A 56,539-nucleotide genomic window follows, 5' to 3' on the forward strand; every position below is an offset into this window, starting at 1 on the left:
TGGTACGGAAGAGGGCAACCGCGCCGCCTTTTTCATGATCGGCACCTTCATGGCGTTCTGGATCATCCTCTACGGCGTTATTCAGGCCAACGCGCCCAAGATCCTACGGGCCTCAGACCGGTCCGAAGGCGATTTGATCCGCGCTGCACGCAGCTGGGCCGCAATGCTGTTCTGCGTTCCTGCGGCTCTAACACTGGCGGTTTTACTGTCTTCCGGGCCTGAAACATGGCTGACAATCACGTTGGTTTTGGGCCTGCTGGTGTTTGGAGCAATCTTCGCCGTCAACTCATCCCTGCATTCCTATCTGATCCTCGCCTTCACAAAGTCCGAGCGGGTCACGATGGATGTCGGCTTTTACTACATGGCCAACGCGACAGGACGCCTTTTGGGCACCGTCTTGTCCGGCTTTACCTATCAGGTCGGCGGCCTGCCCCTTGTTTTGGGCACAGCGGCTGTCATGGTGGCCCTTGCGGCGCTCACTTCGGGTAAGCTGACCGACCAAACAACTGAGGCATATTCATGAGCATCTTCGAGCGCTATCTGACCATCTGGGTCGCCCTCGCCATGGTCGGTGGTGTGCTGATCGGACTGGCCGCGTCTGGTCTGGTCGGCCTGATCGCAGGAGCCGAGGTGGCCAGCGTCAACCTTGTCGTGGCCCTGCTGATCTGGGCCATGGTCTACCCGATGATGGTTGGCGTCGATTTCAAGGCGGTCGCGGGCGTCGCCCGGCAACCCAAAGGCCTGATTGTGACGCTGGTGGTCAACTGGTTGATTAAGCCCTTCACCATGGCACTACTGGCGGTGTTGTTCTTCGACTATGTCTTCGCCCCGTGGATTCAGCCCGAGGACGCAGCACAATACACCGCGGGTCTGATCCTGTTGGGGGCCGCGCCCTGCACCGCGATGGTATTTGTCTGGTCGCAACTGACCAAAGGGGATGCGACCTATACGCTGGTTCAGGTCTCGGTGAATGACCTGATCATGGTCGTGGCTTTTGCCCCGATCGTCGCCTTTTTGCTGGGGGTCACCGATATCTCAGTCCCATGGCAAACGCTGGTACTGGCCACCGTTCTCTATGTGGTTTTGCCCCTGATTGCCGGTTTGATCACCCGCAAGCGGCTGGGCTCGCAGGAGGCCATCGACGCTTTCTCCGCCCGCGTCAAACCGTGGTCGATCATGGGCCTGATCGCAACGGTGGTGATCCTTTTCGGCCTTCAGGGAGAGACGATCCTGGCCAAGCCGATGGTCATTGTTTTGATCGCCGTGCCGATCCTGATCCAAAGCTATGGCATCTTCGCTCTGGCCTATGGGGCCGCCTATGCCCTGAAGGTCCCGCACCGCATCGCCGCCCCTTGCGCCATGATCGGTACCTCGAACTTTTTTGAGCTGGCCGTAGCGGTCGCCATCAGCCTGTTCGGCCTAAACTCCGGCGCGGCGCTTGCAACGGTGGTGGGTGTGCTGGTCGAGGTACCGGTGATGTTGTCACTGGTTGCCTTCGCCAACCGCACACGGGCCCGGTTTCCCGAACCCGCGACGTAGTAAAGCATTCACCGCACCGAATGATCATACAGCACCGCAATCGCCGCCGAGGCGATGCGAGTGCGGCGATCATCGGCGCGGCTGGTCAGCATGATCGGAACCTGCGCGCCCAAAACAATCCCTGCGGCCTCGGCTCCGGCCAGATACATGAGCTGCTTGGCAATCATGTTGCCGGCCTCAAGGTCCGGCGCGACCAGTATATCGGCCTGCCCCGCCACCTCGGATTTGATGCCCTTGGTCGTGACCGCGTGCATCGACACGGCGTTGTCAAAGGCCAGAGGGCCATCAAGCATACCGCCCGTGATCTGCCCACGATCCGCCATTTTACACAAGGCACCAGCCTCGACCGTGGATTGCAGCCGGGGTGTAATGGTCTCAACCGCTGACAGGATCGCTACTTTTGGTGTATCGATCCCGATGGCGCGGGCCAGATCAATCGCATTCTGAACCATATCCGCCTTGGTCTGCAGATCGGGCGCTATGTTGATGGCCGCATCGGTGATCAAAAGCGGTTTGGAATAGGTCGGCACATCCATGACGTAGACATGGCTCATCCGGCGTTCGCTGCGCAGACCGTTGGCCTTTGAGACAACGGCCGACATGACCTCATCCGTGTGCAACGCGCCCTTCATCAGGGCCTTCACACGACCATCCCGCGCCAGATGCACCGCCCGTTCGGCCGAGGCATGACTGTGCGGCGTATCAATGATCTCGAGCCCGCCGATATCCAACCCGGCCGCATCCGCCGCATGTAGTATCCGGCTGCGTGGACCGACCAAAACAGGCTCTAACAAACCCAAATCACGGGCCGAGAGCGCCCCCGCCAACGCACTTTCATCACAGGGATGGACCACAGCTGTTGGCAATGGGTCCATTTTCTGAGCCGCGCTCAGCAATCGGTCATAGGAGGCGCCCCGGTGATGCAAAACCAGATCCGGCATCGCCATTCGCGGCCTTTTGACCTTTTTGTCCGGCGCGATCACAACGGCTTGTCCGGTGATGACAGGCTTACCATCGCCAGTCGTACAGAGACAATCCAGAGTGACGTGCTTATTCTCGGACTGCTTTTCGGTCACGGTGACGCGCACAGTGACCGTATCGCCAATACCAACGGGTTTGAGGAATTTTAGGGTCTGATCCAGATAAATTGTCCCGGGCCCCGGCAATTGCGTGCCTAAAACATTGGATATCAGCGCACCGCCCCACATGCCATGTGCGACCACCTTGTGAAAGACATCCTCCTGCGCGAAGGCCTCATCCACATGGGCCGGGTTCACATCACCTGAGACCGCTGCAAAGGCGTCGATATCCTGTGCGGTCAGGGTACGGGACAGCTCGGCGGTATTTCCGACACTTATCTCATCAAAAGGCCGATTTTCGATGAAGCCGATGCCGGTATCCTCATCCGATGACATTCATTCCCCTTTCAATACAATAGCCAACTCTTGGTCAGACACCCCAACCGTTGCTGTTCTACGATCCATAAAGGCTCAATATGACAGAGACATGCAAGCGCCGCGACGGTCAGACCGCGCGATCCTGTGCGCGATACGAACCCGGGCTGCGGTTGGTCCATTTCCGGAATGCGCGGTGAAAATTCGCCGGGGCCGAGAACCCCGTATCGAACGCAATCTGCTCGATACTGTCGCCGCTTTGCTGCAGGGCGCGGATCGCAATATCGCGGCGCAGGGCGTCCTTGATGTCCTGAAATGAGGTGCCCTCGTCCTTGAGACGCCGGTTCAGGGTCCGGGGCGTCATCTTCAGGGCAAGGGCGGCATCGGGAAGCTGGCTGCTTTTCCAGGACGTCCGATAAAGGAACGCACGGACCTGCAGGCTGTTTGTATGGGCGCGCGAGTTGGTGAATATCCAGTCGATCGGTGCGCGCTCCAAGAAGAGAGACGCCTCAGCCGGGCTGCGCGTGATCGGGGGATCAAAACGGCGCGGATCGAACAGAATGCTGGTCTGCGGGGCATCGAATGTCACCGCGCAGGGGAAGACAACCGCATAGTCCGCTGCGAAACTTGGCCGCGCAAAGGCAAAGCGAACGGTCTTTACCGGCGTTTCCGATCCGCTCAGCCATGACAGCAGCCCATGCGCAAGTTTCAGGATCAGCATATGACCAAAGCGCTGGGGTGCCATGTCCTGCCGATACGGTACCAGCGAAAGCTCAGCCACCTCCGGCCCGGTGCGTAGATCCAGGTGGAAATCGTCTAGCAACAAGTTCCAGAATGTCGAAAAGCGATACAGCGACGAGGTCAGGCTGCTTGCTTCGCGCAGAACGGTCACAAGGTGCTGCAGGGCGCGTGGCCGAATGGGACGGCTCCACAGGCCCATCATCTCGTCCCCCGTCTGAGGCGCGGCCAGCTGGTACAGGCGAGCGATTTCCTGAAGCGTCACACGCTGCGCAGGCTCTGACGCACTGGCGTGCAGGCCCGAACGGCTCAGCAGGAACTGCATCTGATCTGCGCTGCAACACACCCTCAGCGCCTCAAGCCAATCCTGGATGAAACCGGCAGAAACGGTTGTAAGTGAGATGGGGTCATTGCTGACCATGATCGCCCCCAATTTGGCAATATCGGATAGTAACTTGGCAATATATGAGCTTTTCGGCAAGCTGCACGACAGATAAATGACGTGAAACCACAATTACCATTGGGGGAATCTGGCATGTCCTATCAGCCACCCGTACAGGATCTGATGTTCTGTATCGAACACCTGTCCCATTGGGAAACAGTGTCCACTCTGGACGCATACTCGGGTTTCGAACTGACCGATATCGGCGCTGCGCTAGAGGGATATGCCCGGTTCTGCAGCGAACAGATTGCGCCCCTATCCCATATCGGCGACACGTTGGGCGCACAGTTTGACAATGGCCGCGTGACGATGCCCGAAGGGGACGCGCAGGCCTATGCACAGTTTGTTGAAATGGGCTGGCAGGCCCTCACGCACCCGCCAGAGTTCGGCGGCATGGGCTTGCCGCGAACGGTTGGCGCGGCGGCGGTCGAGATGCTGAACGCTGCGGACATGAGCTTTGGCCTGTGCCCCTTGCTGACCGATGGTGCGATCGAGGCGCTGCTGCTCACGGGCTCGGACGCGCAGAAAGCCACCTATTTAGAGCCTTTAATTGCTGGGCGCTGGTCGGGCACGATGAACCTGACCGAACCGCAGGCGGGCAGCGATCTGGGTCGCGTCTCGACCAAGGCGGTGCGACGCGAAGATGGTAGCTATGGAGTGTCCGGCACCAAGATCTTCATCACATATGGCGCGCATGACCTGACTGAGAACATCATCCATCTGGTTCTGTCGCGCACCCCTGACGCGCCCGCCGGACCGAAGGGACTGAGCCTGTTCATCGTCCCGCAGAAGATGGTGGCTGAGGATGGCTCGGTCGGGGCTGAGAACTCGGTGAACTGTGTCAGCATCGAACACAAGCTGGGCGTACGCGCCAGCCCGACGGCGGTGCTGGAATACAAAGACGCCACGGGCTTCCTGATCGGTGAAGAAAACCGCGGACTGGAATATATGTTCATCATGATGAACGCCGCGCGCTTTTCGGTCGGTGTTCAGGGCATCGCGACCTCAGAACGTGCCTATCAACGCGCCGTGGCTTATGCGCGGGACCGGGTCCAAAGCCGCCCCGTGAATGGCCAGGCCAAGGACGCCGTGGCGATCATCGAACACCCCGACGTACGCCGCATGTTGATGCGGATGCGCAGCCTCACCGAAGGCGGGCGCGCCATGGCGGCGGCCACAGCCGGGCTGCTGGACATCGCACACCATCAGGATGATCCGGACATGGCCTCTCTGGCCGAGTTCATGGTTCCGCTGGTCAAGGGCTTCTGCTCGGAACGCGCGGTCGAGGTCGCCTCTCTGGGCGTTCAAATCCATGGCGGCATGGGCTTTATCGAAGAAACTGGCGCCGCTCAGCACTATCGCGACGCTCGCATTCTGCCGATTTACGAAGGCACCACCGCCATTCAGGCCAACGACCTTCTGGGTCGCAAGGTCATGCGCGACAGGGGCGAGACCGCCCGCCGGTTCGCCGCCCGCATCGCAGCGACCGAAGCCGAGCTGGCAGAAGGCGATGCCACCGCGCAAGCCATCGGCGCAAGCCTTGCGCAGGCACGCGGCACGTTTGAAGCCGCGCTGGAATGGCTGTTGGAAAACAGCCGCAAGGACATCGACGCCGCATTTGCGGGCTCGGTCCCGTTCCTGATGCTTGCAGGTACGCTTGCGGCGGGTTGGAAACTGGCAAAAGGTGTCACCCCGGCGCAGGCTACGTTGAATGATGGGCAGAACACGCAGTTCATGACCCAGAAGATCGCCACCGCGCTGTTCTTTGCCCAGCATATCCTGCCGGAATGCAGTGCCGAACAAACCCGCATCTTGCACGGCGCGCGCAGCCTGCTTGACGCGGCCTTCCCTGAATAACGCCTTTAAAAGGATCTGACTCATGAATGATGTCGTGAACCCCGCCACCTATGAGAACCTCGCGATTTCCGAGCGTGACAATGGCCTCTATGTCGTGACCCTGAACCGCCCGACCAAGCGCAATGCACTGGACGTGGCCACGATCGAAGAACTGATCCGCTTTTTCAGCGGCGCACGCATGGCTGGCGTGCGGGCGGTTGTGCTGACCGGCGAGGGAGATCACTTCTGCGCGGGCCTGGATCTGGTTGAACACTGGAAAGCCGACCGCAGCCCCGATGACTTCATGCATGTCTGCCTTCGCTGGCATGAGGCGTTCAACAAGATGGAATATGGTGGCGTGCCGATCATCGCCGCCCTGAAAGGCGCGGTGGTTGGCGGCGGGCTGGAGCTTGCCAGCGCCGCCCATATCCGCGTCATCGACCCCGGCACCTATTTCGCCTTGCCCGAGGGGCAGCGCGGGATTTTCACGGGCGGAGGCGCAACCATCCGCGTCTCGGACATGATCGGCAAATACCGCATGATCGATATGATCCTGACCGGCCGTGTCTATCAGGGGCAAGAGGCTGTCGATCTGGGGCTGGCGCAGTACATCACCGAAGACGGTGGCAGCATGGCCAAGGCAATGGAACTGGCAGACCAAATCGCGCAGAACCTGCCTTTGACCAATTTTGCAATCTGTTCGGCGATCAGCCATTTGAACAACATGTCCAGCATGGATGCAGCTTATGCCGAAGCCGTGGTCGGCGGCGTGGTCAACACCCAGCCCGCCGCCCGCGAACGGTTGGAAGCCTTTGCCAACAAAACCGCCGCCCGCGTGCGGCCCAACAGTTAAGACAGGCGGGATCCGGATGCGTCACCATTTCGAAGCTCTTCAGAAGACACGGGCCAACCATGTGCCTTTGTCACCTTTGTCCTTCCTGCGCCGCGCCGAAACCCTGCACGGCGCGCGCACAGCTGTTATCTATGGTGACATCCGACGAAGCTGGACGGAAACCGCCGCCCGCATTCGCGCGGTGGCCAGTGGGTTGGCAGCACTTGGCGTGCAGAAAGGCGATACGGTTTCGGTCCTCAGCCCAAACATCCCCGAACTGTTTGAGCTGCATTTTGCCCTGCCTCTGACCGGAGGGGTGCTGAATACGCTCAACACCCGGCTCGAGCCCGAAACCATCGCCTATATTCTGGACCATGCGGACACCAAACTGGTGATCGTGGACCGTGAACTGGTTCCGCTTCTGTCCAAAGCCTTTGATCTGTTGGGTCGCACAATACCTGTGGTCGAAATCGCCGATCCTGCCGCCACTGGTCAGTGCCTTGGCGGCCAGACCTATGAGGCGCTGACCACAGCCCCGCCGCTGCCAGTCGATCTTCCCGATGATGAGTGGGACGCGATTGCGCTGAACTACACCTCGGGCACCTCGGGTCGCCCCAAGGGCGTCGTCTATCACCACCGTGGCGCGTACCTGATGGCGTTAGGTACGGGTACCGCATGGCAGATGCCGCCCTATCCGGTCTATCTGTCCGTCGTGCCGATGTTCCACTGCAATGGCTGGGGCCATCCCTGGTTGATGGCAATGCTTGGAGGGACGGTTGTCTTTACACGCATCCCCGCCGCAGACCGTATTCTGGACGCGATCCGCACCCATGGCGTGACCCATTTCGGTGCCGCCCCCATCGTTCTGCAAATGCTCGCAGAGGCCGAAAGCGACGCCGCCCCCTTTGATCCCGCAATCCGTGTTCTAACCGCAGGCGCGCCTCCGCCCCCTTCGGTTTTGGAGAAGACCAGCGCGATGGGGTTTGACGTCATGCAGGTCTATGGCCTGACCGAGACTTACGGCCACATCTCGCAATGCCTCTGGCAGGAGGAGTGGAACGATCTCAGCCCCGCGGAACAGGCTGAATTGCAGGCACAACAGGGTATCGCTTTTCCGATGGTCGAAGAGGTCACCGTAATCGACCGCGACAACGGCGCACCGGTGCCGCGCGATGGTGCCACACAAGGTGAGATCGCCATCCGGGGAAACACGGTCATGGCCGGGTACTACAAAGACGCCGAGGCGACCTCGAATGCCTTCGAGGATGGCTGGTTCTGGTCCGGCGACGGAGCTGTGATGCATGAGAATGGATACATTCAAATCCGCGACCGCCTGAAGGACGTGATCATCTCGGGCGGCGAAAACATCTCATCCGTCGAAGTCGAAGCGGTGCTCTATCGCCATGACGCGGTTCAGGCCGCCGCCTTGGTCGCAATGCCGCATGAGAAATGGGGCGAGGTCCCCTGCGCCTTTATCGAATTACGCGACGGGGCCGAGGCAAGCGCTGAGGACATCATCGCGTTCTGTCGCGATCATCTGGCCGGGTTCAAGGCGCCAAAAGCGGTTGTTTTCGAGACACTTCCCAAGACCTCAACCGGCAAAATCCAGAAATTCCAACTGCGCGACCGCGTCAAAACACTGTCGCTTTGACATAGCTCTGCCCGGGTTTTTCCAACAAAGCTCGGGCAAAGCCTCAAACCTAGGCAAACACGTCTCGGTTCTATCTGGGAAATCATGGTGCTGCTGGAGAGAATTGAACTCTCGACCTCTCCCTTACCAAGGGAGTGCTCTACCTCTGAGCTACAGCAGCATCGTGGGCGGGTGATTAGACTCAAACGAAACGCGGCGCAAGGGTGTCTGGACGGTTTTTTTCGCCTCCTGTAGAGAAAGACCATGGCAGACAAAGATACACCTAAAAAACACGGCAAATCCGGTGATACGCGGGAAGAGCGGCTGAAAGCAGCACTCAAGGCCAACATGGCTCGGCGCAAGGCGCAGGCCAAGGCGCGGGCGGCCTCGGATGACAAAGCCGACAAGGACGAGGGATAAGAGCAGATGGATTCGATTCTGGTGACGGGCAACGGGCCGCTGAACGGTCAGATACCGATTGCGGGGGCCAAGAACGCGTGCCTGACGCTGATGCCTGCGACGCTACTCAGCGAAGAACCGCTGACGCTGACCAATGCGCCACGCCTCAGCGATATCAAGACCATGACAGCGCTGCTGCAATCGCTGGGGGCCGAGGTGTCCGCGCTGCAGGACGGTCAGGTGATCGCGATGTCCAGCCATGATCTGACCAGCCAGACGGCGGATTATGACATCGTGCGCAAGATGCGGGCCTCAAATCTGGTGCTGGGGCCGTTGCTGGCGCGTTTCGGGCAGGCGGTCGTGTCGCTGCCGGGTGGCTGCGCCATTGGCGCGCGACCGATGGATTTGCACGTCGAAGGGCTCGAGGCTCTGGGCGCCGAGATCGAACTGAAAGACGGGTATCTGCACGCCAAGGCTCCGGGCGGGCTGAAAGGCGCGGTGCATGAGATGCGCTTTGCCTCGGTCGGGGCGACCGAGAACATCGTCATGGCCGCCACATTGGCCAAAGGCACCACTGTCCTGAAGAACGCAGCGCGCGAGCCAGAGATTGTCGATCTGGTGGAGTGTTTGCGCAAGATGGGCGCTCAGATCTCGGGTGAAGGGACATCGACGATCGAAATTCAGGGCGTCGACCGTCTGCACGGTGCGACTCATCAGGTGGTAACGGACCGGATCGAATTGGGCACCTATATGTTGGCTCCTGCGATCTGCGGTGGCGAGGTAGAACTACTGGGCGGGCGCATGTCGCTGGTCAGTTCCTTCGTGGAAAAACTCGAAGCCGCAGGCGTCAGCGTTTCGGAAACCGAAAAGGGCCTGAAAGTTGCGCGCAAGAATGGTCGCGTGTGGGCCGTGGACGTGGTCACTGAACCTTTCCCCGGCTTCCCCACTGACCTGCAGGCGCAGATGATGGCGCTGATGTGTACGGCCGAAGGGACCTCGGTTCTGGAGGAGCGTATTTTCGAAAATCGCTTCATGCACGCGCCGGAGCTGACGCGCATGGGTGCGCAGATCGAGGTGCATGGCGGGACGGCCACGGTCACAGGGGTTGAGCAGCTGAAAGGCGCGCCGGTTATGGCCACCGATCTGCGGGCTTCGGTCTCGTTGATTCTGGCGGGCTTGGCGGCAGAAGGGGAAACAACTGTCAGCCGGGTCTATCATCTGGACCGCGGATATGAGCATGTGGTGCGTAAACTGGAAGGCGTGGGTGCCAAAATCGAACGGATCAAGGGCGAATGACAGACGCAAGTTTTGAAGACGGCCGCGAAGCGCCGCTGAATCTGGGCGCCGAAGACGGTGATGACCTGCAGGTGATCTCATCGCTTGCGCAGGATGCAGTGTTCCCGGTGACCGAGATGAAATGGCAGCCCTCGCAGCGCCGTTTCGGGCTGCTGCTGAACCGCTTCCGGTGGGAGGACAAGGATGCCGCCACCCGCCGCGACCGTCCGTTTGAGCGCGTGCAGTCGGTTCTTGTGTTCGACTCGGTGTTGTCGGTCGCCAGTCAAGGGATCGACCGCCGCGACACGGATATGGTGATGTCGCTGCTCTCGGTCGATTTCGAGGCCGGCGAGGACGGCGAAGGCCAGATCCTGCTGACCCTTGCGGGCGACGGCGCGATCCGCCTGACGGTCGAGGCAATTGAAGCCACCCTGAAAGACGTGACGCGCCCCTATAGCGCCCCCTCGGGCCAGGCACCGCATCATCCAGAATAAACGCGGCATATCGCAGGCCTTCTCTGGACCCGCCTCGGGTCTGGAGCTGCGCCGTGCGACCGTGTTTGATGTGTTCCAGATCAGCCAGGTGCTGATCCGCTCTATCACCCATCTCTGCGCGGCGGATCACCACAAAGACCCCGAACTTGTGGCGCTGTGGACATCCAATAAAGACCCGCAGACCGTTCGCGGCTGGATACAAAGCGGCTCGGATATCTGGGTGGCTGAGCTAGACGGACAGATCGTGGCCGTCGGAGGGCTGCGCCACGGCTCGATGATCTCACTGCTTTATGTCGATCCCGGACATGTGCGGCGTGGAATCGGGCGGGCCCTTTTGGCCCGGCTTGAACAGGAGCTGGCGGATCAAGGCTGCGCACAGGCCTATCTTGATGCCACCCACACAGCACGGGCCTTCTACCTCAGATATGGCTGGGTTTGGGCGGGCGATGTGGAAGAGTGGCACGGGATGACCCAATTCCCCCTGCGCAAATCGCTGCACCCGGCCGAGAAGGGTTGAGACCAACCCTTGCGGGCGATATGTCCCCGTGAAACGCTCCGGAGTGCCAGATCATGCCCGTTTTCCTCGACACCACCTCGCCTGAGTTTGAGGCCGACTTTCAAACGCTGCTATCGGCCAAGCGCGAAGACAGCCCGGATGTGGATGCGGTGGTAGCCGGGATCATCGACGATGTCCGCAACCGTGGCGATGCGGCGGTGATCGAGCTGACCGCGAAATTCGACCGGCTGGAGCTGACGCCCGAGACACTGGCCTTTTCGTCTGATGAGATCGCCGAAGCCGTCGCACAGGTGACCCCGGAAGACCGCGCGGCGCTGGAACTGGCCGCAGAGCGTATCCGCGCCTATCACGAAAAGCAGATGCCTGAGGATCACCAGTGGACTGATGAGACCGGCGCAACGCTGGGTTGGCGCTGGTCGGCTGTCTCAGCGGCGGGCCTTTACGTGCCGGGCGGGTTGGCCTCCTACCCTTCATCCGTTCTGATGAACGCGATCCCGGCCAAGGTGGCAGGGGTTGAGCGGTTGGCTATCGTCGTACCCACCCCGGACGGGCAGGCAAACCCGCTGGTTCTGCTGGCCGCGCAGCTATCGGGGGTGGATGAAATTTATCGCATCGGCGGCGCACAAGCCGTCGCCGCGCTGGCCTATGGCACTGACACCATCGCCCCGGTCGACAAGATCACCGGCCCGGGAAATGCCTTTGTGGCCGCGGCGAAACGTCGGGTGTTCGGCAAGGTCGGCATTGACATGATCGCTGGCCCGTCGGAAATCCTCGTGATTGCCGACAAGGACAATGAGCCCGACTGGATCGCGCTGGATCTGCTCAGCCAGGCCGAACATGATGAAAGCGCGCAGTCGATCCTGATCACGGATGATGCCGGTTTCGGTCAAGCCGTGGCGCAGGCCGTCGAAAAACGCCTTGAGACCCTACAGCGCCGCGCCATCGCCGGGGCCAGCTGGCGGGACTTTGGCGCGATCATCACCGTGCGCGATCTGGATGAGGCCGCCGCGCTTTCGAACCGCATCGCCCCGGAGCATTTGGAACTATGCGTGGCCGACCCGGTGAATTTGAGCGAAAAGACCATCCACGCAGGCGCGATTTTCCTTGGACAGTACACTCCGGAAGCCATCGGAGACTATGTCGGCGGCCCCAACCATGTGCTGCCAACGGCACGCTCGGCGCGGTTCTCATCTGGCCTCAGCGTGATGGATTTCCTCAAGCGTACCACCCTCAGCCAGATGACCCCCGAAGCGCTGCGCGCGATCGGCCCTGCAGCTGAGACACTGGCGCAATCGGAAAGCCTCGAGGCGCATGGTTTGTCCGTCACCGCACGCCTGAACCGGCTGAACGGCTGATGGGAGGCACAGATCGCCAGCTTGAGGCGTTTCTGTGCGTTGCCCATTGAAATCCATTGTTATAGGTCTGAGCAGACGTGAAGGATTGTGACCGTTAAAATGACCCGTATCTCGCATATCGAACTGGATGACCGGAACCTGCCCCCGCCGACCCCTGAGATCGAGCAGGAGCGTAAGGTCGCCATCTATGATCTGCTTGAGGAGAACAGCTTTGACCTGCCTCAGCGGGATGATCGCGCAATTCCCGACGGCCCCTATCACCTGCAGCTTTCGATCCGCGACAAACGTCTGGTCTTTGATATCAGCACCGAAGACAGCCAGAAAGCGGCCGAATTCCACCTGTCCCTCGGGCCGTTCCGGCAGGTGGTGAAAGACTATTTCCAGATCTGCCAAAGCTATTTCGACGCGGTCAAATCTCTGCCGCCCAGCCAGATCGAAACCATCGACATGGCCCGGCGGGGCATCCACAACGAAGGCAGCCGGGTTTTGCAGGAACGGCTGGAAGGCAAGGCCGACGTAGACACCGACACCGCCCGACGCCTGTTCACGCTGATCTGCGTGCTACATTTTGGAGGCTAACGGGTGACGCCTCTGCCGCAGTCCATTCTGTTCTGTTGCGACCACAACTCGGTTCGGTCTCCGATGGCCGAAGGCATCATGAAAAAGTTCTACGGCACCGGCACCTATGTGCAGTCCGCCGGCGTCCGCAACGATCTGGATATTGACGGCTTCTGCATCGCAGTCTGTCAGGAAATGGGCGTTGAGCTGTCCCGCCACCGCACCCGATCCTTTGACGAGATGCAGGAATGGGGTGACGACCTCAGCTCGTTCGATCTGATCGTCGCTTTGTCCCCGGCCAGTCAGCGCAAAGCGCTGGAGTTGACCCGGATTTTCCACCTCGATGTCGATTATTGGCCAATAATGGACCCTACCGGGATGGGCGAGACACGGGAATCAAAGCTACATCACTACCGACAGACCCGCGATCAGATCATCAAGCATCTGAAAGACCGCTGGGGCGAACCAACGGAGTGACCCATGAACCAGACCGTGAAGACCTATTTCGACGCCTTCAACGCCGGTGATGTCGATGGCATGCTGGCCTGTCTGTCCGATGACGTGGCCCATCATGTGAACGAAGGCCAGATCCGCGTCGGCAAAGAGAAATTCGCAGCTTTCTGCGCTCATATGAACCGCTGCTACAAAGAGAACCTGACCGATATCGTGGTGTTCGATGCCCAAGGTGGCACCCGCGCTGCGGCCGAGTTCATCGTCAACGGCACCTATCTGGAAACCGATGAGGGCCTGCCCGAGGCGCATGGACAGACCTACCGCCTGCCTGCAGGCTCGTTCTTTGACCTGCATGACGGCAAGATCACCCGCGTCACCACCTTCTATAACCTTGCAGACTGGACCAAACAGGTCTCGAATGGCTGAGGTTACATCCGTCCGCCCCCTGATCGGTGCAGCCCTCGAGGCCGCTCTGGACGACGTCGCGCGACTGCGGATCGAGGTGTTTCGGGCCTGGCCTTACCTCTATGATGGCGATCTGGAATACGAGCGCAGCTACCTGCAATCCTATCGCGACAGCGACAAGGCCATCGTTGTCGGCGCCTTCGACAATGACCACCTGATCGGAGCGTCGACGGGCGCGCCGTTGACCGACCACGCCGACGATTTTGCCGCCGCGTTTAAAAGTACAAGCCTGGACCTGTCACAGATTTTCTACTGTGCCGAATCCGTCCTTCTGTCCGACTACCGAGGTCAAGGCGTCGGTCACAAATTCTTCGATCAGCGCGAAGCCCACGCCCGCGCGCAGGGTTTCACCAAATGCGCCTTCTGCAGCGTCCAACGCCCGGCAGATCACCCAATGCGGCCCGAATCCTATAACCCACTTGATACGTTCTGGAGATCCCGCGGCTACGAACCATTACCCGGAGCCATCGCTCAATTCTCGTGGAAAGATGTCGGGGACGAGGGCGAGACACTCAAGCCATTGCAGTTTTGGATCCGGGATTTGTCAGCATGAGCCTTGCCGGCAGTCTCCGGTGCCATACCCAATCAACGCAGGCTTAAACTGCAGCCACGTTCTGAGAAAGTCCTGTAAGACCAGCGAGGCAAAGTTCTCAACCTTGACGCCTTCGACTGATTAGACCGTATTTCACGGCCCAGCCGCGGAGTGACCTGGTCTTGCGCTTTTTCGGGACCACGCTGTCTTTGCTCTGGGCGCCGCCTTTGCGATTGAACTCATAGACGTCAATGACACGTTCCGCGCAGCCGCAGGCCTCACCCATGCCGACCTTGGCGAAATAGAACTTCTCGAAGCTTTCAGGTTTTTGCATGGTGCCCTCCGGGTGCGATTAAACCACATGGGCCTTAGACCTCCAATTCACTTTGTCGTCGTTTTGTCCGACTGAAAGGTTGGGCCTGTACATGCCCAGCAATCGTCACTTAGTGTCCCGGCAAATCAGTATCGAAGGACAGATTCATGAGAGTCGCCACCTCCGCCTATGACCTCGATTGGCTCGACAGTTGGGCGCAATACGAGGACAAGCTGAACGCCTGGGTGGCGCAGGCCGCCGGGAACGGGGCCGAGTTACTGGTCTTTCCCGAATACGGCGCAATGGAACTTTCGACACTGGACGGGGCCGACGTGGCGGTTGATCTGGAGCGGTCGATTCAGGCGGTCTCGGACCGGATAGAAGATGTGCAGAACCTGCACCAGCGCTTGGCGAAGGAATACAAGACGTACATCCTAGGGGCTTCGGCCCCAGTCGCAACAGGTGCAGGGCGTCCGGTGAACCGGGCGGAACTTTATGCGCCAGATGGCCGTCAGGACCATCAGGACAAGCAGATCATGACCCGGTTCGAGCGCGAACAATGGGACATCGCCCCCGGCGGCCCTCTTAAACTGTTCGACACGGCATTGGGCAAGATCGGCGTACTGATCTGCTATGACAGCGAATTCCCCCTGCTAGGCCGCGCCCTGAGCGATGCGGATCTGATCCTTGTCCCCTCCTGTACCGAAGCGTTAGCGGGGTATTGGCGCGTGCGCATCGGGGCGATGTCGCGTGCCTTGGAAAATCAATGCGTTACGGTCATGGCGTCCTTGGTGGGGAACAATGAATGGTCCGAGGCCGTGGATATGAACACCGGCACAGGCGGCATTTTTGGCCCGCCTGACAAGGGCTTTCCACAGACGGGCGTTCTGGCCGAAGGTGTGTTGAACCAACCGGGCTGGACCTATGCCGATATCGACCTGAGCGCCATCGCCGATGTCCGCGCCGACGGGCATGTCCTGAATCGAACCCACTGGGACGAGCAATCCCCCCGAGTCGAATCTGTCACATTCTCCGCGCTTTAATGATTCCGCCCTTGAAATAAGGGAAAAATAGGCTCATTTAAGCGCAGATCCTCGCAGATTCTGCGAGTGCAACGTAATGATGGAGACAACATGGCCAAGGAAGATACGCTCGAATTTCCCGGTGTCGTGAAGGAACTCCTGCCTAATGCGACGTTTCGGGTCGAGCTGGAAAACGGCCATGAGATCATCGCACATACGGCAGGCAAGATGCGCAAGAACCGCATCCGTGTTCTGGCCGGCGACAAAGTTCAGGTCGAGATGACCCCTTACGATCTGACCAAGGGTCGGATCAACTACCGCTTCAAGTAACGCCCTACCTCATGGCGTTTATCCTCGGATCGGGCAGCCCAAGGCGGCTGGACCTGCTGGCGCAGCTTGGCGTGCAGCCCGATTACGTGCGCCCTCCTGACATCGACGAAACGCCTTTGAAGGGCGAGCTTCCGGTTCCCTATTGTAGCCGTATTGCGCGCGAAAAAGCGCTGGCTGTTCAGGCGGATAGTGCAGATATTGTCTTGTGCGCGGACACCACGGTGGCGTTGGGGCGTCGCATTCTGGGCAAACCCGAAAACGCAGGAGAAGCGGCCGAGTTTCTGCACGCTCTGTCCGGGCGTCGGCATCGGGTCGTGACATCGGTCGCGGTGCGCTGCGGAGACCGGGTGTTGCAGCGAGACGTGGTCTCTCAGGTCAAGATGAAACGCTTGTCGGATCTCGAGGTGAACGCCTATCTTGCGACAGATGACTGGCAGGGCAAGGCGGGTGGTTATGCCATCCAAGGTCCGGCTGGGGCGTTCATTCCCTGGATTTCCGGATCGTTCACCGGCATCGTGGGCCTGCCCCTGTCCGAGACCGCCGCACTTTTGCAGGCAATCGGCTATCCATTGTACAGAGAGGCGCCATGAAAGGCCGCACAATCGTTCTGGACCATATCGAAGACCGCGAAGCAGCCGCGCTGATGGTCGACGGCAAGCTCGACGATTTTCTGATCGCCGGAGACGCACCGCCCCCCGGCACGATCTACCGCGCCCGCGCGGATCGCCCGGTCAAGGGCCAGGGCGGCATGTTCCTCACCACGCCGGACGGACCCGCCTTTCTGCGCCAGATCAAGGGCCTCGCACCCGGAGCGCTTCTACTGGTGCAGGTGACAGGTTTTGCCGAGCCGGGCAAAGCCGTACCGGTCACCGACCGCGTTCTGTTCAAAAGCCGCTATGCGATCGTGACGCCCGAGGCTCCGGGCCTGAACATCTCGCGCAGCATCAAGGACGAGGATGAGCGTGACCGCCTGCTGGAAATCGCCCATGAGGTCATGGGCGACAGCGCCTACGGCCTCATTCTACGGTCATGCTGCGTTGGTGCGGATGCCGATGACATCGCCGAAGATATCGGCGCGATGCTGACGCAGGCAGAACAGGTCCTGAAAGATCCGGGTACCAAGCCTGAAACCTTGGCTGAAGGTGACGGCCCTCATATCCTGGCCTGGCGAGACTGGACCGACCCGGCGGATGTCGTGACCGAGGCCGGTGGTTTCGAACATCACGGCGTTCTGGACGCGCTGGACATTGCCCGCGGCAGTGCCGAGCCCCTGCCGGGCGGAGGGCATCTATGCATCGAACCCACTCGCGCACTAATTGCGGTGGATGTGAATACCGGAGCCGACACTTCGCTAGCAGCTGGCACAAAGGCCAATTTCGCCTGCGCCAAGACCCTTCCACGCGCCCTGAGGGTGCGCGGTCTGGGTGGGCAAATCACCATCGACATGGCTCCGATGCCCAAGAAAGACCGTCGTGGTCTGGAGCAAGCCCTACGCGCCGCGTTCAAGGCGGACTGGATCGAAACGACGCTCGCAGGTTGGACACCGCTGGGCCATTTCGAGCTACAACGCAAACGTGGGCGCATCCCTTTGAGTGAGGTGCTGGAATGACTTGCCCGATCTGTCAGGAAAAGACGGTTTCCAAATACCGCCCGTTCTGTTCCAAACGCTGTGCGGATCTGGATCTGGCGAAGTGGCTGAACGGATCCTACGCCGTGCCCTCGCACCGCGAAGAGGATATCGAAGACGCTATTTCCGAACCCGAAGACATCCCCCGCCGTCCGCACTGAAAAAATGTCAAAAAGCCTCTGGACACTGCTTGGTGCAAGTCATAGAAGGCCTCCACCCAATGGCTATTGCCATTCCCGTGCCCGGGTAGCTCAGGGGTAGAGCAGTGGATTGAAAATCCTCGTGTCGGTGGTTCGATTCCGCCCCCGGGCACCACTAAAATCAAACACCATACAAGTAACTATTTGATTTTATTATATTAAATATGCGCTCGAATTTTTTTCGACCTCCAAGGGTGGCGATTTGCTACACAATTTGCTCCGTATTTTGCTCCACACCTACAATTTTTTTGAGGTGCATTGGACTCCCAACCAATGAGAGCGGTAACAATGGACTTGTGGCTTGGGCTGTGAGCTAAGGCCATGGTTTCTCCTCTTCTGCGGCTGCCAGTCAAACACCTTCCTTCTTTTCGCCAAGGTAGACCGCAGGGTGGGCGCAAAAATCTGGCGTTGAGGCGAGTGCACGCATGAGCTCGGCACGCCAATCGTTTCGATGAAAAGAGGAGGCCATTGATGCCGCGCAGCGAAGCAAAAAGTCGTGAACTTTCTCAGGGCCATACCCTCCAAGCTGGCGGTGGCCTCAGTGTCCAGCCTTTTGCGGTCAGTATTTTCGGGGGTGACTTGCGACGAAATCCAGACCGATATCAAGGCAGGGTGCGCTGTGGGTGATCCAGCCCATGGAAATCAGATCGACCCCGGTTTCAGCCACGACGCGCACGGTGTCGGGTGTGATCCCGCCGGAGGCTTCGGCAATGGCTCTCCCATCAATCGTACCCACGGCCTCACGCAGTGTGGTCGGGGTCATATTGTCGAGCAGCACGGCATCGGCACCGATTTCCAAAACCTCCTCCAACTGCGCAAGCGTATCGACCTCGATCTCGATCTTGACCATATGGCCGACCGTTTGTTTCGCGCGGGTCAGGGCGGGGGCGACGCCTCCGGCAATGGCGATGTGGTTGTCCTTGATGAGCACCGCGTCGCTTAAGGAATAGCGGTGATTCATGCCTCCGCCGGCACGTACAGCATATTTTTCCAGCGCTCGCAGACCCGGGGTTGTCTTGCGGGTGCAGGCGATTGAGGCACGTGTGCCTTCGACACGGCGCACCAGATCAGCGGTAGCGCTGGCAATGCCCGAGAGATGACCCATGAAATTGAGAGCGGTCCGCTCAGCGATCAGCAGGCTGCGGGACGGCCCTTGGAAAGTTGCGATCGGCGCGCCGCTCGAAACCGAGTCTCCGTCGTTCACATGGCGAGTTATAGTAATGGCGGGATCAACCAAGGCGCAGGCCAGTTCGGCACAGTCCAGGCCGGCGATGCAACCGGGTTGACGGGCGCAGGCCACAACCTCGGATCGATGATCTGATGGAATGACGGCGGCAGAGGTGACATCGCCCGCCAGACCGAGGTCTTCGTCCAGAGTGCGGCGTATCATCGGCTCAAACATCGTGCGCGGCAACGGGGTAAGGGGCATTGCGGTCATGGATCAGGCTGTCCTCAGCTGGCGTTCTTGGTCGACCGAACCCGCATGCGACAGGATTTCGGTCATATTCATCTGGTTTGATCGCGGATTAATCTCTGGCTCAGGGAAGTCGCTACGATGGTGTCCCCCGCAGGAGCCCCGGCGCTGTTCGGCGAAAACCGCGATTGCTAGCGCCACGAGGGCCGGGTCCGAGGTTGGCCCACATGACTGAACATGCGGCAACAGGTTCGAGATCACGTTCCGCAGCCCAGCACCATGGCGGATCACACCCAGATGCTGCGACATTGTCGGCCGGACAGTCGCAAGATCGGGATCAGGCAATGCAGCGGCGTTGGGGACAAAGGTCCGGGCGCGCATCGTGCTGGCGGCAACATTGCCGGCGGCGCGGCGCGCCATCACAACAGCCTCGAGCAGAGAATTGCTGGCAAGGCGATTGGCCCCGTGCAAACCGGTCGCCGCACATTCACCGATCGCCCAAAACCCGGGCAACGTACTCTGGCCGGTCTGGTCAACGGCAATGCCACCCATGTGGTAGTGCGCAGCCGGGCGTATTGGAATCGGATCGCGCGCAGGGTCGATGCCTTGGGCTGCGCACAGGGCGTGAATACCGGGGAAACGTTTGGCAAAGCCCGCACCCAGCGCGGCGCGGGCATCAAGAAACGCGCGCCCTCCGCCTGCGATGACGTGATGCACGGCGCGGGCCACCACATCGCGCGGGGCCAGTTCGGCATCCGCGATATGTGCCATGAAGCGCTTGCCATTCTGGTCGATCAGAGTTGCCCCCTCGCCCCTCACCGCCTCGCTGATCAGGGCCAAGGGTGCTTGGGAGGTGACCAGCGCGGTCGGGTGAAATTGCACGAATTCCATATCGCGCAGCGCTGCGCCTGCACGTGCGGCCATCACCAGCCCTTGCCCGAAATTGCCGGATGGGTTGGTGCTGGCGTAGAACAGACCACCGCACCCACCTGTCGCCATGATGACCCGAGCTGTCCGCAATAGGGTCGCTTGACCCATCGCTTGCAGATGAACACCGGCGACGCACCCCTCAGCGGTCAGAAACCGCCGGACCTCAACCCCCGTCAGGCAGGTGATCGAAGGGCAATTCTGCACCGCGCGGGTCAGAGCGGACATGATCTCGGCCCCAGTCCGGTCACCGCCTACGTGCAGAATGCGTCGACGGGAATGCGCGGCCTCGCGCGCCAGGGCCAATGTGCCATCCTGCGCCCTGTCGAAGTGAATGCCGTATCGCTCAAGCACCGCGATCGCCTCCGAGGCCTCTGACAGGATGCCCGAGGCGACAGTTGCATCACACAGCCCATCTCCGGCCCGCAGCGTATCAGCCAGATGCCGGGCAGGATCGTCATCAGCACCCAGCGCCGCGGCAATCCCCCCTTGCGCCCAGGCGCTTGAGCATTCCTGCCCAAGCCCGGCGCGGGTGATCAGCACCACAGGCTGCGGCGCCAGTTCCAGTGCGGCCACCAGCCCTGCGATACCGCCACCGATGACGGCGATCCGGTCGTGGAGCCCCTCAAGCCGGATCATTTCACGGCCAGCATCCGCTCGACCGAACGGCGCGCATCGTCGGCGATGGCCGGATCGACGGTAACTTCGTGGCGACCCAATTCCAAAGCTTCACGGATATTGCCCAAACTGATGCGCTTCATATGCGGGCACAGATTGCACGGGCGCACAAACTCCACATCTGGGTGGTTCAGTGCCACGTTGTCGCTCATGGAGCATTCGGTCAGAAGGCAAACCCTTGCCGGTTTCTTGTCGCCGACGAAGTCCGACATCACGGCGGTAGAGCCTGAGAAATCCGCCTCGGCCACGACCTCGGGTGGACATTCCGGGTGGGCAAGCACCGTGACACCCGGCCATGCCTCGCGCATAGCCCGAATGTCGTCCGGGGTGAACAGCTCATGCACCTCGCAATGCCCGTGCCAGGCGATCAGTTCAACATCGGTCTCTTTGGCGACGTTCTTGGCAAGGTACTCATCCGGTATCATCAACAAGCGCGGCACCCCGAGGGATTCTACCACTTTCACCGCGTTGCCCGAGGTGCAGCAGATATCTGAGGCAGCCTTCACCGCAGCCGATGTGTTGACATAGGTGATTACCGGCACACCCGGATGGGCTTCGCGCAGCAGCGCGATATCTTCGGGCGTGATGGAATCCGCCAGCGAACATCCCGCCCCCATATCGGGGATCAGCACGGTCTTCTCGGGGTTCAGCAGCTTGGCGGTTTCGGCCATGAAGTGCACACCGGCCAGTACAATGACGTCAGCGTCGACCTCAACGGCTTCGCGCGCCAGGGCCAGGCTGTCACCTACGATATCGGCCACGCCGTGAAAGATCTCGGGCGTTTGGTAATTGTGCGCAAGGATGACGGCATTCTTCTGCTGCTTCAGGTCGAGGATGGCTTCCAGATCCTCTTCGTACTGCATCCATTCAGCTGGCGGAATGATTTGCTTTACCCGATCGTACAACTCTGGCAGGCGGAAATCTTTCATTGGCTCCTCCATTTATACTCGATTCGAGTACATTCGAGCCGTGATTATTCTCGATTCGAGATTATGTCAAGCGCAACTCAGGATTTGGACAGAGGCAGCCTTGCGCCCGACAGCATGCGGGCCTCAAGAATAGCAGGTCGATATCGGAACAGACGCGCCGGGCGGCCGCCGGTGCCGCTCGAGATTTCGCCTGTTTCTTCAACCAGTTCCTGCTGGTCGATCTGGCGGCGGAAATTGGGTTTGTGCAAATGCAGACCCGACAACGCCTCGACCGTGCGCTGCAATTGAAGCAGGGTAAAGCTTTCGGGCATCAGCTCGAACACGACCGGAGAATATTTGATCTTGGCCCGCAACCGCGAAATGCCAGTGGCAAGGATGCGGCGGTTGTCGCCCGCCATGGGCAAGCCAAACTCGGGCACATCGACCAGACCGGCCTCATACATCAGCTCATAGCGCTGCAGAACCAGTTCCTCGTTCCACGTCTTTCCGTTCAGACCGAACAGATAGTCGACACGCTGTGCCTTGAGCGGATCTGCCCCAGCCCAAGCCGTCAGGCGATCGGCGATACGCGGCACTTCCTCGGGGATGCTGTCGCGATGGTCTTCCCACGGGAAGTACCGGTACCAGCTGCGCCACGACGGGCGCCCTGCCCCGGCTGCATCCTGTTCGCGCACCAGCCCTAGATAGCTGATCGAAATCCGCTGCGAGGTTTCAACATCCCCGGACCGAGGATCGCGATCCCTGTCCGCAAAGGTATAGAGTTGCTCAAGATAACCCACGGGATGGCCGGTCTGCGCTTCGATCCAGGCACGCAGGCTGCTCTGTAGGCTGCGATGAGAAGACTCGAACGGCCCCGATGGCAGCGCCTCACCCCCCCGCAAGGTCATGACACGAGGCTGGTTGTCGGTCACGGCGACAAGGATTGCGATCAGTTCGGCAGGGGCAAGTCCGCTGGGCAAGAAGGTACCTGTGTATTGCGCAATGCCAATCATTGACATCGTGTTTGATTTCTAACCCAGATTTCAAACCTTTGCTTGAGGAAAATGCCTTGGCGCCAACACCGACCTCAAAATGAGGTTTTCGCAGTTGATTGAAGGCATTTCCGGCATTTGCAGTGGCGACCCCGGCAGGATTCGAACCTGCAACCTGCCCCTTAGGAGGGGGCTGCTCTATCCAGTTGAGCCACGGGGCCGTGCAAAGCCCTCTCTACCTTTGTTTTTTCGGCTTGTCATGGGGTTTACTGTGGGTTTGCTGTAGGCGTGCTGAACAGTTGTAAACTGCACGGTGTTTACGCTAGCATCGGATAAAACAACAACGCAGGTGCCCTCAGTGAACACAGAAACAAAACGCCCGCTTACCCTTCGCGATGTCTCTGAGGCCTCTGGGGTATCCGAGATGACGGTCAGCCGGGTCCTGCGCAATCGGGGCGATGTGTCGGATGCGACGCGCACCCGCGTTTTGGCCGCCGCGAAAGAACTGGGCTATGTGCCCAACAAGATCGCAGGCGCGCTGGCCTCAAGCCGGGTCAACCTGGTGGCGGTCATCATTCCATCCCTGTCCAATATGGTCTTTCCCGAGGTTCTGACCGGCATCAATCAGGTATTGGAGGACACCGATCTGCAGCCTGTGGTCGGCGTCACCGACTACCTGCCTGAGAAAGAGGAAAAGGTGCTGTATGAGATGCTCTCGTGGCGGCCCTCAGGGGTGATCATTGCCGGGCTGGAGCATACCGACGCGGCGCGGGCGATGCTGGATTCGGCCGGAATTCCAGTGGTTGAGATCATGGATACCGATGGCAAACCGGTTGATGCGATGGTCGGGATCTCTCATCGTCGCGCGGGTCGCGAAATGGCGCAGGCGATCCTGAAAGCGGGCTATGAACATATCGGCTTCATGGGCACCAAGATGCCTCTGGATCACAGGGCGCGAAAACGGTTCGAAGGCTTCACCGAGGTTATGGGCAAGCACGGGATCGAGATCGAGGATCGGGAATTTTATTCCGGCGGCTCGGCTCTGGCCAAGGGGCGTGAGATGACGCAAGCCATGCTGGAACGCTCACCCGATCTGGATTTCCTTTATTATTCCAATGACATGATCGGCGCTGGGGGATTGTTGTACCTACTAGAGCAAGGCATCGACATTCCCGGTCAGATCGGCTTGGCAGGTTTCAACAATGTCGAACTTCTGCAGGGCCTACCCCGCAAACTGGCGACGATGGATGCCTGCCGACTTGAGATCGGACGGCAAGCGGCCAAGATCATCGCCACGCAGCTTGACGATCCGAATGCCGAGATCGAGACTCGCGTGACTCTGACCCCCAAGGTCAACTTTGGGGATACGCTGAAACGGCGCTGATATCGTGGCGCTGAAACGGCTGGACAACCGCATGGCGCGGGCGATCTTCATGGATCGCCACGCGCTGGCCGAGGCACCTTCGGGCGGCTCTAAGGGCACCGATCTGCTGGACTTGATCCAGAGGCTGGGCTTCGTTCAACTCGACAGTATCAATACGGTGGCACGCGCGCATGACATGATCCTGTTCTCGCGCAGGCCCAGCTATCGCAGCGGTAACCTCAAGCGCTTGTATGAGCGGGACCGGGCGCTATTCGAACACTGGACCCACGATGCCGCCGTCATTCCGATGGAGTATTACGCGCATTGGCATCTGCGGTTCCAGCGCGATGCAGATCTGCTGAAATCGCGGTGGAAGAACTGGCGTCGTGACGGGTTTGAGCAGCAGTTCGAAACGGTTCTGAACCACATCCGCGACCATGGGCCAGTGTCCTCGTCCGACGTGGGGAAGGATGAAATGAAGGGCTCGGGCGGGTGGTGGGACTGGCACCCGTCCAAGACCGCGCTTGAGTACCTTTGGCGCTCTGGCGCGCTGACCGTTGTCGGGCGTGAGGGGTTTCAGAAACGCTATGATCTGACCGAACGGGTTATCGAAACGCATCTCTGCCCCGGTCAGCGACCCTATGACGCCGAGGCGACGGTTGATTGGCTTTGCAATGCGGCGCTGGACAGGCTTGGCTTTGCCACTTCGGGTGAGCTGGCCGCGTTCTGGGATACCGTCAGCGCGGCTGAGGCCAAGGCATGGTGCGCCCAAGGGTTGCAATCAGGTGCACTGGAAGAAGTCGTGGTTGCTTGCGTCGACGGGCGCCTGCGCAAACTGTTTGCCCGCCCCGATCTGACCGATAGTCTGAGCGATCTGCCCGCACCAACAGGCCGCATCCGGGTTCTCAGCCCGTTTGACCCTATGTTGAGAGACCGGAACCGGGCCGAGCGGTTGTTTGGTTTTCACTACCGGATCGAGGTCTTCGTGCCCGAGCCCAAGCGGACCTATGGCTACTATGTTTTCCCGCTGCTGGAAGGCGACAAGCTGATTGGCCGGATCGACATGAAAGCCCATCGCGATGAAGGTAATCTGCGTGTAAAAGCCCTGTGGCCGGAGCGCGCGATACGGTGGTCGGATGCGCGCACGCGACGGCTGGATTCCGAGTTGGACAGAGTGCGCCGGTTTGCCGGTCTTGATACGGTCGAATTTGCCAATGACTGGCTGAAAGAGCCTAAATAGGCTCTATTCTGGATCCGTCAGGGTCAGGTGAATGGGCTCCAACCCATCAATCCCACCTTCAATTTCATCCCCTGCACCAACCGGCCCCACCCCGGCAGGGGTGCCCGTCAGGATCACGTCGCCGGGGCGCAGGTGATAGAAGCCGGACAGGTGGCAGATGATCTCATCAATTTTCCAGATCAACTCATGCAAAGTCGCGTCCTGCCGGACTTCCGCGTTGACGCTCAGATGAATGCGCTTGCTGTCCTCCGGGGACCACTCGGCGGCGCGGGTCAAAGGCGCAAAGACAGCGCCGTTCTCCACATCCTTGCCCAGATCCCAAGGGCGCTGTTTGTTGCGCTCGCGGATCTGAAGATCGCGACGGGTCATATCCAGCGCGCAGCCATAGCCGTAGACTGCCGCCCAAGCTTCAGCGCTGGTGGCGTGGAACACGGGGCGACCGATGGCGACGGCCAGCTCCATCTCGTGGTGGTAATTCTCGGTACCCGGCGGGTACGGCACGCTGGCTCCGGTCAGAATTGCGTTTGCAGGAGACTTGGTGAAATAGAACGGCGCCTCGCGGTCTACCTCGTGGCCCATTTCGGCGGCATGCGCCGCATAGTTGCGCCCAACGCAGAAAATCCGACCGATGGGATAGGTTGCCTGTTCGCCGACCACGGGGATCGAGATTGGTTCGGGTAGTGAAAACAGATGCGGCATGGCGATCCCCTGAATGTTGCGCCGCGCAGCTTATCGTCTGGCACGCAACTGGCAAGCCGTAGCTATGCGCCGGTTCACGCCGACATCTGCAGCGAGATCAGGCGCAAAGCCGCCCAATTCCCACCGCGGCGCATCTGGACGTATGAATCCCTTGGAAACAAGTAAAATCGCGCTAGATCGCCTAGTAGATTTGAGAATTGATGGCACCCCCACCACCTGCCCGGCACAGAAGTAATGTCGGAAAGATCAATACGAATGAAGTGACCTGAAGATACCTCTTGCGGACGCCTCAACATGTCGGCATTGGGACGTGAACGTATCGGAGACGGCAGGCGAAGACGCCCATCCCCCTGGGATTTTCGCCCGCGTTAGACCCTGTTTTGGGGCTGACGCGCCCTCCGACACGTGGGCCGGGCCGTCGGGTAAGACGACACGCAACGGCCTTGGGCCAGGCACAGAATCCAACCCGGGTCTGGCCACCCCGCCGGAGAATTCCCCCTACCTTCTCCGGCGGGGTTTTAATTCAGAGGATCACTCTTCGAACTCTTTCAGCTCGTTGAGGATATCCAGAAGCGTTTCGTGCTTTTCGGGACCAAGATGCGCGCGCATGCGATCGGCCTGTTGAACAATGCCCGTCAGATTGTCCTGAATGATCTGTTCGCCCTTCGCGGTGATCTCGACGATCTGACGTCGTCGATCTTTGGGGTGACAGCGGCGCTTGATCAGGCCCTTTTCTTCCAGTTTTTGCAAGATGCGCGTCAGGCTGGGCAACAACAGGCATGCCCGCTCCGAGATATCGGTCGGCTCGCTTGCACCTTCTTCTTTCAGAAGGCGCAGCACGCGCCATTGCTGCTCGGTCACCCCGGCATCAATCAGCAATTTGCGAATGGGGCCCATCACCCTTTCTCGGGCGCGCAACAAAGCGATGGGCAGGGATCGCGACACCAATGGGAGTTGATCGGACATGCTGAATCATCGCTGAAAAAGCAGGAAGTCTCAAGTCGCCCTGAGAGGAAAGGCTCGTAAGACTCTGATAGCTATAGGTTTAAATCCACTACTGTTAAGCTAAACCCGCATCGCCTCGGCGGCTTTTGCATATCCACCAGAAGCCCCATCCACGAAATGCACATGATCGTCCCGCATGGCTGAGGGGACAAAGCAGGTCATCATCGCCTCATCCTGTACGTGCAGGCCGTAGCGTATTTTGCCGCGGCCGCGGGCTTCATCCAGCATACGCTGGAGGCGGTCCAACGTGGCAGGGTCGCAGTCCAGCGTCATTTTCAAGCCATCGTCGAATTTGCGGTAGTCCGCGTTTTGGCTGACCATACGCCGATAGTGGCCGGGTTCGAACTGCCCCAACCGCTTGCCCGTCAGAAATAACAGGGCAATCAACAGGTTCTGCCCAAGCAGTTTCAGCTTTTGCGCAAACAGATTGCTCCCTGCGCGCGAAACATGGGCATCCAGCCCAACATCCGGCGGCGGCCACGTCATCGGAGGTCCGTTTTCTGGAACCGGATGCCCCGAACGATCCAGTTCTGCGGCCATAGTGACAACAGATTGCGCCAGATCCGCAAAATCCCGCTCTGTCGCCTGGGCCGTAGGCTGCACCACGACCGAGACGATCTGTCCATGCTGCGCAGGGCTATTGGACCAGCGGCAGGACAGGCCGGTCAGGTTTGGCTGCGCGTTAGGCGCGGCGGGCTCGACCGAATAGTGCCCGGATTTCATCTGTGCCTCGGCCCAAGCCAGACCTCCGCCCGAGAACATAGCGTAGTCCACCCCGGTGGACGGAGCATAGCGCGCGACCCTCAGGTCCTTCCCGGCTTTGCGCAGTTCCGCCACCGGAACGAGAGCCGCGCGCAACGGCATCTCAAACTCCTCTTCGGCCCAGCGCCGCAGGGTTGCCAACGCCCCCGCCGCGATATCCACCGCACTGGGGGGCACGGCAAACCCAGCCCCGTCGCCACCAAAGACATAAGGAAAAGGCTTGTTTTCCAAAGCGTTGATCATGGCCGAGATCACCGCAGCACCGACCATGTTGACGGTTTTGTACCGTCCTTGGGCGATCTGCGCGGTTGAATCCACAATGTCGGCAACACCCACAACCCAATCGTCCGGAACCGAGGCAAACTGCGCCGGGTCCGACAGAAGGGTAAAATCGCGCCAAAGCGGCAGGGACTCGTAAAAATCTGAATGGAGGTCTTTCATCGTCCCCCCTTTGTTCCAATTGGAGGTTAAGCTAGCCCGAATGTGATCGCTGTCCTCCCCTTGCAACATAGTACACGTGCTTGTGCGTTTTGCCACGGCGTGCCAATCAGGGCGGTGGAAATGCGCAGGAAAGGGCCGTTCATGCAGGCAGGTTTGGTTGTACTATGTCTGGCTTATGTCCTGAGCCAGTTTTTTCGCGCGTTTCTGGCCGTTCTCAGCCTTGATCTGGCGCGTGATATCGGGGCCTCGCCCGAGGATCTGGCCTTCGCCTCAGGCCTCTGGTTTCTCGTCTTTGCCGCGATGCAGCTGCCGGTCGGCTGGGCGCTGGATCGCATTGGACCAAGGCTCAGCGCATCTGTCCTGCTGCTGATCGGCGGGGCCGGAGGGGCGCTTGTTTTTGCCGCCGCCACCAACCCGCTGCATGTCAGCATCGCGATGGCCCTGATCGGCGTTGGCTGTTCGCCGGTTCTGATGGCCTCGTACTTCATCTTTGCACGCGAGTATCCTCCGGCCCGGTTCGCCACGCTTGCGGCGCTGATGCTGGGCGTCGGGTCGGTTGGCAATCTGGTTGCGTCCTACCCAACGGCGCTTGCGGTCGAGCTGATGGGCTGGCGCGCCACGATGGTTGGGTTGGCGGTTCTGTCTGCCGCAATCGCCTTGGGCATCTGGTTCAGCGTGCGAGATCCGGAAAAGGTCGAAACCGACCATAAGGGTTCTCTGCTGGATCTGCTGAAAGAGCCTGCCTTGTGGCTCATCCTGCCGTTGATGCTGGTCGCTTACGCCCCGGCTGCGGCATTGCGCGGGCTTTGGGCGGGGCCATATCTGAACGACGTGTTCAGCCTGACCACCACGCAGATCGGTACGGCTACGCTGGTGATGGGAACCGCGATGATCGCGGGGACTTTTGTCTACGGCCCGTTAGATCGTCTTCTGGGCACCCGCAAATGGGTGATTGTCGGCGGAAATGTCCTCTGTGCGGTCGCGCTTGGGCTTTTGTGCCTGTGGGTCGATAGCGCTGTCTGGGTGTCAGTCGCGATGTTGTCGTTGATCGGGTTTCTGGGCGCGAGCTTTCCGGTCATCATGGCCCATGGCCGAGCCTTCATCCCGCCGCATCTAACCGGGCGCGGCGTGACCTTGTTGAACCTTTTCGGCATCGGCGGGGTGGGGCTTGCACAATTTGCGACTGGACGCATACACGCAGCTTATACCGACGTCAGCCCGACGGCCCCTTACATGTCGATATTCGGCTTTTTCGCAGTCACCCTTGCCATTGGATGCGTGATCTATCTATTCAGCCGGGATAGCGTCGACTAACGCAACGATCAGGAGAACCCGGTGAAAGACCTCGTCGTCATTGCCCCCAATCTCAAACGCAGGCTTTCGGGCGTGACGGCAACGATCGCACGGCTGGTCCCCTTGCAGGCCCAACAGATCGACATCGCCGCTACCGGGCCGGGGTTGCCCGCCGACATTCCGCATATCCCGCTGGGTCGCCTGCCCTTCCTGTCCCGTCGAACGCTGCGGGTCTGGCACGCGCGCCGCAATACCGAGATGCTACTCGGCCTAATCCTGCGCAATGTGTTCCGGTTGAAGTTGAAGCTGCTGTTCACCAGCGCCTCGCAACGGGCACATACGGGTTATACGAAATGGCTGATCGACAAGATGGATGCGATTGTCGCGACCTCGCGCAAGACCGCGGGCTATCTGGAACGAGACGCGCAGGTGATCATGCATGGCATCAACCTGGACGACTTTACCCCGCCTGAGAACAAAGCCGCCCTTCGCGCTCGGCTGGGGCTGCCGGACGGCTTGCTGCTTGGCTGCTACGGACGCATCCGCCATCAGAAAGGCACGGACGCTTTCGTCGACGCCATGATTGATCTATGCGCGCGATCCAAGGACGTCTCGGGCATTGTCATGGGCCGCGCGACGGAAAAACACACGGCCTTTCTGGCCGAGCAGAAAGACAAGGTCACCAAGGCGGGCCTGTCGGACCGTATCCTCTTTATGCCCGAGGTGACGGTTGACCAGATTGCCGAATGGTATCAGGTACTGGACCTGTTCATCGCCCCGCAACGGTGGGAGGGTTTCGGCCTCACCCCGCTTGAGGCGATGGCCTGCGGTGTGCCCGTTGTCGCAACCGATGTCGGCGCGTTTTCCGAGATCGTGACCGACCCGTCTCTGGGCCGGGTGGTGGCCCCGGGTGACATCCCGGCACTGGCCGATGCGGCCGCGGAAATGCTGGAAAACCGTGATTCCCTGTCTCAGGCCGGACAGGCCGCCCGCACCCATGTGGAGCAGAATTTCGACATCCAAGGCGAAGCACAGACCCTCGTGGCCCTCTACAAGCGCCTGCTGAGCGCGTGAAGCGCCTCAAATCGGCGTCATTCGTCGAAATACGGCGCAAAAGCCCTTTTGTCCCGTCGGCAACGCGGCTATGAACGCGCGTCCTTAACTTTGGAGACATGAAATGGGCTATCGCGTCGTCGTCGTCGGCGCCACAGGTAATGTGGGCCGCGAAATGCTGAACATCCTGGCGGAACGCCAGTTCCCCGTGGACGAAATTGCCGTGCTGGCAAGCCGTCGTTCGCTGGGTACTGAGGTGACATTTGGCGACAAGACACTCACGACCAAAGACCTGGACACCTTTGATTTCACCGGCTGGGATATGGCCCTGTTCGCCGTCGGCTCTGCCGCGACCAAGGATTATGCGCCCAAGGCCGCTGCGGCGGGCTGTGTAGTGATCGACAACTCGTCGCTCTATCGCTACGACCCCGAGATCCCGCTGATCGTACCCGAGTGCAATCCGCAGGCGATCCACGACTACAAGAACAAGAACATCATCGCCAACCCCAACTGCTCGACCGCGCAGATGGTCGTCGCGCTGAAGCCGCTGCATGACCGCGCCAAGATCAAACGCGTTGTCGTGTCGACCTATCAGTCGGTCTCCGGTGCAGGCAAAGAGGGCATGGACGAACTGTGGGAGCAGACCAAGGCCGTTTACAACCCGATCAACGAGGTTGAGCCGAAGAAGTTCCAGAAACAGATCGCGTTCAACGTCATCCCTCAAATCGACGTCTTCATGGAAGACGGCTCGACCAAGGAAGAGTGGAAGATGGTTGTCGAAACCAAGAAGATCGTCGATCCGTCGATCAAGGTCACGGCCACCTGCGTCCGCGTACCTGTGTTCGTTGGCCACTCCGAGGCCGTGAACATCGAGTTCGAGGAATTCCTGGACGAAGACGAAGCCCGCGACATCCTGCGCGAAGCACCGGGCATCATGGTGATCGACAAGCGTGAGGCCGGCGGCTACGTCTCGCCCACCGAATGTGTTGGCGACTTCGCAACCTTCATCAGCCGTATCCGTCAGGACTCGACCGTTGAAAACGGTATCAACCTGTGGTGCGTCTCGGACAACCTGCGCAAAGGTGCCGCCCTGAACGCAGTCCAGATTGCCGAGCTTTTGGGCCGTGAGGTTCTCAAAAAGGGCTGACGTCTGAATTGATATTCTTCGCAAGGGGCCGTTTCGTCAGAAGCGGCCCTTTTTCTTTGCGTGTGCTCAGCCATGATCCCGTTCAATACAAAGGACAGACACAACAATCCGTGCTAAGTTGCGTTCATAGCCTTAAGAAAACCATCCAAAGGGTTTCACTATGCGCATTTTCTCTGTTCCTTTTATAGTACTCGCCGCTCTTTCTCCGCTGTCCGCGACATCACAAGAGATCGCCGATACGATCTATTCCGGCGGTCCCATTCTGACGATCAATGATGAGCAGCCCTCGGCCGAGGCCGTGGCGGTCCGGGATGGCCGCATTCTGGCGGTTGGATCGCTCGCCGATATGGCCGCTCATCAAGGCGATGGGACCACAGTATTCGATCTTGCAGGCCGAGCAATGTTGCCTGGATTTGTCGACAGCCACGGGCACGTTGTGATGGGCGGGCTGCAAGCCTTGTCGGCCAACATGCTGGCACCTCCGGACGGAGAGGTGACAGACATCGCCAGCCTGCAGGCCACTCTGACAGCCTGGGCCGAGGCAAATGCCGAAGCCGTGGAAAACGCGAACATGATCATTGGCTTTGGGTATGACAATGCGCAACTCGCCGAGCTGCGGCATCCTACGCGCCAGGATCTGGACGCGGTTTCCACCACCATACCCGTCGTGATCATCCACCAATCCGGACATTTGGGTGTGGGCAACTCAAAGGCACTGGAACTGGCGGGCATCACTGCCGAATCCGAAGCACCGCCGGGCGGCGTTATCCAGCGGGATGAAAACGGCGAACCTAACGGAGTACTAGAAGAATACGCGTTTTTCGCTTTGTTAGTGCCTCTTCTTGGTGATCTGGGCGAAGACGGTCTGGCTGAATTTGCTCGAGCCGGCAGCGCGCTTTGGGCGCGGTTCGGATATACCACCGGGCAAGAGGGCCGGTCATCCGGCGAGATCGTCGAGGTGCTGAAAAAGGTTGGAGCCGATGGCGAACTGCCCATTGACGTGGTTGCCTTTCCCGACGTTCTGGAGGCACAAGACTACATCGGCAGCAATGTCTCAGAGGATTATACGAACAGGGTCCGCGTGGGCGGCTGCAAGCTGACCATTGATGGCTCACCCCAGGGTTTCACGGCGCTGCGCGACCGTCCCTACTACGATCCGGTTGGCTCTTACCCCGCAGGCTATGCCGGCTATTCTGCGATCACGATGGAGCAACTTCAGGGCGCTGTGAACTGGTGCTATGAGAACGGCATTCAGATCCTGGTGCACTCCAATGGCGAAGGCGCATCGGATATGCTGATCGCCGCTCTGGAAGAAGCTCAAATGAAATACGGCGACCCCGGAAACCGCCCGGTCCTGATCCATGGCCAGTTTCTGCGCGAGGATCAGGTCGCCAGTTTCAAGCGCTTGGGTGTATTCCCGTCGGTCTTTCCTATGCATACATTCTATTGGGGAGACTGGCATCGCGACCATACCGTCGGCCCGATCAACGGTGAGAATATCTCGCCGACCGGATGGATACGAGAGCGTGAAATGATGTTCGGAACGCATCACGATGCGCCGGTGGCCTTGCCCGACAGCATGCGCGTTCTGGCCGCGACAGTGACGCGACGTACCCGGTCAGGCGACATACTTGGCCCACATCAACGTGTCGATGTTATGACCGCCCTCAAGGCCATGACGATTTGGCCCGCATGGCAGCATTTCGAAGAGGATCACAAGGGTTCAATCGAAGTTGGGAAGGTCGCCGACTTCGTCATCCTTTCGGACGATCCGACAGCGGTGGACCCGGAAACTCTGGCCGAGCTTCGGGTTCTGGTGACCGTGAAGAACGATACAGTTGTCTACGAAGCTGAAGAAGGCATTCGAGAAGGAAAGCTGGACGTCTCGCCCTTTTCTAGCGATCCGGTTGTGGCACATACCTTCCTGCACGCGATTTATCAGGGGATGAAAGTCGAACAACCTTGGCTGGCGACAGAGCCAAAACGCAATTAAAGGGTGTTTCCGAGGGCAGGGCTATCCCTGCCCTTCCACTAAAACTTTGAGGTTCATCAGACCGCGCTCATAGTCCGGGCCTAGCCACCGGTCCATCATCACCCCCATCCAACGAGACATCGGATTCATACCCAACTCAGACTTGAACCCCCACGTAACCTGAGTCTGATCCCCATCGGGCTGTAGGACAAATGCGGCCGAGGCTGTTCCCATCGGACCGAAATCAAGCGCGGTCTGGACGCTTTGGTTTTCGACGCTCGCCACGATCTCTTGCGATCCGGTGCCGACCTGCGGGTCGTCAGAGCTCCAGTTCAAAATATTCCCAACCCCCGACTCTGGCCCAGAATAGGTCAGCTTGGTCTCGGGGTCCCGGTGCAGCCAGGGCGACCAGTGCTCGGTCTGCTGCATCGAATTCACATATGGAAAAATCACCTCAGGCGCGGCGTTGATGGTGATGCTGCGGGACACTTCGGCTTTTGAGGGCAGCAGGTACGCGATGCCGACCAGTGCCAGTACAAGAACGATCAGGCCAAGAAAAACGCGTTTAATCAATTTCATAATATGCTCCAAAGGGTAATTCCTTTGTCCGGAGCATATCATAGAAAATTGGACGGAACCGCCGCTTACCGCGATGCTAGGGTGTTAGACCGGAACGAACTTTTTCTGATAGGGATCGAAACACTCCAACCCGCCCGCGCCGATATCTGTCCAAAGCCCGTGCAGGCTGAGCGTGTCGGTCTTGACCGCCTCAGACACAAACGGGAAGGTCATCAGGTTTTCCAACGACGCAACGACGGCCTGACGTTCAAACTGGCGGGCCTGCTCGACGCCATCTTCGATATCCGCAACCTGTTCATACTTGGGCTTGAGGATATCCATCCAACGGCCAACAAAGCTTTCTTTTGCTTCCAGCTGCGGGGCTTCACCCTTGCACATGTCGATGCAGCCCTGCACCCCACCGCATTGCGAATGACCAAGCACGATCAGATGCGCCACTTTCAACGCGGTCACCGCATATTCGATGGCTGCACTGGTCCCATGGTGATCCCCATCCGGGGCGTACGGCGGCACAAGGTTGGCAATGTTGCGGTGAATGAAGAACTCACCCTGATCGGCACCGAAGATCGCGGTTACATGAACCCGGCTGTCGCAACAGCAAATCACCATCGCACGGGGGCGCTGCCCCTCATCCGCCAAACGCCGATACCAGACCTGATTTTCGGAATAGGTCGTCGCTTTCCAGCCGTGATACCGTTTCACCAGATAGGTCGGCAAAGGTTTGGCTAAATCCATTTCGGCATTCCCGTCTTTCGTTGCGTAGGCTGCTGTAAACCGAATTCAAGAAAAATTCGAGCCATTATCCAAATTCATCGCAAGGTTTTGCAAAGGAATTGACAGCAAGGTTCAATGCCACGCCGTGGGGGCGATGAAACTAGGGTGAATGTGGTGGAAAACATACTCAGGCTTGAACACAAGGAAACCGTGCGACTGGATCCGGATCGCCTCAGCGGGCTGTACCGGCAATTGGGCGACAAGAACGCGTTGGACGTGCTGTGCCGCACGGTCGAAGAACTGGCCGTGCGCCTGTCAAACTGCGAACGGCACTGGCGGCAGCGCGATTGGGAGGCCTTGCGCAAATGCGCCAAATCGCTGGTGGCAATCGCCGATCAGATCGGAATGACGGCGCTGGCGCGGGTTGCGAACGATGTCACCGACACCGTGGATGCGGGCGATGCCGTTGCAGCAGGTGCAACGCTAGGGCGGTTAATCCGGGTTGGAGAGCGCTCTCTGACCGCGATCTGGGATCAGCAGGACCTTTCGGTGTGACGGGGGTTGCGGGCAGACCGCAGGCGGATAGTCTGGTCGCAAATTCACTCAGCCCGAGACACCTATGACCCTCAGCTTTGCTCAACCCTCTGACAACTCTGTGCCCCTGCATGTGGTGGCGCAACCTGATCTGGACGATTGGCTGGCCGGTCAGTCCGATAACATCCGAAATTGGGTTGCAGCGAACGGGTTCAAGGGCGCGCTAGGTCAAGTCTTGACGGTGCCAAGCACGGACGGCGGTGCGGGGTTTGCGCTGGCCGGATACGGGACCGAGGGCAAGCGCGCCCGCAAGCGGTTCCCTCTGGCCGCTGCAGCGGATGCACTGCCCGAAGGCAGCTATCACATCGCGACCGGCGTCCCGACGGAGCATCTGGAGATGGAGTGTCTGGGCTGGTTGCTGACCGGCTACGCCTTTGATCGTTATGCGCCTCAATCCGCCGCCACGGCGCGTCTGGTAGCTCCCGAAGGCGTTGATGCCGCGCGGTTGGAGGTACTGGCAAATGCCGAAGCACTGACCCGCGATCTGGTCAACACGCCAGCCTCCGATATGGGGCCGGATCAACTGCAAGCGGCAGCCGAGGCGTTGGCGGACGAATTCGGAGCCACGTGCAAAACGATCACCGGCGACGCGCTGCTGGAGCAGAACTTCCCGATGATCCACACGGTTGGGCGCGCCGCAGATCAAGCCCCTCGCCTGATCGAGATGAATTGGGGCGCGACCGGACCGACGCTGACACTTGTCGGCAAGGGTGTGTGTTTCGACACAGGCGGGCTGAACCTGAAACCGGGCGCGTCGATGGGTCTGATGAAAAAGGACATGGGGGGTGCCGCCAATGTTCTGGGCCTTGCCCGGATGATCATGGCGCTGAACCTGCCGCTACAACTGCGGGTGCTGATCCCGGCGGTTGAGAATTCCGTGGCTGGAAACGCCTTCCGTCCCGGAGATATCCTGACCTCTCGCAAGGGTCTGACGGTCGAGATCAACAACACCGATGCCGAGGGACGGCTGGTTTTGGCGGATGCGCTGGCGCTGGCGGATGAGGGGAAACCGGACCTCGTGATCTCGATGGCAACCCTGACCGGTGCGGCCCGTGTGGCCGTGGGGCCTGATCTGGCGCCGTTCTACACCGATGACGACCGCGCCGCCGGGGCGCTGAGCAAAGCTGCCGCTGGAGCCGCTGATCCGGTCTGGCGCATGCCCTTCCACACGCCCTATGAGGCGATGATCGAACCCGGCATCGCCGATCTGGACAACGCGCCCTCGGGCGGTTTTGCAGGCTCCATCACCGCAGCTCTGTTCCTGCGCCGCTTTGTTGAAGACAGCAACTACATGCATTTCGACATCTATTCCTGGCAGCCCAGCAAGCAACCGGGTCGCAGCAAGGGAGGTCTGGGGCAAGGCCCACGCGCCCTACTGACCGCACTGCCCGAGATTCTGGGCCTATGACTGATCGCAGGCTCTTGCCCTTCAACGGACGGGTCGCGCATTCTTCGCTGAAAGGTCAGGTAGAAGCTGAGGTTTTTGCGGATGGCGAACCCTATCGGATTCAAGGGTTCGTAGAGGACATTCTGGACGAACCGAATGGTACTCGTCAGTGCCAAATGGTACCCGGAGAGGTCTTCGTCATTCTCGACAAGACGGACAATTCCCTGTTCGGATACCGCGAAAAAGACGGTTATGTCGGATGGATCAGGCCCGGAATTCAAAAGCGCCAGATTGAGCCGACCCATAGGGTTTGCGTGCCCAGAGCAGTCTCGTTGGAACACCCTGATGTGACCAAAAACGCGAATGAACGAATTTTGCCTTTCGGAACACTAGTTGAATACTGGCCGCGCCGTGACCCAGACCGCGAAAACGCCATTCGATCAACCGGCTGGGTTTGCGTGAAAGAGGAGGGTTATGTCCCGACGGCTCGGTATATTCGCGAAACGCAGCTGGCCGAATTGGACTGGGTGTCGTCCGACCCTGTGACCCTCGCGGAGCAGTTTCTTGCCACCCCTTACCTCTACGGTGGTGACACAGGGCTTGGCATTGATTGTTCGGGCCTGGTTCAGATTGCGTATCAGTCCTGCGGAATGGCCTGCCCGCGCGATAGTGACATGCAATCTAGGTTTTTCAGGCCGATTTCAAAACCTGGCTTGCGCCGAGGCGATCTGGTGTTTTGGAAAGGTCATGTGGGCATGATGCTGGATAAAGATACGCTTTTGCACTCAAACGCATATCACATGGCCGTCGCGAAAGAGCCTCTGGAGGAGGCCATCGCGCGTATCGGTCAAAAGGAATTCGGCGCCGTAACTGGCTACGGGCGGCATCCGGAGCTTTAGGCTCTAATCCGGAGAAACTGAGCGGATCAGCTTGCGCTCGAGCACCCTTAGAACCGTGCGCAGATCGTGGCCGCGTTTCAGGATACGCCCGTCCATCCCAACAACGGAATACATCCCCTGCTTTTGGCGCAGGCGGGGGTGTTTCTCGATCCGGTAGATGGGATGCTCGGCGGTACGTCGGAAGATCGAAAAAATCGCCATGTCGCGCAGGTTGGAAATTCCGTAGTCGCGCCATTCTCCGGCGGCGACCATCTTGCCATAGACGGACAGGATATGGGACATCTCGCGCCGGTCGAACGCGACGGGCATCTGGGCCGAGTTTGTTGGGAACCGGCTGGGAGGCTGCATGTTCATACCACAAGCCTTGCCGGAAAACGCGGCTGAATCAAGCCCGATGCGCAAGCGGGCCATAATTCGTCAACGGGTGTTACCGCCGTCCGACTTGTCGACATATCAGGATCACAGGCAGTAATCCAACGGCCAGAATGACCAAGGATGGCACCGCCGCCCCCTCGAGCCGCTCGTCCGAGGCCAGCCGGTATGCCTGCACCGCCAGCGTGTCAAAGTTGAAGGGACGCATGATCAGCGTTGCAGGCAATTCCTTCATCACGTCGACAAATACGATCAACAGGGCCGTCAGCAACGAGGGCGTCAGGATCGGCAGATGCACCCGCCTGAGCGTGCCCAGAGGTGTCTGCCCCAAAGACCGGGCTGCGGCGTCCATATTGGCGTGAACCGTACTCTGCCCGCCTTCATAAGCACTTAGGGCCGCCGCAAGGAACCGCACCATATAGGCCGCCACCAGCAGCCAGATTGACCCGGTCACTAGCAGGCCGGTCGATACGTCAAATGTCGCGCGCATCCACGCGTCCAACGCGTTGTCAAAGCTGGCAAAAGGCACCAATAGTCCAACCGCGATCACTCCACCCGGCACCGCATAGCCTAGCCGCGCGATATAACCCGCGATGGTCGAGGGCCGCCCCGGCCTCAAGCGCTGAAAGAACCCGACACTGACGGCCGCAATAACTGTGATGACAGCAGCCGTCCCGGCAAGAGTCAGCGAGTTCTGAATGAAGCCGAGGTAGCGGGGCGACAGCAGGTTCTGCTCGGATTTCAACCCCATCTCGAACAGAACGACCACCGGCAGCAGGAACCCGAAAAACACGGGAATGGCGCAGAGGGCAAAAGCACCGATCGCGCGCCATCCAGTCAGTTGCGCTGCGGGCAGAGCTGCATGTTGCTTGCCCGCTTGATAATACTTGGCCTTGCCGCGCCGCGTGCGTTCAGCCACAGCCAATACAAGCGCGAAGGTCAGCAAGCACAAGGCCAGTTGTGCGGCGCCTGCACGATCTCCCAGCGAAAACCAACTGGTATAAATGCCCGTGGCGAAGGTCTGGACGCCAAAATACGAGACGGTTCCGAAATCGGCGATGGTCTCCATGATCGCCAGAAGAACGCCTCCGGCAATGGCAGGACGCGCCATCGGCAGCGAAACCCGCCGAAAGGCCAGCCAAGGGCTGTTTCCCAACGCCCGCGCCGCCAGAAACGCGGTAGCGCTTTGCTGCAGGAACGCTGCCCGCGCCAGCAGGTAGACATAGGGATATAGCACCAGCGTCAGCATCACCGCCGCGCCCTCGGTCGAGCGGATTTCGGGGAACCAGTAGTCGCGCGGCCCCCAACCCGTCACATCGCGCAGCGTGGCCTGTACGATACCGGGATGGTCCAATATGAAGGTGTAGGCATAGGCCAGAACGTAGGCCGGGAAGGCCAGCGGCAGGACCAGCGCGATCTCCAACAGGCGCACGCCGGGGAACCGCGTCATCGTCACCAGCCAAGCGGCTCCGGTCCCGATGCTGAAAGTGCCAACAGCCACCAGGACCACCAATATGGCGGTGGTCATCGTGTAGCGGGGCAGCACGGTTTCAGCCAGGTGCGAGATGGTTTCCGTGCCACCGGTCAGCGCCGCCAGAACCACCGCAACCATCGGCAACAGACAGGCCGCCGCCACGACATAGGCAATGGCCGCCAAAAGCCGCGTGCCACGCACACCGCGGTTTCGTGATCCATTTTCAGAATATTCGATCTGGGCCATTGTCCGGGCTTGTAAGTGGCGAGGGCGTCTTCTTTCTCGACTAAAACGCTAGGAAACACCAGTGCCCGGAGCAACAAATCTTGCAACAAATCTGCGGCATCAAACGCCGCAGATATCAGTCATAGACCCGCTGATCCTCGATCACCAGACCATCCTTGGGCAAGGACCCCGGGGCCACAACCTCGATCGCGCCTTTCAGCTTCAGCACTTCGGCCACGGATTTCGCATAAGCCATGTCATCGCCACCAGCGCTTTCGATCTGGACGGTCATTGTGTCCATCTCACCCTGACGGGCCGCAATCACGCGGGCTTTGACGATCTCGGCATGTTTGTCGACCAGCGCGGCCACCTGCTCGGGCCGGACGAACATGCCCTTGATCTTGGTGGTCTGATCGGCACGCCCCATCCATCCCATGATCCGAGCGTTCGTACGACCGCAAGGCGACTGACCCGGCATAATGGCCGACAGGTCACCGGTCGCAAACCGGATCAGCGGGTAATCTGGGTTGAGAGAGGTCACCACGACCTCGCCAACCTCACCAGTCGCAACCGGAGTTCCGGTGCCAGGGGTGACGATTTCGACGATGACGTGTTCGTCCAAAATCATCCCCTCCATCGCGGCGCTCTCATAGGCGATATTGCCCAGATCGGCCGTGGCATAACATTGCAGACAGGCAATGCCGCGATCCGCGTATTCCTGCCGCAACGAGGGGAACAGCGCGCCCCCACCCACAGCGGCCTTTGAGAAACTCAGCGCAACGCCCATGGCATCGGCCTTGTCCAGAATGACCTTCAGATAGTCCGGCGTGCCCGCGTAGGCCGTGCATCCAACGTCGCGAGCCGCGGTCACCTGCAGCTCGGTCTGGCCGGTTCCGGCAGGCAGAACAGCCGCGCCAACCGCACGTGCGCCGTTTTCAAAGATCATGCCCGCAGGCGTCAGATGATAGCCGAAGCAGTTCTGAACAATGTCGCCCGCGCCGACACCGGCAGCGTTCAGGAACCGGCCCATGCGCCACCAATCGTGGTCTGTGCTGCCAGGCTCATAGATCGGGCCGGGGGATTGGAACACATGGTGAAAGTGCCGCGCCGGTTTGACTGTAAAGCCGCCAAAGGGCGGGCGCTCTCCTTGCGCGCGGGTCAGGTCCGACTTGCGTAGCACCGGTAGCATGGGCAGGTCTTCGGCCGTTTTCACCGTATTAGTGTCTATTTCAGCGAAATGCGCCATGAACCCAGGCGCAGACCGCGCCCGTTCCAGTTGCGACTGCAGCGCCATCGCCTGATCCGAGGCGCGCTGATCCGCCGAGCGCGTTTCGAGTGCGTCGAAATAGGTCATCGCCATATCCTCCATCAGATCACAACCACCGCTTGCGGCGGCGATATGAGCGCACATCGCGAAAGCTTTTGCGGCCTTCATCCGACATGCCGAGATAGAATTCCTTCACATCCGGGTTCTCACGCAGTTCAGCAGCAGGGCCGTCCATCACCACGCGACCGGATTCCAGAATGTACCCGTAGTGCGCAAATCTGAGCGCCACGTTGGTGTTCTGCTCGGCCAACAGGAACGAGACACCCTCTTTCTCGTTCAGATCTCTTACAATGCCGAAAATCTCTTCGACCAGCTGCGGGGCGAGCCCCATCGAGGGTTCATCCAGCAGGATCGTCTCGGGCCGTGACATCAGCGCGCGGCCCATCGCGACCATCTGCTGTTCCCCGCCCGAGGTATAGCCAGCCTGACTTTTGCGGCGTTCTTTCAAGCGCGGGAAGTAGTTGTAGACAAGCTCCAGATCGCTCTGAATCGCGGCATTACCGTCCTTGCGGGTATAGGCCCCGGTCAGCAGGTTTTCCTCGACCGTGAGGTGCTCGAAACAGTGGCGCCCCTCCATCACCTGAATGACGCCTTTTTCCACCAGATCCGCCGGGTCGCTTTCATGCACGCTTTGACCGCGATACTTGATCGATCCCTTGGTGACCTCGCCCCGTTCGGAATGCAGCAGGTTCGACACCGCCTTGAGCGTCGTGGTCTTGCCCGCACCATTCCCCCCAAGCAGCGCGGTGATGCCGCCTTTGGGAACCGTCAGGCTGACGCCCTTCAGCACGAGGATCACATGATTGTAGATCACCTCGATATTGTTGACCTCAAGCAGGGTTTCCGCCTGCACATCCGTGGTTTGGGCCGCATCCAGCATCAGCGCCTATCCTCGTTCGCGTGTTCGGGTCAGGGCGGCGGCAAACCGCCGCCCCGCTTGGTTCAGAGCGCTTTAGTTGCAGCGCGTTTCGATATTGTTTTCAGCCGCATAAGCCGCCGAGTCTTCTGCGATCAGAGCATTGATGACTTCGGCATCTGTCGGTTTGAAGTCCTGAACCGGGTTCCAGGTTCCGGCTGCTGCATCCCACTGGACCACACCCACAAGACCGGGGCCGCCATGGTTTTCACATGAAACCGAGAATTCCGGTCCGAAACCGACCATGCCCAAACCTTCCATCTTGGCATTGGTGATTTCCAACGCTTCCATGCCATCGCGCATCATTGACGCGTCGATCTCGGCAGTGCCGTGCATTTCCTGCGCAGTCTTTACCGCTTCAGCCGCCAACATCGCAGCATAAAGACCGCGGTTGTACTGAACAGTGCCCAGTTGATCCCCTGCGCCTGCGGCTTTACCGGCATCGACGACGTATTTCTGCAGATCGTCATAGACCGGATAGTCCATACCTAGGCCCGTGAAGGTCAGGGCCTTGTAGCCGGTGGCCTTTTCACCTGCAGGCTCGACATCGAATTCAGCACCTGACCACCAGACGCCAATGAAGTTCTCCATCGGGAAGCGAATGTTGGCCGCTTCCTGAACCGCAACTTGGTTCATGACGCCCCAGCCCCACATGATCACAAAATCGGGCTTTTCGCGGCGGATTTGCAGCCACTGCGACTTCTGCTCCTGACCTGGGTGGTCGACGGGCAGCAGAGACAGCTCATAGCCGTGCTTTTCGGCCAGCGTTTCCAGAGTGCGGATCGGCTCTTTGCCGTAGGCAGAGTTGTGGTACACCAGCGCGATTTTCTTGCCGCTCAGGTCTCCGCCGTTTTCATCCAGCAGATAGTTGATCGCGCCCGAAGCTCCGTTCCAGTAGTTGGCCGGATAGTTGAACACGTGGCTGAACACCTCGCCATTCGCAGCCGAGGTCCGGCCATATCCCATCGTGTGCAGCGGGATGCCATCTGCCGTCACTTTCGGGATCAGCTGATAGGTAATTCCGGTGGACAGCGGTTGATAGACCAGAGCACCTTCGCCCTTGGTCGATTCATAGCATTCCACACCTTTTTCAGTGTTATAGCCGGTTTCGCATTCGATAACCTTGGCTGGAACACCCCCGATGCCGCCATCGCGTTCATTCAGCAGGGTGAAATAGTCGGCGTAACCGTCAGCAAACGGAATACCGCCTGCCGCGTAGGGACCCGTCCGGTAGCTGAGCGACGGGAACACAAGGTCGGCCATGACCGGACCTGCGGCCATCACGGCGCCCAGCGCTAGGGTTGCCAGTTTCTTGTTCATCGGGTGTCTCCTCCCTTGATTGATCCGATGGTGGTTTCGGGCGTTTGCACCCGTCTTTTTTGATTGGGCCTGTCCCTAGTGCGGGAACGGCCAGAGTCTGAGTTTCTCTTTGGCGACACGCCACAGCTGCGCCAGTCCGTGCGGTTCGAGGATCAGGAACATGATGATCAGCCCGCCTACGATCACGAGGTTCAGGTGCGCCACGATGTCCGTTGGCCAACCCAGCAGGTCTACGCCGATCAGCTTCAGCACGACCGGCAACAGCACAAGGAACGCAGCCCCCGCAAAGGACCCGAAAATAGACCCTAATCCGCCGATAATGACCATGAACAGCACCAGAAATGATTTCTGGATGCCAAAGACCTCACCGACTTCAACCGCGCCCAGATAGACCGCAAAGAACAGCGCCCCTGCGATGCCCACAAAGAATGAGCTGACGGCAAAGGCGGTCAACTTGGCCTTGAGGGGGTTCACGCCGATGATCTCGGCAGCGATATCCATGTCGCGGATCGCCATCCAGGTCCGGCCCGTGGTACCCCGCGTAAGGTTGCGTGCGAGGATGGCACAGACGGTCAGGAAGATCAGGCAGAACAGATAGGTCGCCCATGCCGGAGCATTTGGGCCGGTGATGATGATACCAAACACATCCCGTTCCGGCGCGTTGATCTGACCCGAAGCCGAATAGTTGTAAAACCACGGCACCCGGTTAAACAGCCACACAAGGAAGAACTGCGCCGCCAACGTCGCCACGGCCAGATAGAACCCCTTGATCCGCAGGCTCGGCAGGCCGAACAGCACGCCCACAAAGGCCGTGATACCTCCAGCAAGGATCACGTGGATGAACATGCTGACATCCGGGAAAGCAGTCATCAGCTTGTAGCAGGCATAGGCACCCACAGCCATGAACCCTCCGGTCCCCAGCGAGACCTGCCCGCAATAGCCCACAAGGATATTCAACCCGATCGCCGCGATGGCGTAGATCAGAAAGGGCAGCAGCAGGGCGTTCGCCCAATAGTCGTTTATGATGAAGGGAATGATCCCGAACGCAACTGCCAGCACGACATAATAGCGGTACCGGTCAAACTTGATCGGGAAAGTCTGGCTGTCAGCAATGTACGAGGTTTTGAAATCCCCGGCCTCACGATAGAACATGTCTTACTTTCCCCATTCTTCCTGCGCCCGGTTCCGGGCCGCGGCGTCCAATTGGTTTGAGCCCTTGGCGTATCCGCTCGCCTCAGACGCGCGGACCAGTTTCAAATAGGCCAGAACGCCCATGATCAGACCCGCAAAAGCCAGGATTGCCGCGATGGTCAGCTGGCCTTCGGAAAGATCGTCCGAGGTGAGGGCGATATACCCAAACGCCCAGAATCCGGCCCATGCGATGACGTTGATGATGGCGATCAGCTTGGTCATCGCTACACCCTCTCGATGATCTTCTCGCCGAACAGGCCCTGAGGTCGGAACACGAGGAAGATCAGCGCCAGCACGTAGGCAAACCAGTTCTCAGTCGCGCCGCCCAGCGCAGGTCCCAAGGCGAATTCGAACAGCTTCTCGCCCACGCCGATGATCAGCCCGCCGACGATGGCTCCGGGGATCGAGGTGAAGCCACCCAGCATCAGCACCGGCAACGCCTTGAGCGCGATCAGCGATAGCGAGAACTGCACGCCTGATTTGGTGCCCCACATGATCCCTGCGACCAGAGCCACGAACCCGGCGACCGACCAGACCATGACCCAGATGAAGTTCAGCGAAATCCCGACCGACAGCGCCGCCTGATGGTCATCCGCCACGGCGCGCATCGCCCGGCCCTGTTTGGTGTACTGGCTGAATGCGACCAGAGCTGCCACCAAAAGCGCCGCGATAATCGTCGCCACGATGTCTAGATTGTCGATGAAGAAGCCGTAGTCGAATATGTTGTAGGTCGTCTCATCAATCCACAGGTTGATGCCCTGGGGCAGACCCACATCCAGCGTCTTGATCTCAGACCCCCACATCAGGTCGGCAACACCCTCAAGGAAGTAAGCCAAACCAATGGTGGCCATGAACAGAATGATCGGCTCCTGCCCGACCAGATGTCGCATGACGAAGCGCTGCACCGCCCAGGCCAGCAACACCATCACCGCCATGGTCAAAAGGATCGCCAATAGTGCGGGCACATTCCAGCCAAAGTAGTGGATATGCGTCCCGAAAATCGCGTTGATCAGATGCGCAAAGGGCACCTGGCCCTTCATGATCCCGACCAGCGTCATCGCAGCAAAAAGGGCCATAACCCCCTGGGCATAATTAAAAATCCCCGACGCCTTGTAGATCAGCACAAAGCCCAGCGCGACCAGCGCATAAAGCACCCCGGCCATCAGACCGTTGAGGATGACCTCCATCGCAAATACGAGTTGTTCAGGCATAGGTGCCTCCCCAATTTACTACCCCGATGTCAGTCATGGCTGACCCCCAGATAGGCGTCGATGACCTCTTGGTTGTTGCGCACCTCGTCGGGTGTGCCGTCACCAATTTTCTTGCCGTAATCCATCACGACGACCCGGTCGCTCAGGTCCATCACCACGCCCATGTCGTGCTCGATCAGAGCGATGGTGGTGCCAAATTCATCATTCACATCGAGGATGAAGCGGCTCATATCCTCTTTCTCTTCGACGTTCATGCCCGCCATGGGTTCATCCAGCAGCAGCAGCTTCGGCTCCGCCGCCAAAGCGCGCGCCAGTTCCACCCGCTTTTTCAACCCGTAAGGCAGGCGCGACACAGGCGTCTTGCGGATGTGCTGGATCTCGAGGAAATCGATAATCCGCTCAACCGCCTCACGATTTTCGGTCTCTTCCGCTTCGGCCTTCCCCTTCCACCAAGCCTGTTGAAGGATATTGGTCTTCATAAAGCTCAGACGCCCAGTCATGACGTTGTCCAGAACGCTCATGCCTTCGAACAGGGCGATGTTCTGGAAAGTCCGCGCAATCCCCTGCTGCGCTACCTCAAACGGCCGCATCGGAGGACGCTTGGAGCCGTGGAACCAAACCTCACCCTCCTGCGGGACATAGAACCCAGAGATCACATTCAGCATCGAGGACTTGCCCGCGCCGTTCGGTCCGATAATGGCGCGGATTTCCCCCTCGCGAATGTCGAACGAGATATCCTTGATCGCCACCACGCCGCCAAATCGCAGGGTGATGTTCTTCATCTCCATCACCACACCGCCGATCTTGCGGCCGTCTTCGGTGACATATCCTTCGGAATTATCCAGCATCAGCCTCTCCCAGACTTACGCAAAAACGGGACGACGGGCGGGGCGATGACCGCAGGTCGAGCGGCGCTCGAACGGCCCTTCATTCCGCCGCGACCTTGTGCTGCGCGACCGACACAACCGGCGCATCAACGATCTCAAGCGTCGCAGAAATCGACCCCTTGCGCCCATCCTCGTAGGTCACTTCGGTCGTCGTCGAAACGCTCGAGGACCCGTCATAAAGCGCGGCAATAATATCGTGGAACTTGTCCTCGACAAAACCGCGCCGCACCTTGCGGGTCCGGGTCATCTCGCCATCATCGGCGTCCAGTTCCTTGTGCAGAACCACAAAGCGATGCACCTGACAACCCGACAGCATCTCATCCGCTGCGACCGACTTGTTCACCTCTTCCACGTGGGATTTGATCGTCTCTAACACACGCGGATGGCCCGCCAGCTCCTGATAGGACGCATAAGCCACGTTGTTGCGCTCGGCCCAGTTTCCGACCGCTGTCAGGTCGATATTGATGAAGGCCACGCAGCGATCCTTGCCGTTCCCGAACAGAACGACTTCAAGAATATCGGGATAGAATTTCAGCTTGTTCTCGACATATTTCGGCGCGAACATCGACCCATCGGCCATTTTGCCCACATCCTTGGCGCGGTCGATGATCCGCAAATGGCCCGAGCTTTCCTCGATGAACCCCGCATCCCCGGTCGCAACCCAACCCTCAGCATCCTTGGTCGAGGCCGTCGAGCCCGGGTTGTTGTAATATTCAACAAACACACCAGGTGAGCGGTAGTGGATCTCGCCACTCTCGTCGATTTTCAACTCAACCGCAGGGGCCGGAACGCCGACCGTATCTGCCCGAACCTCTCCATCCGGCTGTTGCGTGATAAAGACGGTGGCTTCGGTCTGACCATAGAGCTGCTTCAGATTGATGCCCAAAGAGCGATAGAAATCAAAGATTTCCGGCCCGATGGCCTCACCCGCCGTATAGCCGACGCGGAACCGGCCATAGCCGAGCGTATCCTTCAAGGGGCCGTAAACCAGCATATTGCCCAGCGCGTATTTCAGCTTGTCGCCAAAGCCCACCGGCTTGCCGTCCAACAACAGGCCGCCGACCTTTTTGGCATGTGCCATGAAGTGATGGAACATATTGCGCTTCAGCTTGCCCGCATCCTCCATCCGGATCATCACATTGGTCAGCTGCGTTTCAAAAACACGCGGGGGGGCAAAGAAATAAGTTGGTCCGATCTCACGCAGGTCGGTCATCATCGTGTCGGCGCTCTCGGGGCAGTTCACGCAGAAGCCGCACCAATAGGCCTGACCGATCGAGAAGATGAAATCGCCCACCCAAGCCATCGGCAGGTAAGACAGAATGTCTTCGTTCCGGGTCAGATGATCGAACTCGGCCGAGTTCTTGGCGCTTTCAATGACATTCCGATTCGACAGCACCACGCCCTTGGGCTTGCCTGTTGTCCCCGAGGTATAAAGCATCACGCAGGTATCGTCATAGGTGATCGCCGCGATACGCTTGTCCAGCTCGGTATCGAACCGCGCGTGCCCAGCGCTGCCCTCGGCCATGATGTCCTCAAGCGCGTTCATCTGAGAGTGGTCATATTTCCGCATCCCGCGCTTGTCGGTATAGAGGATGTGTTTGACCTGATGCAGGTTTTCCTGAATCTCGATGACCTTATCGACCTGCTCCTGATCGCCGCAGACGACAAATTTCGCGCCGCAATGTTCCAGCACATAGGCCATCTCTTCGGCGACCGAGTCCTGATACAGAGGCACCGGAACCGCGCCCACCATCTGAGCGGCCACCATCGACCAGTAATGCGCTGGACGGTTGCGGCCGATGACGGCGATGTGGTCGCCTTTCTCAACGCCCAACTCCAGGAACCCAAGCGCGATGGCGCGGATTTCCTTGGCGGCCTCCGCCCAGGTCCAGCATTGCCAGATCCCGAATTCCTTTTCTCGATAAGCCGGGGTATCCCCGAACTCTGTCGCATTGCGATGTAGCAGCGCCGGAAGGGACTGCATCCCTTCAGCGCCCGACTGCGTCTGAGCCAATCTCTTTCTCCTCCCCACCCGACCCCTCCCCGGGTCGGAAATGGCGGGTCCGGGATGGTGCCCGAACGCCAATGCCCCGATTAGGAGCACAGTCACGATCAGCGTCAAGTTTTGCCTGATGTTTTCTCAATTCTTACGAATTGTAACAGGGTCAGACGGACTCGTTTCGTCCAATCGAACATGCGCTCTCAAAGATCAGCGCAATCGAATATCTGCACACATTTGAGCCTACGTCATTCCACCTCGGCCTTGCAGGTTTATCCTGGGTCATTTTGAGATACGCACGTTTCAGCGTACTCTGATTGGTGTTGAGTGACTGAGTGGCCAATTCAGCTGGCTGTTGTTTAGGGGGGAAACCAATGTCCATTCAAAAAACTGCACGAGAGTTCTTCGAGGCATGCGAAACCGGCAAGGGCTGGGACGGCTGTAAGGACTTCTGTCACAACGGGGCCACGTTTTCAGCGCAAGCCGATGCTCTGGTCGATGTGACGACACTAGAAGGCTACGCCGACTGGATGAAGGGGCTGCTAACTCCGATTCCAGATGGGCACTATGAGCTAAAATCTTTCTCGACTGACGATGAACGTGGAATCGTGAATGCATTTGCTGTTTTCCACGGAACCCATTCAGTAGATGGTCCGGTTCCGGCCACCGGCAAAACAATCGCGGCCGACTACGTTTACGCGATTGAATTCAATGGCGACAAAATTCGGCATATGACGAAAATCTGGAACGATGCGCATTCCTTGAAGCAGCTTGGCTGGGCTTAACATTCGAAGACAGGAAACCCTGCGGAAAATCCCGCTGGGTTTCTTTTCTATTCTTTCATTTGGAGACCTTAACTCTGGTTTTGCCAGACGTTCACAACCAATCCCGCAGTACCGGAATCAGCGGTACATCCGCGGCAGGCATCGGGTAATTGCGCAGATCATCTGCCCGCACCCATTTCAGCGCCTGACCCTCCTTGGACTGTGGGATGCCTTCCCATTTGCGGCAGGCAAACAGCGGCATGAGCAGGTGAAAATCGTCGTAGCTGTGGCTGGCGAAGGTCAGCGGCGCGAGGCAGGAGGCCCAGGTGTCGATACCCAACTCCTCGTGCAATTCGCGGATCAGGGCGGCCTCTGGGGTTTCGCCGGGTTCGATCTTGCCGCCGGGGAATTCCCACAGACCAGCCATGGATTTGCCCTCGGGACGTTGGGCCAGCAAAACGCGGCCCTCGATGTCGATCAGGGCGACAGCGGATACCAGAACTGTTTTCACGAGCGATAATCCGCGTTGATCTCGATATAGCCGTGGGTCAGGTCGCAGGTCCAAACGGTGGATTGCCCCTCACCCAGCCCAAGATCGACTGCTATAACAAGATCTTGGCCTTTCATATAGGCGGCCGCGTCTTCTTCACGATAGTCGGGGCTGACCCAGCCTTTTTCAGCGACCAGAATATTGCCGAAGGAAATGCTCAGCAGGTCGCGATCTGCTGCGGCTCCGGATTTGCCGATGGCCATGACGACGCGGCCCCAGTTTGGGTCCTCACCTGCGATGGCGGTTTTCACGAGAGGGGAGTTCGCAATCGCTAGCCCATGCACCTTGGCATCTGCGTCCGAGGCGGCTCCGGTCACGCGGACTTCTACGAATTTCGTCGCCCCTTCGCCATCGCGCACAACTTGCTGCGCAAGGTCCAGCATCACGGTTTCCAGCGCCTCGGCGAAGGCCGCATTGCCGGTGGCATCGACACCCGACGCTCCGGTTGCGCACAGCAAAAGGCTGTCCGAGGTCGAGGTATCGCTATCGACGGTGATGCAGTTGAAGGTCCGGTCGGTCTGCGCGCCTAGCATGGATTGCAGCGCCGACTGGTCAACCAAGCCGTCGGTGAAGATGTAGACCAGCATCGTCGCCATATCGGGCGCGATCATGCCCGATCCCTTCGCAATGCCTGCAATAGAGACTGTTTTGCCATCGATCTCGACCTGCGCAGAGGCCCCTTTCGGGAAGGTATCGGTGGTCATGATCGCCCGCGCTGCGTCCTCGATGGCATGACGACTGAGACCGGATTTCAGCGCCTCAAGCTGCGAGACGATGCGATCATGCGGCAGCGGTTCGCCGATCACGCCGGTGGATGAGGTGAAGACCCTCTCAACCGCAACGCCGGTCGCCTTGGCTACGGCTTGCGTCACCTCGGCGACCGAGTTTTGGCCGTAGTGGCCGGTGAAAGCGTTGGCATTGCCCGAGTTCACCAAAATCGCCGCTGGCCCATCGCTGGCGCCGCCGATCTTGCCCTGACAGTCCAGCACCGGAGCGGCGCGTGTGGCCGAGCGCGTAAATACCCCAGCCACGGTCGTGCCGGGATCGAGAACCGCCAACATGACGTCGGTCCGGCCTTTGTAGCGCACCCCCGCCTCAACGGTTGCAAAACGCACTCCGTCAATCGCGGGCAGGTCGGGGAAACCGGCAGGGGCCAGTGGCGAGGTTTTGGTGATCGTGGCCACGGGGTTTTACTCCTGAATCAGGTCCAGCTGGCGGATGACTTCAGGACCAACCCCTTCAAGGGCGGTGCGTTCGATCTGAGCCTGTTGGGTCAACTCATCAATACGGGCCTGAATAGCCTCTTGCTGAATGGTCTGGGCCAGTTCATCGCGCACGGCCTCAAGCGCGGGGGCTTCAGATTTGCGCTTGTCGTTCAGGATCACCAGATGCCAGCCGAACTGCGTTTGTACCGGGTCTGAGATCTGACCTTTTTCAAGGCCCAGCACAGCGTTTTCAAACTCAGGCACCATCTGGCCCTTGCCGAACCAACCCAGCGCACCGCCGTTGGGGCCGGACGGCCCGGTCGAATGCTCGCGCGCCATCTCGGCAAAGTCGGCACCGTCATCCAATTGCGCCTTGAGCGCTTTGGCCTCGTCCTCGGATTCAACAAGAATATGGCTGGCATCGAACTCGTCTTCGCCTTCAAATTCGGCGAATTGCGCGTCATAGGCCGCTTGTACTGCCTCATCCGTCACAACATCGTTGGTCAGGGCGTTCACAGTCTGCACCGCCAGCAAAGAGCGTGTCTCATTGTCCAGCGTCAGAACGTTTTGCTGGGTCAGCTCTTCCTGCTGTTGGCCCAGCAATTGCTGCTGGATCAGTTGCTCAAGCACGAAGTCATACAGCACATCATCCTCGATCTGCTGGTATTGCTGCGGCAATGCCGCAACGGTGGCGACAACGTGACCCAGTGTGATCTGGTCCCCGTTGACCGTGGCCAGAACGGTACCTGCATCTGGCTTGGTTTCGGCGGCCAGCGGCAGCGCCATCACGGCGGTCAAAGCCAGCGATGGCAGAAAAGTGAGGCCTTTGGGCATGGAATCATCCTATTTCTTTGCCGCGACAGGGCGCAGCGTTGACACTTCAGAACCTGCCGCTTACATCGCTTTGAAGCCTTGGACAGGGCCGCCTTTCACCCCCCGTATCTATGGGTTGCGCGCAAGGTGGGCAAGCCTGTCGCAACCAAGACAAGAACAGATCCGCTGGAGTGAACATGCTGGGACTCGGAACGCTCGCCAAAAAGGTGTTCGGAACACCGAACGACCGCAAGATCAAGGCGACCCGCCCACTGATCGAAAAGATCAACGCGCTGGAACCTGAGTTCGAAAAACTCTCTGACGAGGGTCTGATCGAAAAGACCGCCGAACTGCGCAAACGCGCGCTGGATGGCGAGAACCTGGATGACCTGCTGCCCGAAGCTTTTGCCAACGTGCGCGAAGGTGCCAAGCGCGCGCTGGGTCTGCGGGCCTTTGATGTGCAGCTGATGGGCGGCACCTTCCTGCATCAGGGTAATATTTCCGAGATGAAGACGGGTGAGGGCAAGACACTTGTTGCCACTTTCCCCGCCTACCTGAACGCCCTGACCGGCAAGGGCGTGCATGTCGTCACGGTCAACGAATACCTGGCCAAACGGGATGCCGAATGGATGGGCAAAGTCTTTGCCGCGTTGGGTATGACCACCGGTGTGATCTGGTCGGGCCAGCAAGATGCCGAGAAGAAAGCCGCTTATGCCTGTGACGTGACCTACGCCACCAACAACGAGCTTGGCTTCGACTATCTGCGCGACAACATGAAGGCCGATATGGCCGATATCTATCAAAAGCATCACAATTTCGCGATTGTGGATGAGGTCGACTCGATCCTGATTGATGAGGCGCGGACGCCGCTGATCATCTCGGGTCCGGCGCAGGACCGGTCGGATCTGTACACCGCGATTGATGCGCTGATCCCGAGCCTGAGTGATGATCACTACTCGCTGGACGAAAAATCCCGCAACGTAACCTTCACCGATGAAGGCAACGAGTTTCTGGAACAGCAACTGATCGCCACGGGCCTGATCCCCGAGGATCATTCTCTGTACGATCCCGAAAGCACAACCGTAGTGCATCACGTCAATCAGGGCCTGCGTGCGCATAAACTGTTCCAGCGCGACAAAGACTATATCGTGCGTGATGGCAATGTGGTTCTGATCGACGAATTCACCGGCCGCATGATGCCGGGCCGTCGCCTGTCGGAAGGTCTGCACCAAGCGATCGAGGCGAAAGAGAACGTCCAGATTCAGCCCGAGAACGTGACTCTGGCCAGTGTGACCTTCCAGAACTATTTCCGCCTCTATGACAAGCTGGGCGGCATGACCGGGACCGCGCTGACCGAAGCCGAAGAATTCCAGGAAATCTACGGTCTGGGTGTGGTCGAAGTCCCCACCAACCGTCCGATTGCGCGTCTCGACGAAGACGATCAGGTTTATCGTACCGCGATGGAGAAATACGGCGCGATTATCTCTGAGGCGAAGAAGGCCCAGGACAAGGGTCAACCGGTTCTGATCGGCACCACCTCGATCGAGAAATCCGAAGTTCTCAGCCAAATGCTGACCAAGGAAAAGATCGAACACAACGTTCTGAACGCTCGCCAGCATGAACAAGAGGCCCAGATCGTCGCCGATGCGGGCCGCAACGGTGCAGTCACCATCGCCACCAACATGGCCGGTCGTGGTACTGACATTCAGCTGGGCGGCAACGTCGAGATGAAGGTTTTGCAGGCCCTTGCCGAAAACCCCGAGGCCGATCCAGCCGAGCTGCGCGCTGCGGAAGAGGCCAAGCACGCCGAGGAAAAACAAAAGGTTCTGGATGCCGGCGGGCTTTATGTGATGGCCTCGGAACGCCATGAAAGCCGCCGCATCGACAACCAGTTGCGCGGCCGCTCGGGCCGTCAGGGCGATCCCGGTCGCACCGTGTTCTACCTGAGCCTCGAAGACGATCTGATGCGCATCTTCGGCTCGGAACGTCTGGACAAGGTGTTGACCACATTAGGCATGAAAGAGGGCGAAGCCATCGTTCACCCCTGGGTCAACAAATCGCTGGAACGCGCACAATCCAAGGTCGAAGGCCGCAACTTTGACATGCGCAAGAACGTTCTGAAGTTCGACGACGTGATGAATGATCAGCGTAAGGTGGTCTTCAGCCAGCGGCGCGAGATCATGTCAGCCGATGACCTGTCCGAGATCGTCTCAGATATGCGCGAGCAGGTTATCGACGATCTGATCGACGAATACATGCCGCCGAAATCCTATGCAGACCAATGGGACACAACTGGTTTTTATGCTGCTGTAATCGAAAAACTGGGCGTAGATGTTCCGCTGATCGACTGGGCCGAAGAAGAAGGCGTCGATAACGAAATTATCCGCGGTCGATTGACAAAAGCGACGGATGAGATGATGGCGCAAAAAGCCGTCGCCTTTGGCCTGGATAACATGCGCAACATCGAAAAACAGGTGCTGCTGCAAACCATTGATAGCAAATGGCGCGAACACCTGCTGACGCTGGAACATTTGCGCTCGGTCGTTGGATTCCGGGGCTACGCCCAGCGCGATCCGCTGAACGAGTACAAGAACGAAAGCTTCCAGCTGTTCGAAGGCATGCTGGACAGTTTGCGCGAAACCGTGACTCAGCAATTGTCGCGCGTGCGCCCGCTGACCGAAGAAGAACAGCGCGAGATGTTGGCGCAGATGGCGGCCCAGCAAGCGCAGTCTCAGAAAGCGGTTGATCAGGCCGCAGGTGCTGCCGAGGCCAAGGCCGAGGCCGTCGCGTCGGGCGATGCACTGCCCGGCTTTGACGAGAATGATCCCTCGACCTGGGGCAATCCATCGCGCAACGGTCAATGCCCCTGTGGTTCGGGCAAGAAGTTCAAACACTGCCACGGACGATTGACCTAACGTCAACAAACACCAGTCACAATCGCTCCGCTTCGCGGCCACAAATTGGCCGCGATTTTTAACGAGAGTGCGACTCGCTCCTTCAACTGGGGAGGGTGTTTTGTTCGTAGTCAGAAATTACGTGACCATGTGCGGCACGGTCGCTTGTGCCATGGGTATTGGTTACCTGATGCAATATGGTGCGCCTGCGCAGCCGAATGACGCGCAGGAACCTGTCGCCGTGGCTTCTGTCGCGGATCAGGCCTCGGTCATTGCCGGGCTTGAGCGTATCGTGCAAACCTCTTCCTCTGACGGGACCCCCTCTCAACCGATTGAGCGCCCTGCGCCGAAGGCCGCACAAAAGCACACCAATTGCAGCATCAGCGCGCGTGCCACCGCCCAAATGGGTGCCAATGCACGGCTGCGGATCAAGGCCCCCTGCCGCAGCAATGAACGTGTTGAAATCCACCACAGCGGTCTGACGCTGACACAGCAAACCGATGAAAACGGTGCCTTGGACCTGACCATTCCGGCCCTGTCCGAATATGCCATTTTCCTGATCTCATTCGAGGATCAGACCGGCACGGTCGCCACCACTCACATCATGGACATTGACCAGTTCGACCGGGTCGCGTTGCAATGGCAGGGTCAGACCGATCTGCAAATCCACGCCTTGGAGTTCGGCGCAAGCTATGGAGAACCGGGGCATATCTCAACCAATAGCGCATCGCAGGGCGCGGGCTCTGTGGTCCATCTGGGAAGTGCGGGCTTCCACGATTCACAGAATATCCAGGTTTACTCGTTCCCGGCTGCACGTTCGGAACAATCCGGCTCGGTCGCTTTGACGGTTGAAACCGAAGTGACTGAGGCCAATTGTGGCCGCGATCTGAACGTCCAGTCTTTGGAACTGCGCAGTGATCGTCGGCTGCGGTCGCGCGATCTGATCCTGACGATGCCGATGTGTACCGAAGTCGGTGAGTTTCTGGTGTTGAATAATCTGTTCCAAGACCTAACAATCGCGGCAAATTAAACCGCAGGCAGGCTCGACCTTCTCATGACACTTTATCGTGCGGCGCTGGCCGTACTGTTTTCTGTTTCGCTGGCTGTTTCAGCCGCAGCGCAGGATATTGTTCTGACATCGCACGATGGCAAGATCGAAGTCTCCGGCACACTGCTGGGCTTTGATGGCGAATTCTACCGGGTCGACACCCAGTTCGGAGAGCTGACGGTTGATGGCTCCGGCGTCACATGCGACGGCCCCGCCTGCCCCAGCCTGACCGATTTCGTGGCCGAGGTCCGGTTCTCGGGTTCATCCGTGATGGCCGAAACGGTCCTGCCCGCTCTAATCATCGGCTTCGCCCGGCAAGAGGGTC

57 protein-coding genes and 3 tRNA genes (2 of these 60 running past the window's edge) are annotated in these 56,539 nt (G+C 59.3%); 33 read left to right on the forward strand and 27 right to left on the reverse strand.

The annotated features are described in order from the left end of the window. A protein-coding gene (arsJ, locus tag ACR0JF_RS12995; RefSeq protein ID WP_170660863.1) for an organoarsenical effux MFS transporter ArsJ crosses the window boundary here: on the forward strand, positions 1 to 523 show its 3' portion. The gene continues 743 nt to the left of window position 1, outside the view; the window shows 523 of its 1,266 coding nt (coding positions 744-1,266); its start codon lies beyond the left edge, outside the window; its stop codon occupies positions 521 to 523. Continuing rightward, on the forward strand, positions 520 to 1,539 hold the full coding sequence (gene arsB, locus ACR0JF_RS13000; protein ID WP_170660864.1) for an ACR3 family arsenite efflux transporter: 1,020 nt from the start codon (positions 520 to 522) through the stop codon (positions 1,537 to 1,539). The genes arsJ and arsB overlap by 4 nt, the downstream gene beginning before the upstream one ends. 8 nt (positions 1,540 to 1,547) lie before the next feature. Here arsB and ACR0JF_RS13005 read toward each other — a convergent pair whose 3' ends face one another. After that, positions 1,548 to 2,954 (reverse strand): bifunctional enoyl-CoA hydratase/phosphate acetyltransferase, encoded by a 1,407-nt coding sequence (locus tag ACR0JF_RS13005; RefSeq protein WP_170660865.1) that lies wholly within the window; start codon positions 2,952 to 2,954, stop codon positions 1,548 to 1,550. A gap of 109 nt (positions 2,955 to 3,063) precedes the next feature. Then, entirely contained in the window at positions 3,064 to 4,092 is a 1,029-nt protein-coding gene (locus ACR0JF_RS13010; protein WP_170660866.1) for an AraC family transcriptional regulator, read from the reverse strand. A 114-nt stretch (positions 4,093 to 4,206) separates the two neighbouring features. On the opposite strand from ACR0JF_RS13010, the gene ACR0JF_RS13015 reads away from it, so the two are divergent. The 3 genes from ACR0JF_RS13015 to ACR0JF_RS13025 are packed head-to-tail and all read left to right on the forward strand — an operon-like array spanning position 4,207 to position 8,432. After that, a complete protein-coding gene (locus ACR0JF_RS13015) occupies positions 4,207 to 5,970 on the forward strand; it encodes an acyl-CoA dehydrogenase family protein (RefSeq protein WP_170660867.1) in 1,764 nt (587 codons plus the stop codon). 22 nt (positions 5,971 to 5,992) lie between these two features. Further along, positions 5,993 to 6,802 (forward strand): methylthioacryloyl-CoA hydratase, encoded by an 810-nt coding sequence (dmdD, locus tag ACR0JF_RS13020; RefSeq protein ID WP_170660868.1) that lies wholly within the window; start codon positions 5,993 to 5,995, stop codon positions 6,800 to 6,802. 16 nt (positions 6,803 to 6,818) lie between these two features. Then, a complete protein-coding gene (locus ACR0JF_RS13025; protein ID WP_480669450.1) occupies positions 6,819 to 8,432 on the forward strand; it encodes an AMP-binding protein in 1,614 nt (537 codons plus the stop codon). Between the two features lie 85 nt (positions 8,433 to 8,517). Here the strand turns inward: ACR0JF_RS13025 and ACR0JF_RS13030 are convergent. Next, positions 8,518 to 8,592, reverse strand: a tRNA-Thr gene (locus ACR0JF_RS13030). Between the two features lie 83 nt (positions 8,593 to 8,675). On the opposite strand from ACR0JF_RS13030, the gene ACR0JF_RS13035 reads away from it, so the two are divergent. From ACR0JF_RS13035 to ACR0JF_RS13075, 9 genes are all read left to right on the forward strand, one after another. Beyond that, the gene (locus ACR0JF_RS13035; protein WP_170550458.1) at positions 8,676 to 8,831 is read left to right on the forward strand and encodes a hypothetical protein; all 156 of its coding nucleotides are present in this window, start codon (positions 8,676 to 8,678) and stop codon (positions 8,829 to 8,831) included. 6 nt (positions 8,832 to 8,837) lie between these two features. Continuing rightward, positions 8,838 to 10,106 carry a UDP-N-acetylglucosamine 1-carboxyvinyltransferase gene (murA, locus tag ACR0JF_RS13040; protein WP_170660870.1) on the forward strand — a complete coding sequence of 423 codons (1,269 nt, stop codon included), beginning with the start codon at positions 8,838 to 8,840 and terminating at the stop codon, positions 10,104 to 10,106. After that, positions 10,103 to 10,579: a DUF2948 family protein gene (locus tag ACR0JF_RS13045; protein ID WP_170660871.1), complete on the forward strand. Its 477-nt coding sequence runs from the start codon at positions 10,103 to 10,105 to the stop codon at positions 10,577 to 10,579. The genes murA and ACR0JF_RS13045 overlap by 4 nt, the downstream gene beginning before the upstream one ends. A 61-nt stretch (positions 10,580 to 10,640) precedes the next feature. Further along, positions 10,641 to 11,096, forward strand: coding sequence for a GNAT family N-acetyltransferase (locus ACR0JF_RS13050; RefSeq protein WP_480669453.1), 456 nt, complete (start codon positions 10,641 to 10,643; stop codon positions 11,094 to 11,096). 53 nt (positions 11,097 to 11,149) lie between these two features. Further along, positions 11,150 to 12,451: a histidinol dehydrogenase gene (gene hisD / locus ACR0JF_RS13055; protein ID WP_170660872.1), complete on the forward strand. Its 1,302-nt coding sequence runs from the start codon at positions 11,150 to 11,152 to the stop codon at positions 12,449 to 12,451. Between the two features lie 99 nt (positions 12,452 to 12,550). Next, positions 12,551 to 13,030, forward strand: coding sequence for a UPF0262 family protein (locus ACR0JF_RS13060; protein WP_170379879.1), 480 nt, complete (start codon positions 12,551 to 12,553; stop codon positions 13,028 to 13,030). Between the two features lie 3 nt (positions 13,031 to 13,033). Beyond that, positions 13,034 to 13,486, forward strand: coding sequence for an arsenate-mycothiol transferase ArsC (locus tag ACR0JF_RS13065; protein ID WP_170462968.1), 453 nt, complete (start codon positions 13,034 to 13,036; stop codon positions 13,484 to 13,486). Positions 13,487 to 13,489: 3 nt separating this feature from the next. Then, a complete protein-coding gene (locus ACR0JF_RS13070) occupies positions 13,490 to 13,888 on the forward strand; it encodes a ketosteroid isomerase-related protein (RefSeq protein ID WP_170660873.1) in 399 nt (132 codons plus the stop codon). After that, entirely contained in the window at positions 13,881 to 14,480 is a 600-nt protein-coding gene (locus ACR0JF_RS13075; RefSeq protein ID WP_170660874.1) for a GNAT family N-acetyltransferase, read from the forward strand. The genes ACR0JF_RS13070 and ACR0JF_RS13075 overlap by 8 nt, the downstream gene beginning before the upstream one ends. Positions 14,481 to 14,577: 97 nt before the next feature. Here the strand turns inward: ACR0JF_RS13075 and ACR0JF_RS13080 are convergent, their stop codons facing one another. Continuing rightward, a complete protein-coding gene (locus ACR0JF_RS13080; protein ID WP_170462965.1) occupies positions 14,578 to 14,793 on the reverse strand; it encodes a hypothetical protein in 216 nt (71 codons plus the stop codon). Between the two features lie 146 nt (positions 14,794 to 14,939). On the opposite strand from ACR0JF_RS13080, the gene ACR0JF_RS13085 reads away from it, so the two are divergent. The 6 genes from ACR0JF_RS13085 to ACR0JF_RS13110 all read left to right on the forward strand — a co-directional run bounded on the left by ACR0JF_RS13085 (position 14,940) and on the right by ACR0JF_RS13110 (position 18,066). Continuing rightward, on the forward strand, positions 14,940 to 15,815 hold the full coding sequence (locus ACR0JF_RS13085) for a carbon-nitrogen hydrolase family protein (RefSeq protein ID WP_170689441.1): 876 nt from the start codon (positions 14,940 to 14,942) through the stop codon (positions 15,813 to 15,815). Positions 15,816 to 15,905: 90 nt separating this feature from the next. Further along, positions 15,906 to 16,124: a translation initiation factor IF-1 gene (gene infA / locus ACR0JF_RS13090; RefSeq protein ID WP_005978431.1), complete on the forward strand. Its 219-nt coding sequence runs from the start codon at positions 15,906 to 15,908 to the stop codon at positions 16,122 to 16,124. Between the two features lie 11 nt (positions 16,125 to 16,135). Further along, the gene (locus tag ACR0JF_RS13095) at positions 16,136 to 16,714 is read left to right on the forward strand and encodes a Maf family protein (RefSeq protein ID WP_170660876.1); all 579 of its coding nucleotides are present in this window, start codon (positions 16,136 to 16,138) and stop codon (positions 16,712 to 16,714) included. Next, a complete protein-coding gene (locus ACR0JF_RS13100; RefSeq protein ID WP_170660877.1) occupies positions 16,711 to 17,733 on the forward strand; it encodes a ribonuclease E/G in 1,023 nt (340 codons plus the stop codon). The genes ACR0JF_RS13095 and ACR0JF_RS13100 overlap by 4 nt, the downstream gene beginning before the upstream one ends. Then, positions 17,730 to 17,912 (forward strand): DNA gyrase inhibitor YacG, encoded by a 183-nt coding sequence (locus tag ACR0JF_RS13105; protein WP_170660878.1) that lies wholly within the window; start codon positions 17,730 to 17,732, stop codon positions 17,910 to 17,912. The genes ACR0JF_RS13100 and ACR0JF_RS13105 overlap by 4 nt, the downstream gene beginning before the upstream one ends. Before the next feature lie 79 nt (positions 17,913 to 17,991). Then, positions 17,992 to 18,066 (forward strand) — tRNA-Phe (locus tag ACR0JF_RS13110). Positions 18,067 to 18,510: 444 nt separating this feature from the next. Here the strand turns inward: ACR0JF_RS13110 and nadC are convergent. From nadC to ACR0JF_RS13135, 5 genes are all read right to left on the reverse strand, one after another. Further along, positions 18,511 to 19,380: a carboxylating nicotinate-nucleotide diphosphorylase gene (nadC, locus tag ACR0JF_RS13115; RefSeq protein ID WP_170661072.1), complete on the reverse strand. Its 870-nt coding sequence runs from the start codon at positions 19,378 to 19,380 to the stop codon at positions 18,511 to 18,513. A 12-nt stretch (positions 19,381 to 19,392) separates the two neighbouring features. Continuing rightward, positions 19,393 to 20,931 (reverse strand): L-aspartate oxidase, encoded by a 1,539-nt coding sequence (locus tag ACR0JF_RS13120; protein WP_170660879.1) that lies wholly within the window; start codon positions 20,929 to 20,931, stop codon positions 19,393 to 19,395. Next, entirely contained in the window at positions 20,928 to 21,899 is a 972-nt protein-coding gene (gene nadA, locus ACR0JF_RS13125; protein WP_170660880.1) for a quinolinate synthase NadA, read from the reverse strand. The genes ACR0JF_RS13120 and nadA overlap by 4 nt, the downstream gene beginning before the upstream one ends. A gap of 77 nt (positions 21,900 to 21,976) precedes the next feature. Further along, the gene (locus ACR0JF_RS13130; RefSeq protein WP_480669459.1) at positions 21,977 to 22,897 is read right to left on the reverse strand and encodes an NUDIX hydrolase; all 921 of its coding nucleotides are present in this window, start codon (positions 22,895 to 22,897) and stop codon (positions 21,977 to 21,979) included. Between the two features lie 117 nt (positions 22,898 to 23,014). Continuing rightward, a tRNA-Arg gene (locus ACR0JF_RS13135) sits at positions 23,015 to 23,091 on the reverse strand. Between the two features lie 137 nt (positions 23,092 to 23,228). Here ACR0JF_RS13135 and ACR0JF_RS13140 point away from each other — a divergent pair. Both ACR0JF_RS13140 and ACR0JF_RS13145 read left to right on the forward strand, forming a co-directional pair. Continuing rightward, on the forward strand, positions 23,229 to 24,254 hold the full coding sequence (locus ACR0JF_RS13140; protein ID WP_170660881.1) for a LacI family DNA-binding transcriptional regulator: 1,026 nt from the start codon (positions 23,229 to 23,231) through the stop codon (positions 24,252 to 24,254). 4 nt (positions 24,255 to 24,258) lie between these two features. Beyond that, on the forward strand, positions 24,259 to 25,473 hold the full coding sequence (locus tag ACR0JF_RS13145) for a DNA glycosylase AlkZ-like family protein (RefSeq protein WP_170660882.1): 1,215 nt from the start codon (positions 24,259 to 24,261) through the stop codon (positions 25,471 to 25,473). Positions 25,474 to 25,476: 3 nt separating this feature from the next. Here ACR0JF_RS13145 and ACR0JF_RS13150 read toward each other — a convergent pair whose 3' ends face one another. The 3 genes from ACR0JF_RS13150 to ACR0JF_RS13160 all read right to left on the reverse strand — a co-directional run bounded on the left by ACR0JF_RS13150 (position 25,477) and on the right by ACR0JF_RS13160 (position 28,380). Further along, a complete protein-coding gene (locus ACR0JF_RS13150; protein ID WP_170660883.1) occupies positions 25,477 to 26,172 on the reverse strand; it encodes a fumarylacetoacetate hydrolase family protein in 696 nt (231 codons plus the stop codon). Between the two features lie 531 nt (positions 26,173 to 26,703). Beyond that, on the reverse strand, positions 26,704 to 27,138 hold the full coding sequence (gene hpaR, locus ACR0JF_RS13155; RefSeq protein ID WP_170660884.1) for a homoprotocatechuate degradation operon regulator HpaR: 435 nt from the start codon (positions 27,136 to 27,138) through the stop codon (positions 26,704 to 26,706). 99 nt (positions 27,139 to 27,237) lie between these two features. Continuing rightward, positions 27,238 to 28,380, reverse strand: coding sequence for a DUF3095 domain-containing protein (locus ACR0JF_RS13160; protein WP_170660885.1), 1,143 nt, complete (start codon positions 28,378 to 28,380; stop codon positions 27,238 to 27,240). A 141-nt stretch (positions 28,381 to 28,521) separates the two neighbouring features. Between ACR0JF_RS13160 and ACR0JF_RS13165 the strand changes: the two genes are divergently transcribed. From ACR0JF_RS13165 to ACR0JF_RS13180, 4 genes are all read left to right on the forward strand, one after another. Continuing rightward, complete coding sequence (locus ACR0JF_RS13165; RefSeq protein WP_170660886.1) at positions 28,522 to 29,694, forward strand: MFS transporter; 1,173 nt, start codon at positions 28,522 to 28,524, stop codon at positions 29,692 to 29,694. 21 nt (positions 29,695 to 29,715) lie between these two features. After that, complete coding sequence (locus tag ACR0JF_RS13170) at positions 29,716 to 30,747, forward strand: glycosyltransferase family 4 protein (protein ID WP_170660887.1); 1,032 nt, start codon at positions 29,716 to 29,718, stop codon at positions 30,745 to 30,747. Positions 30,748 to 30,850: 103 nt separating this feature from the next. Beyond that, positions 30,851 to 31,873, forward strand: a complete 1,023-nt coding sequence (locus ACR0JF_RS13175; RefSeq protein WP_170380274.1) for an aspartate-semialdehyde dehydrogenase — start codon at positions 30,851 to 30,853, stop codon at positions 31,871 to 31,873. Between the two features lie 160 nt (positions 31,874 to 32,033). Continuing rightward, positions 32,034 to 33,866 carry an amidohydrolase gene (locus ACR0JF_RS13180; RefSeq protein ID WP_170660888.1) on the forward strand — a complete coding sequence of 611 codons (1,833 nt, stop codon included), beginning with the start codon at positions 32,034 to 32,036 and terminating at the stop codon, positions 33,864 to 33,866. 21 nt (positions 33,867 to 33,887) lie between these two features. Here the strand turns inward: ACR0JF_RS13180 and ACR0JF_RS13185 are convergent, their stop codons facing one another. After that, on the reverse strand, positions 33,888 to 34,424 hold the full coding sequence (locus ACR0JF_RS13185; protein ID WP_170660889.1) for an SRPBCC family protein: 537 nt from the start codon (positions 34,422 to 34,424) through the stop codon (positions 33,888 to 33,890). Positions 34,425 to 34,508: 84 nt separating this feature from the next. Further along, entirely contained in the window at positions 34,509 to 35,159 is a 651-nt protein-coding gene (locus ACR0JF_RS13190; RefSeq protein WP_170470818.1) for a carbonic anhydrase, read from the reverse strand. Positions 35,160 to 35,303: 144 nt separating this feature from the next. On the opposite strand from ACR0JF_RS13190, the gene ACR0JF_RS13195 reads away from it, so the two are divergent. The 3 genes from ACR0JF_RS13195 to ACR0JF_RS13205 all read left to right on the forward strand — a co-directional run bounded on the left by ACR0JF_RS13195 (position 35,304) and on the right by ACR0JF_RS13205 (position 38,018). Beyond that, entirely contained in the window at positions 35,304 to 35,693 is a 390-nt protein-coding gene (locus ACR0JF_RS13195) for a hypothetical protein (RefSeq protein ID WP_170661074.1), read from the forward strand. Positions 35,694 to 35,757: 64 nt separating this feature from the next. Then, the gene (locus ACR0JF_RS13200) at positions 35,758 to 37,140 is read left to right on the forward strand and encodes a M17 family metallopeptidase (RefSeq protein WP_170660890.1); all 1,383 of its coding nucleotides are present in this window, start codon (positions 35,758 to 35,760) and stop codon (positions 37,138 to 37,140) included. Continuing rightward, positions 37,137 to 38,018, forward strand: coding sequence for a C40 family peptidase (locus ACR0JF_RS13205; RefSeq protein WP_480669464.1), 882 nt, complete (start codon positions 37,137 to 37,139; stop codon positions 38,016 to 38,018). Before ACR0JF_RS13200 ends, ACR0JF_RS13205 begins: the two co-directional genes overlap by 4 nt. A gap of 3 nt (positions 38,019 to 38,021) precedes the next feature. On the opposite strand, the gene ACR0JF_RS13210 is transcribed toward ACR0JF_RS13205, so the two are convergent. The 10 genes from ACR0JF_RS13210 to ACR0JF_RS13255 all read right to left on the reverse strand — a co-directional run bounded on the left by ACR0JF_RS13210 (position 38,022) and on the right by ACR0JF_RS13255 (position 48,925). Next, positions 38,022 to 38,372 (reverse strand): DUF2794 domain-containing protein, encoded by a 351-nt coding sequence (locus ACR0JF_RS13210; protein ID WP_170380289.1) that lies wholly within the window; start codon positions 38,370 to 38,372, stop codon positions 38,022 to 38,024. Between the two features lie 73 nt (positions 38,373 to 38,445). Beyond that, positions 38,446 to 40,110 carry an ABC transporter permease gene (locus ACR0JF_RS13215; RefSeq protein ID WP_480669466.1) on the reverse strand — a complete coding sequence of 555 codons (1,665 nt, stop codon included), beginning with the start codon at positions 40,108 to 40,110 and terminating at the stop codon, positions 38,446 to 38,448. Between the two features lie 115 nt (positions 40,111 to 40,225). Continuing rightward, a complete protein-coding gene (locus tag ACR0JF_RS13220) occupies positions 40,226 to 41,443 on the reverse strand; it encodes an acyl-CoA synthetase family protein (RefSeq protein WP_170680845.1) in 1,218 nt (405 codons plus the stop codon). A 19-nt stretch (positions 41,444 to 41,462) separates the two neighbouring features. Beyond that, entirely contained in the window at positions 41,463 to 42,296 is an 834-nt protein-coding gene (locus tag ACR0JF_RS13225; protein ID WP_170380267.1) for an ABC transporter ATP-binding protein, read from the reverse strand. A 72-nt stretch (positions 42,297 to 42,368) separates the two neighbouring features. Further along, on the reverse strand, positions 42,369 to 43,652 hold the full coding sequence (locus ACR0JF_RS13230; protein WP_170380266.1) for an ABC transporter substrate-binding protein: 1,284 nt from the start codon (positions 43,650 to 43,652) through the stop codon (positions 42,369 to 42,371). Positions 43,653 to 43,727: 75 nt separating this feature from the next. Next, positions 43,728 to 44,804 carry a branched-chain amino acid ABC transporter permease gene (locus ACR0JF_RS13235; protein ID WP_170380265.1) on the reverse strand — a complete coding sequence of 359 codons (1,077 nt, stop codon included), beginning with the start codon at positions 44,802 to 44,804 and terminating at the stop codon, positions 43,728 to 43,730. 3 nt (positions 44,805 to 44,807) lie between these two features. Continuing rightward, complete coding sequence (locus ACR0JF_RS13240) at positions 44,808 to 45,065, reverse strand: hypothetical protein (RefSeq protein WP_170380264.1); 258 nt, start codon at positions 45,063 to 45,065, stop codon at positions 44,808 to 44,810. Positions 45,066 to 45,067: 2 nt separating this feature from the next. Next, on the reverse strand, positions 45,068 to 46,054 hold the full coding sequence (locus tag ACR0JF_RS13245; protein WP_170462900.1) for a branched-chain amino acid ABC transporter permease: 987 nt from the start codon (positions 46,052 to 46,054) through the stop codon (positions 45,068 to 45,070). A 29-nt stretch (positions 46,055 to 46,083) separates the two neighbouring features. After that, complete coding sequence (locus tag ACR0JF_RS13250) at positions 46,084 to 46,902, reverse strand: ABC transporter ATP-binding protein (RefSeq protein WP_170380262.1); 819 nt, start codon at positions 46,900 to 46,902, stop codon at positions 46,084 to 46,086. Between the two features lie 79 nt (positions 46,903 to 46,981). Then, entirely contained in the window at positions 46,982 to 48,925 is a 1,944-nt protein-coding gene (locus ACR0JF_RS13255) for an AMP-binding protein (RefSeq protein ID WP_170661077.1), read from the reverse strand. Positions 48,926 to 49,314: 389 nt separating this feature from the next. Here ACR0JF_RS13255 and ACR0JF_RS13260 point away from each other — a divergent pair, with 389 nt between their 5' ends. After that, entirely contained in the window at positions 49,315 to 49,725 is a 411-nt protein-coding gene (locus ACR0JF_RS13260) for a nuclear transport factor 2 family protein (RefSeq protein ID WP_170660893.1), read from the forward strand. A gap of 91 nt (positions 49,726 to 49,816) precedes the next feature. Here the strand turns inward: ACR0JF_RS13260 and mutT are convergent, their stop codons facing one another. The 3 genes from mutT to ACR0JF_RS13275 are packed head-to-tail and all read right to left on the reverse strand — an operon-like array spanning position 49,817 to position 52,293. After that, positions 49,817 to 50,215, reverse strand: coding sequence for an 8-oxo-dGTP diphosphatase MutT (gene mutT, locus ACR0JF_RS13265; protein ID WP_170660894.1), 399 nt, complete (start codon positions 50,213 to 50,215; stop codon positions 49,817 to 49,819). Then, entirely contained in the window at positions 50,212 to 51,438 is a 1,227-nt protein-coding gene (gene argJ / locus ACR0JF_RS13270; protein ID WP_170660895.1) for a bifunctional glutamate N-acetyltransferase/amino-acid acetyltransferase ArgJ, read from the reverse strand. Before argJ ends, mutT begins: the two co-directional genes overlap by 4 nt. 6 nt (positions 51,439 to 51,444) lie before the next feature. Next, complete coding sequence (locus tag ACR0JF_RS13275; protein WP_170660896.1) at positions 51,445 to 52,293, reverse strand: peptidylprolyl isomerase; 849 nt, start codon at positions 52,291 to 52,293, stop codon at positions 51,445 to 51,447. Positions 52,294 to 52,469: 176 nt separating this feature from the next. Here ACR0JF_RS13275 and secA point away from each other — a divergent pair, with 176 nt between their 5' ends. The 3 genes from secA to ACR0JF_RS13290 all read left to right on the forward strand — a co-directional run. Further along, positions 52,470 to 55,187: a preprotein translocase subunit SecA gene (gene secA / locus ACR0JF_RS13280; RefSeq protein WP_170660897.1), complete on the forward strand. Its 2,718-nt coding sequence runs from the start codon at positions 52,470 to 52,472 to the stop codon at positions 55,185 to 55,187. 100 nt (positions 55,188 to 55,287) lie between these two features. Beyond that, complete coding sequence (locus ACR0JF_RS13285; protein ID WP_170660898.1) at positions 55,288 to 56,196, forward strand: hypothetical protein; 909 nt, start codon at positions 55,288 to 55,290, stop codon at positions 56,194 to 56,196. Between the two features lie 24 nt (positions 56,197 to 56,220). After that, on the forward strand, positions 56,221 to 56,539 hold the 5' portion of the coding sequence (locus ACR0JF_RS13290) for a phosphate ABC transporter substrate-binding/OmpA family protein (RefSeq protein WP_170660900.1). It continues 1,238 nt past the right edge of the window; the window shows 319 of its 1,557 coding nt (coding positions 1-319); its start codon is at positions 56,221 to 56,223; its stop codon lies beyond the right edge, outside the window.

The organism is Ruegeria sp. BG11 (assembly GCF_056538565.1).

Coding starts and splice junctions, on each gene's coding strand:
- ACR0JF_RS13160 (WP_170660885.1), bottom strand. CDS start 28,380: ATGAAAGACCTCCATTCAGATTTTTACGAGTCCCTGCCGCTTTGGCGC.
- ACR0JF_RS13255 (WP_170661077.1), bottom strand. CDS start 48,925: ATGCAGTCCCTTCCGGCGCTGCTACATCGCAATGCGACAGAGTTCGGG.
- ACR0JF_RS13075 (WP_170660874.1), top strand. CDS start 13,881: ATGGCTGAGGTTACATCCGTCCGCCCCCTGATCGGTGCAGCCCTCGAG.
- secA (WP_170660897.1), top strand. CDS start 52,470: ATGCTGGGACTCGGAACGCTCGCCAAAAAGGTGTTCGGAACACCGAAC.
- ACR0JF_RS13185 (WP_170660889.1), bottom strand. CDS start 34,424: ATGAAATTGATTAAACGCGTTTTTCTTGGCCTGATCGTTCTTGTACTG.
- ACR0JF_RS13025 (WP_480669450.1), top strand. CDS start 6,819: ATGCGTCACCATTTCGAAGCTCTTCAGAAGACACGGGCCAACCATGTG.
- ACR0JF_RS13200 (WP_170660890.1), top strand. CDS start 35,758: ATGACCCTCAGCTTTGCTCAACCCTCTGACAACTCTGTGCCCCTGCAT.
- ACR0JF_RS13165 (WP_170660886.1), top strand. CDS start 28,522: ATGCAGGCAGGTTTGGTTGTACTATGTCTGGCTTATGTCCTGAGCCAG.
- ACR0JF_RS13085 (WP_170689441.1), top strand. CDS start 14,940: ATGAGAGTCGCCACCTCCGCCTATGACCTCGATTGGCTCGACAGTTGG.
- nadC (WP_170661072.1), bottom strand. CDS start 19,380: ATGCCCCTTACCCCGTTGCCGCGCACGATGTTTGAGCCGATGATACGC.
- ACR0JF_RS13120 (WP_170660879.1), bottom strand. CDS start 20,931: ATGATCCGGCTTGAGGGGCTCCACGACCGGATCGCCGTCATCGGTGGC.
- ACR0JF_RS13100 (WP_170660877.1), top strand. CDS start 16,711: ATGAAAGGCCGCACAATCGTTCTGGACCATATCGAAGACCGCGAAGCA.
- ACR0JF_RS13105 (WP_170660878.1), top strand. CDS start 17,730: ATGACTTGCCCGATCTGTCAGGAAAAGACGGTTTCCAAATACCGCCCG.
- hpaR (WP_170660884.1), bottom strand. CDS start 27,138: ATGTCCGATCAACTCCCATTGGTGTCGCGATCCCTGCCCATCGCTTTG.
- infA (WP_005978431.1), top strand. CDS start 15,906: ATGGCCAAGGAAGATACGCTCGAATTTCCCGGTGTCGTGAAGGAACTC.
- ACR0JF_RS13230 (WP_170380266.1), bottom strand. CDS start 43,652: ATGAACAAGAAACTGGCAACCCTAGCGCTGGGCGCCGTGATGGCCGCA.
- murA (WP_170660870.1), top strand. CDS start 8,838: ATGGATTCGATTCTGGTGACGGGCAACGGGCCGCTGAACGGTCAGATA.
- ACR0JF_RS13060 (WP_170379879.1), top strand. CDS start 12,551: ATGACCCGTATCTCGCATATCGAACTGGATGACCGGAACCTGCCCCCG.
- ACR0JF_RS13260 (WP_170660893.1), top strand. CDS start 49,315: ATGTCCATTCAAAAAACTGCACGAGAGTTCTTCGAGGCATGCGAAACC.
- ACR0JF_RS13150 (WP_170660883.1), bottom strand. CDS start 26,172: ATGCCGCATCTGTTTTCACTACCCGAACCAATCTCGATCCCCGTGGTC.
- hisD (WP_170660872.1), top strand. CDS start 11,150: ATGCCCGTTTTCCTCGACACCACCTCGCCTGAGTTTGAGGCCGACTTT.
- ACR0JF_RS13180 (WP_170660888.1), top strand. CDS start 32,034: ATGCGCATTTTCTCTGTTCCTTTTATAGTACTCGCCGCTCTTTCTCCG.
- ACR0JF_RS13015 (WP_170660867.1), top strand. CDS start 4,207: ATGTCCTATCAGCCACCCGTACAGGATCTGATGTTCTGTATCGAACAC.
- ACR0JF_RS13190 (WP_170470818.1), bottom strand. CDS start 35,159: ATGGATTTAGCCAAACCTTTGCCGACCTATCTGGTGAAACGGTATCAC.
- ACR0JF_RS13080 (WP_170462965.1), bottom strand. CDS start 14,793: ATGCAAAAACCTGAAAGCTTCGAGAAGTTCTATTTCGCCAAGGTCGGC.
- ACR0JF_RS13070 (WP_170660873.1), top strand. CDS start 13,490: ATGAACCAGACCGTGAAGACCTATTTCGACGCCTTCAACGCCGGTGAT.
- ACR0JF_RS13210 (WP_170380289.1), bottom strand. CDS start 38,372: ATGAACATGCAGCCTCCCAGCCGGTTCCCAACAAACTCGGCCCAGATG.
- ACR0JF_RS13275 (WP_170660896.1), bottom strand. CDS start 52,293: ATGCCCAAAGGCCTCACTTTTCTGCCATCGCTGGCTTTGACCGCCGTG.
- ACR0JF_RS13250 (WP_170380262.1), bottom strand. CDS start 46,902: ATGCTGGATAATTCCGAAGGATATGTCACCGAAGACGGCCGCAAGATC.
- dmdD (WP_170660868.1), top strand. CDS start 5,993: ATGAATGATGTCGTGAACCCCGCCACCTATGAGAACCTCGCGATTTCC.
- ACR0JF_RS13010 (WP_170660866.1), bottom strand. CDS start 4,092: ATGGTCAGCAATGACCCCATCTCACTTACAACCGTTTCTGCCGGTTTC.
- ACR0JF_RS13220 (WP_170680845.1), bottom strand. CDS start 41,443: ATGACCTATTTCGACGCACTCGAAACGCGCTCGGCGGATCAGCGCGCC.
- ACR0JF_RS13095 (WP_170660876.1), top strand. CDS start 16,136: ATGGCGTTTATCCTCGGATCGGGCAGCCCAAGGCGGCTGGACCTGCTG.
- ACR0JF_RS13225 (WP_170380267.1), bottom strand. CDS start 42,296: ATGCTGGATGCGGCCCAAACCACGGATGTGCAGGCGGAAACCCTGCTT.
- ACR0JF_RS13035 (WP_170550458.1), top strand. CDS start 8,676: ATGGCAGACAAAGATACACCTAAAAAACACGGCAAATCCGGTGATACG.
- ACR0JF_RS13175 (WP_170380274.1), top strand. CDS start 30,851: ATGGGCTATCGCGTCGTCGTCGTCGGCGCCACAGGTAATGTGGGCCGC.
- ACR0JF_RS13005 (WP_170660865.1), bottom strand. CDS start 2,954: ATGTCATCGGATGAGGATACCGGCATCGGCTTCATCGAAAATCGGCCT.
- ACR0JF_RS13240 (WP_170380264.1), bottom strand. CDS start 45,065: ATGACCAAGCTGATCGCCATCATCAACGTCATCGCATGGGCCGGATTC.
- ACR0JF_RS13205 (WP_480669464.1), top strand. CDS start 37,137: ATGACTGATCGCAGGCTCTTGCCCTTCAACGGACGGGTCGCGCATTCT.
- ACR0JF_RS13045 (WP_170660871.1), top strand. CDS start 10,103: ATGACAGACGCAAGTTTTGAAGACGGCCGCGAAGCGCCGCTGAATCTG.
- ACR0JF_RS13235 (WP_170380265.1), bottom strand. CDS start 44,804: ATGTTCTATCGTGAGGCCGGGGATTTCAAAACCTCGTACATTGCTGAC.
- nadA (WP_170660880.1), bottom strand. CDS start 21,899: ATGAAAGATTTCCGCCTGCCAGAGTTGTACGATCGGGTAAAGCAAATC.
- ACR0JF_RS13245 (WP_170462900.1), bottom strand. CDS start 46,054: ATGCCTGAACAACTCGTATTTGCGATGGAGGTCATCCTCAACGGTCTG.
- ACR0JF_RS13130 (WP_480669459.1), bottom strand. CDS start 22,897: ATGTCAATGATTGGCATTGCGCAATACACAGGTACCTTCTTGCCCAGC.
- ACR0JF_RS13215 (WP_480669466.1), bottom strand. CDS start 40,110: ATGGCCCAGATCGAATATTCTGAAAATGGATCACGAAACCGCGGTGTG.
- arsB (WP_170660864.1), top strand. CDS start 520: ATGAGCATCTTCGAGCGCTATCTGACCATCTGGGTCGCCCTCGCCATG.